The organism is Paraburkholderia sp. BL25I1N1, assembly GCF_003002025.1.
Taxonomy (GTDB): Bacteria; Pseudomonadota; Gammaproteobacteria; order Burkholderiales; family Burkholderiaceae; genus Paraburkholderia.
The window spans coordinates 1-55,526 of the sequence record NZ_PVZB01000034.1; the positions used below are offsets into that span (position 1 = coordinate 1).

Annotated in this window: 59 protein-coding genes and 11 pseudogenes (1 of these 70 running past the window's edge); 48 read left to right on the forward strand and 22 right to left on the reverse strand. The window is 61.4% G+C overall.

All coding sequences use genetic code 11. From position 1 onward, the window contains the following. Positions 1–11 precede the first annotated feature (11 nt). Positions 12–230, reverse strand: coding sequence for a hypothetical protein (locus B0G73_RS35010; protein WP_106285665.1), 219 nt, complete (start codon positions 228–230; stop codon positions 12–14). Between the two features lie 238 nt (positions 231–468). On the opposite strand from B0G73_RS35010, the pseudogene B0G73_RS41550 reads away from it, so the two are divergent. After that, positions 469–1,000, forward strand: a pseudogene (locus B0G73_RS41550) (transposase); the annotation flags it as partial. Between the two features lie 505 nt (positions 1,001–1,505). Next, entirely contained in the window at positions 1,506–3,341 is a 1,836-nt protein-coding gene (gene nifA / locus B0G73_RS35025; RefSeq protein ID WP_106285666.1) for a nif-specific transcriptional activator NifA, read from the forward strand. 1,200 nt (positions 3,342–4,541) lie between these two features. On the opposite strand, the gene B0G73_RS35030 is transcribed toward nifA, so the two are convergent. The 11 genes and pseudogenes from B0G73_RS35030 to B0G73_RS41975 form a co-directional block, all read right to left on the reverse strand. Then, positions 4,542–5,282, reverse strand: coding sequence for an IclR family transcriptional regulator (locus B0G73_RS35030; RefSeq protein ID WP_106285667.1), 741 nt, complete (start codon positions 5,280–5,282; stop codon positions 4,542–4,544). 11 nt (positions 5,283–5,293) lie between these two features. Next, complete coding sequence (locus B0G73_RS35035) at positions 5,294–5,998, reverse strand: ferredoxin (RefSeq protein WP_308705950.1); 705 nt, start codon at positions 5,996–5,998, stop codon at positions 5,294–5,296. An 11-nt stretch (positions 5,999–6,009) separates the two neighbouring features. After that, the gene (locus tag B0G73_RS35040; protein ID WP_106285668.1) at positions 6,010–6,309 is read right to left on the reverse strand and encodes a ferredoxin family protein; all 300 of its coding nucleotides are present in this window, start codon (positions 6,307–6,309) and stop codon (positions 6,010–6,012) included. Then, complete coding sequence (locus B0G73_RS35045) at positions 6,306–7,616, reverse strand: FAD-dependent oxidoreductase (protein WP_106285669.1); 1,311 nt, start codon at positions 7,614–7,616, stop codon at positions 6,306–6,308. Before B0G73_RS35045 ends, B0G73_RS35040 begins: the two co-directional genes overlap by 4 nt. Positions 7,617–7,627: 11 nt before the next feature. Beyond that, positions 7,628–8,731, reverse strand: coding sequence for an electron transfer flavoprotein subunit alpha/FixB family protein (locus B0G73_RS35050; RefSeq protein WP_106285670.1), 1,104 nt, complete (start codon positions 8,729–8,731; stop codon positions 7,628–7,630). After that, entirely contained in the window at positions 8,728–9,576 is an 849-nt protein-coding gene (locus tag B0G73_RS35055) for an electron transfer flavoprotein subunit beta/FixA family protein (RefSeq protein WP_106285721.1), read from the reverse strand. The genes B0G73_RS35050 and B0G73_RS35055 overlap by 4 nt, the downstream gene beginning before the upstream one ends. Before the next feature lie 34 nt (positions 9,577–9,610). Next, positions 9,611–9,949, reverse strand: coding sequence for a nitrogenase stabilizing/protective protein NifW (gene nifW, locus B0G73_RS35060; RefSeq protein WP_106285671.1), 339 nt, complete (start codon positions 9,947–9,949; stop codon positions 9,611–9,613). Between the two features lie 154 nt (positions 9,950–10,103). Next, positions 10,104–11,240, reverse strand: coding sequence for a homocitrate synthase (gene nifV, locus B0G73_RS35065; RefSeq protein ID WP_106285722.1), 1,137 nt, complete (start codon positions 11,238–11,240; stop codon positions 10,104–10,106). A gap of 384 nt (positions 11,241–11,624) precedes the next feature. Next, a pseudogene (locus B0G73_RS35070) lies at positions 11,625–11,777 on the reverse strand (2Fe-2S ferredoxin); the annotation flags it as partial. A 23-nt stretch (positions 11,778–11,800) separates the two neighbouring features. Next, positions 11,801–12,175: an iron-sulfur cluster insertion protein ErpA gene (gene erpA, locus B0G73_RS35075; RefSeq protein ID WP_106285672.1), complete on the reverse strand. Its 375-nt coding sequence runs from the start codon at positions 12,173–12,175 to the stop codon at positions 11,801–11,803. 293 nt (positions 12,176–12,468) lie between these two features. Further along, a pseudogene (locus B0G73_RS41975) lies at positions 12,469–12,723 on the reverse strand (aminotransferase class V-fold PLP-dependent enzyme); the annotation flags it as partial. A gap of 249 nt (positions 12,724–12,972) precedes the next feature. On the opposite strand from B0G73_RS41975, the gene B0G73_RS41980 reads away from it, so the two are divergent. From B0G73_RS41980 to B0G73_RS40980, 15 genes and pseudogenes are all read left to right on the forward strand, one after another. Beyond that, the gene (locus B0G73_RS41980) at positions 12,973–13,260 is read left to right on the forward strand and encodes a hypothetical protein (protein ID WP_374956949.1); all 288 of its coding nucleotides are present in this window, start codon (positions 12,973–12,975) and stop codon (positions 13,258–13,260) included. A gap of 174 nt (positions 13,261–13,434) precedes the next feature. Continuing rightward, a complete protein-coding gene (gene nifB, locus B0G73_RS35095) occupies positions 13,435–15,030 on the forward strand; it encodes a nitrogenase cofactor biosynthesis protein NifB (RefSeq protein WP_106285673.1) in 1,596 nt (531 codons plus the stop codon). A 35-nt stretch (positions 15,031–15,065) separates the two neighbouring features. After that, positions 15,066–15,260, forward strand: coding sequence for a 4Fe-4S binding protein (locus B0G73_RS35100; RefSeq protein WP_090811334.1), 195 nt, complete (start codon positions 15,066–15,068; stop codon positions 15,258–15,260). A 50-nt stretch (positions 15,261–15,310) separates the two neighbouring features. Further along, a complete protein-coding gene (locus B0G73_RS35105; RefSeq protein ID WP_106285674.1) occupies positions 15,311–15,718 on the forward strand; it encodes an iron-sulfur cluster assembly accessory protein in 408 nt (135 codons plus the stop codon). Positions 15,719–15,733: 15 nt separating this feature from the next. Further along, positions 15,734–16,315 carry a hypothetical protein gene (locus B0G73_RS35110; protein WP_106285723.1) on the forward strand — a complete coding sequence of 194 codons (582 nt, stop codon included), beginning with the start codon at positions 15,734–15,736 and terminating at the stop codon, positions 16,313–16,315. Further along, a complete protein-coding gene (locus B0G73_RS35115; RefSeq protein ID WP_106285675.1) occupies positions 16,312–16,896 on the forward strand; it encodes a 4Fe4S-binding leucine-rich repeat protein in 585 nt (194 codons plus the stop codon). Before B0G73_RS35110 ends, B0G73_RS35115 begins: the two co-directional genes overlap by 4 nt. Then, entirely contained in the window at positions 16,889–17,269 is a 381-nt protein-coding gene (locus B0G73_RS35120; protein WP_106285676.1) for a nitrogen fixation protein NifZ, read from the forward strand. Before B0G73_RS35115 ends, B0G73_RS35120 begins: the two co-directional genes overlap by 8 nt. Further along, the gene (locus B0G73_RS35125; protein ID WP_071336673.1) at positions 17,266–17,541 is read left to right on the forward strand and encodes a nitrogen fixation protein NifZ; all 276 of its coding nucleotides are present in this window, start codon (positions 17,266–17,268) and stop codon (positions 17,539–17,541) included. Before B0G73_RS35120 ends, B0G73_RS35125 begins: the two co-directional genes overlap by 4 nt. A 45-nt stretch (positions 17,542–17,586) precedes the next feature. Next, on the forward strand, positions 17,587–17,910 hold the full coding sequence (locus B0G73_RS35130) for a hypothetical protein (RefSeq protein WP_258194115.1): 324 nt from the start codon (positions 17,587–17,589) through the stop codon (positions 17,908–17,910). Positions 17,911–17,987: 77 nt separating this feature from the next. Further along, positions 17,988–18,362, forward strand: a complete 375-nt coding sequence (locus B0G73_RS35135) for an aminotransferase class V-fold PLP-dependent enzyme (RefSeq protein ID WP_243856883.1) — start codon at positions 17,988–17,990, stop codon at positions 18,360–18,362. Beyond that, positions 18,334–18,552: a putative nitrogen fixation protein NifT gene (nifT, locus tag B0G73_RS35140; protein WP_007177241.1), complete on the forward strand. Its 219-nt coding sequence runs from the start codon at positions 18,334–18,336 to the stop codon at positions 18,550–18,552. The genes B0G73_RS35135 and nifT overlap by 29 nt, the downstream gene beginning before the upstream one ends. Position 18,553: 1 nt before the next feature. Continuing rightward, positions 18,554–18,832 (forward strand): hypothetical protein, encoded by a 279-nt coding sequence (locus tag B0G73_RS35145; protein WP_106285677.1) that lies wholly within the window; start codon positions 18,554–18,556, stop codon positions 18,830–18,832. Next, positions 18,819–19,982, forward strand: coding sequence for a DegT/DnrJ/EryC1/StrS aminotransferase family protein (locus B0G73_RS35150; RefSeq protein ID WP_106285678.1), 1,164 nt, complete (start codon positions 18,819–18,821; stop codon positions 19,980–19,982). The genes B0G73_RS35145 and B0G73_RS35150 overlap by 14 nt, the downstream gene beginning before the upstream one ends. A gap of 10 nt (positions 19,983–19,992) precedes the next feature. After that, positions 19,993–20,781, forward strand: coding sequence for an SIR2 family protein (locus B0G73_RS35155; protein WP_106285679.1), 789 nt, complete (start codon positions 19,993–19,995; stop codon positions 20,779–20,781). Beyond that, positions 20,711–20,860, forward strand: a pseudogene (locus B0G73_RS40980) (hypothetical protein); the annotation flags it as partial. The gene B0G73_RS35155 and the pseudogene B0G73_RS40980, both read left to right, overlap by 71 nt. 101 nt (positions 20,861–20,961) lie before the next feature. On the opposite strand, the gene B0G73_RS35160 reads toward B0G73_RS40980, so the two are convergent. Both B0G73_RS35160 and B0G73_RS35165 read right to left on the reverse strand, forming a co-directional pair. Then, positions 20,962–21,198: a zinc ribbon domain-containing protein gene (locus tag B0G73_RS35160; protein ID WP_106285680.1), complete on the reverse strand. Its 237-nt coding sequence runs from the start codon at positions 21,196–21,198 to the stop codon at positions 20,962–20,964. Between the two features lie 82 nt (positions 21,199–21,280). Then, a pseudogene (locus tag B0G73_RS35165) lies at positions 21,281–21,849 on the reverse strand (OmpW family protein). Between the two features lie 362 nt (positions 21,850–22,211). Between B0G73_RS35165 and B0G73_RS41800 the strand changes: the two are divergent. From B0G73_RS41800 to istA, 9 genes and pseudogenes are all read left to right on the forward strand, one after another. Next, positions 22,212–22,684, forward strand: a pseudogene (locus B0G73_RS41800) (radical SAM protein); the annotation flags it as partial. A gap of 170 nt (positions 22,685–22,854) precedes the next feature. Then, positions 22,855–23,751, forward strand: a complete 897-nt coding sequence (gene cyoA, locus B0G73_RS35170) for a ubiquinol oxidase subunit II (RefSeq protein ID WP_166679197.1) — start codon at positions 22,855–22,857, stop codon at positions 23,749–23,751. A gap of 3 nt (positions 23,752–23,754) precedes the next feature. Further along, complete coding sequence (cyoB, locus tag B0G73_RS35175; RefSeq protein ID WP_106285681.1) at positions 23,755–25,761, forward strand: cytochrome o ubiquinol oxidase subunit I; 2,007 nt, start codon at positions 23,755–23,757, stop codon at positions 25,759–25,761. A gap of 3 nt (positions 25,762–25,764) precedes the next feature. After that, entirely contained in the window at positions 25,765–26,373 is a 609-nt protein-coding gene (gene cyoC, locus B0G73_RS35180) for a cytochrome o ubiquinol oxidase subunit III (protein WP_106285682.1), read from the forward strand. Further along, complete coding sequence (gene cyoD / locus B0G73_RS35185) at positions 26,374–26,706, forward strand: cytochrome o ubiquinol oxidase subunit IV (protein WP_106285683.1); 333 nt, start codon at positions 26,374–26,376, stop codon at positions 26,704–26,706. A gap of 104 nt (positions 26,707–26,810) precedes the next feature. Next, positions 26,811–27,868: pseudogene (locus B0G73_RS35190) on the forward strand (fatty acid desaturase); the annotation flags it as partial. Positions 27,869–28,165: 297 nt separating this feature from the next. Beyond that, a complete protein-coding gene (locus B0G73_RS35195) occupies positions 28,166–29,275 on the forward strand; it encodes an HBL/NHE enterotoxin family protein (protein ID WP_106285685.1) in 1,110 nt (369 codons plus the stop codon). An 86-nt stretch (positions 29,276–29,361) separates the two neighbouring features. Next, the gene (locus tag B0G73_RS35200) at positions 29,362–30,162 is read left to right on the forward strand and encodes a hypothetical protein (protein WP_106285686.1); all 801 of its coding nucleotides are present in this window, start codon (positions 29,362–29,364) and stop codon (positions 30,160–30,162) included. Between the two features lie 232 nt (positions 30,163–30,394). After that, positions 30,395–31,338: pseudogene (gene istA, locus B0G73_RS35205) on the forward strand (IS21 family transposase); the annotation flags it as partial. A gap of 24 nt (positions 31,339–31,362) precedes the next feature. Here the strand turns inward: istA and B0G73_RS35210 are convergent. The 3 genes from B0G73_RS35210 to B0G73_RS35220 all read right to left on the reverse strand — a co-directional run bounded on the left by B0G73_RS35210 (position 31,363) and on the right by B0G73_RS35220 (position 33,014). Next, positions 31,363–31,875 (reverse strand): ankyrin repeat domain-containing protein, encoded by a 513-nt coding sequence (locus B0G73_RS35210; RefSeq protein WP_106285687.1) that lies wholly within the window; start codon positions 31,873–31,875, stop codon positions 31,363–31,365. 76 nt (positions 31,876–31,951) lie between these two features. Then, positions 31,952–32,560, reverse strand: coding sequence for a hypothetical protein (locus B0G73_RS35215; RefSeq protein ID WP_106285688.1), 609 nt, complete (start codon positions 32,558–32,560; stop codon positions 31,952–31,954). A 34-nt stretch (positions 32,561–32,594) separates the two neighbouring features. After that, positions 32,595–33,014, reverse strand: a complete 420-nt coding sequence (locus B0G73_RS35220; RefSeq protein WP_106285689.1) for a group II truncated hemoglobin — start codon at positions 33,012–33,014, stop codon at positions 32,595–32,597. Positions 33,015–33,392: 378 nt separating this feature from the next. Between B0G73_RS35220 and nifH the strand changes: the two genes are divergently transcribed. The 15 genes from nifH to B0G73_RS41560 all read left to right on the forward strand — a co-directional run bounded on the left by nifH (position 33,393) and on the right by B0G73_RS41560 (position 46,806). Continuing rightward, on the forward strand, positions 33,393–34,274 hold the full coding sequence (gene nifH, locus B0G73_RS35225; protein ID WP_018423167.1) for a nitrogenase iron protein: 882 nt from the start codon (positions 33,393–33,395) through the stop codon (positions 34,272–34,274). 103 nt (positions 34,275–34,377) lie between these two features. Next, a complete protein-coding gene (gene nifD, locus B0G73_RS35230) occupies positions 34,378–35,841 on the forward strand; it encodes a nitrogenase molybdenum-iron protein alpha chain (protein WP_106285690.1) in 1,464 nt (487 codons plus the stop codon). Between the two features lie 74 nt (positions 35,842–35,915). Continuing rightward, the gene (gene nifK, locus B0G73_RS35235; protein ID WP_106285691.1) at positions 35,916–37,475 is read left to right on the forward strand and encodes a nitrogenase molybdenum-iron protein subunit beta; all 1,560 of its coding nucleotides are present in this window, start codon (positions 35,916–35,918) and stop codon (positions 37,473–37,475) included. Positions 37,476–37,940: 465 nt separating this feature from the next. Continuing rightward, positions 37,941–39,359 (forward strand): AAA family ATPase, encoded by a 1,419-nt coding sequence (locus tag B0G73_RS35245; RefSeq protein ID WP_106285692.1) that lies wholly within the window; start codon positions 37,941–37,943, stop codon positions 39,357–39,359. A gap of 318 nt (positions 39,360–39,677) precedes the next feature. Next, entirely contained in the window at positions 39,678–39,839 is a 162-nt protein-coding gene (locus B0G73_RS40785; RefSeq protein WP_018423161.1) for a hypothetical protein, read from the forward strand. Between the two features lie 500 nt (positions 39,840–40,339). Then, positions 40,340–41,797, forward strand: coding sequence for a nitrogenase iron-molybdenum cofactor biosynthesis protein NifE (gene nifE, locus B0G73_RS35250; RefSeq protein WP_106285725.1), 1,458 nt, complete (start codon positions 40,340–40,342; stop codon positions 41,795–41,797). A 50-nt stretch (positions 41,798–41,847) separates the two neighbouring features. Continuing rightward, the gene (gene nifN, locus B0G73_RS35255; protein ID WP_106285693.1) at positions 41,848–43,239 is read left to right on the forward strand and encodes a nitrogenase iron-molybdenum cofactor biosynthesis protein NifN; all 1,392 of its coding nucleotides are present in this window, start codon (positions 41,848–41,850) and stop codon (positions 43,237–43,239) included. A 22-nt stretch (positions 43,240–43,261) separates the two neighbouring features. Continuing rightward, complete coding sequence (gene nifX / locus B0G73_RS35260; protein ID WP_106285694.1) at positions 43,262–43,675, forward strand: nitrogen fixation protein NifX; 414 nt, start codon at positions 43,262–43,264, stop codon at positions 43,673–43,675. Next, positions 43,668–44,153 carry a NifX-associated nitrogen fixation protein gene (locus B0G73_RS35265; protein ID WP_106285695.1) on the forward strand — a complete coding sequence of 162 codons (486 nt, stop codon included), beginning with the start codon at positions 43,668–43,670 and terminating at the stop codon, positions 44,151–44,153. The genes nifX and B0G73_RS35265 overlap by 8 nt, the downstream gene beginning before the upstream one ends. Positions 44,154–44,176: 23 nt before the next feature. After that, positions 44,177–44,377 (forward strand): CCE_0567 family metalloprotein, encoded by a 201-nt coding sequence (locus B0G73_RS35270; RefSeq protein ID WP_106285696.1) that lies wholly within the window; start codon positions 44,177–44,179, stop codon positions 44,375–44,377. 25 nt (positions 44,378–44,402) lie between these two features. Next, positions 44,403–44,720: a ferredoxin III, nif-specific gene (gene fdxB / locus B0G73_RS35275; RefSeq protein ID WP_106285697.1), complete on the forward strand. Its 318-nt coding sequence runs from the start codon at positions 44,403–44,405 to the stop codon at positions 44,718–44,720. Between the two features lie 11 nt (positions 44,721–44,731). Next, positions 44,732–45,292 carry a nitrogen fixation protein NifQ gene (locus B0G73_RS35280; RefSeq protein ID WP_106285698.1) on the forward strand — a complete coding sequence of 187 codons (561 nt, stop codon included), beginning with the start codon at positions 44,732–44,734 and terminating at the stop codon, positions 45,290–45,292. Between the two features lie 298 nt (positions 45,293–45,590). Then, positions 45,591–45,923 (forward strand): hypothetical protein, encoded by a 333-nt coding sequence (locus tag B0G73_RS40790; RefSeq protein ID WP_243856886.1) that lies wholly within the window; start codon positions 45,591–45,593, stop codon positions 45,921–45,923. A gap of 53 nt (positions 45,924–45,976) precedes the next feature. After that, entirely contained in the window at positions 45,977–46,480 is a 504-nt protein-coding gene (locus tag B0G73_RS35290) for a DUF2325 domain-containing protein (RefSeq protein WP_243856887.1), read from the forward strand. Positions 46,481–46,623: 143 nt separating this feature from the next. Further along, positions 46,624–46,806 carry a hypothetical protein gene (locus tag B0G73_RS41560; protein WP_258194116.1) on the forward strand — a complete coding sequence of 61 codons (183 nt, stop codon included), beginning with the start codon at positions 46,624–46,626 and terminating at the stop codon, positions 46,804–46,806. A gap of 80 nt (positions 46,807–46,886) precedes the next feature. Here B0G73_RS41560 and B0G73_RS35300 read toward each other — a convergent pair whose 3' ends face one another. The 5 genes from B0G73_RS35300 to B0G73_RS41985 form a co-directional block, all read right to left on the reverse strand. Then, the gene (locus tag B0G73_RS35300; protein ID WP_106285700.1) at positions 46,887–47,675 is read right to left on the reverse strand and encodes an ABC transporter permease; all 789 of its coding nucleotides are present in this window, start codon (positions 47,673–47,675) and stop codon (positions 46,887–46,889) included. Positions 47,676–47,678: 3 nt separating this feature from the next. Next, entirely contained in the window at positions 47,679–48,593 is a 915-nt protein-coding gene (gene nodI, locus B0G73_RS35305; protein WP_106285701.1) for a nodulation factor ABC transporter ATP-binding protein NodI, read from the reverse strand. 273 nt (positions 48,594–48,866) lie between these two features. After that, a complete protein-coding gene (gene nodC, locus B0G73_RS35310; protein ID WP_106285702.1) occupies positions 48,867–50,225 on the reverse strand; it encodes a chitooligosaccharide synthase NodC in 1,359 nt (452 codons plus the stop codon). Further along, the gene (nodB, locus tag B0G73_RS35315) at positions 50,222–50,899 is read right to left on the reverse strand and encodes a chitooligosaccharide deacetylase NodB (protein WP_106285703.1); all 678 of its coding nucleotides are present in this window, start codon (positions 50,897–50,899) and stop codon (positions 50,222–50,224) included. Before nodB ends, nodC begins: the two co-directional genes overlap by 4 nt. After that, entirely contained in the window at positions 50,896–51,039 is a 144-nt protein-coding gene (locus B0G73_RS41985) for a hypothetical protein (protein ID WP_121325239.1), read from the reverse strand. The genes nodB and B0G73_RS41985 overlap by 4 nt, the downstream gene beginning before the upstream one ends. A 711-nt stretch (positions 51,040–51,750) precedes the next feature. Here B0G73_RS41985 and B0G73_RS35320 point away from each other — a divergent pair. The 7 genes and pseudogenes from B0G73_RS35320 to B0G73_RS41570 form a co-directional block, all read left to right on the forward strand. After that, positions 51,751–52,086 carry a hypothetical protein gene (locus B0G73_RS35320; protein ID WP_181196719.1) on the forward strand — a complete coding sequence of 112 codons (336 nt, stop codon included), beginning with the start codon at positions 51,751–51,753 and terminating at the stop codon, positions 52,084–52,086. Between the two features lie 143 nt (positions 52,087–52,229). Continuing rightward, on the forward strand, positions 52,230–52,478 hold the full coding sequence (locus B0G73_RS40985) for a recombinase family protein (protein ID WP_219907312.1): 249 nt from the start codon (positions 52,230–52,232) through the stop codon (positions 52,476–52,478). A 20-nt stretch (positions 52,479–52,498) separates the two neighbouring features. Beyond that, the gene (locus B0G73_RS35325) at positions 52,499–53,914 is read left to right on the forward strand and encodes a recombinase family protein (protein WP_219907314.1); all 1,416 of its coding nucleotides are present in this window, start codon (positions 52,499–52,501) and stop codon (positions 53,912–53,914) included. 82 nt (positions 53,915–53,996) lie between these two features. Further along, positions 53,997–54,557 (forward strand): group II intron maturase-specific domain-containing protein, encoded by a 561-nt coding sequence (locus B0G73_RS35330; RefSeq protein WP_181196720.1) that lies wholly within the window; start codon positions 53,997–53,999, stop codon positions 54,555–54,557. A gap of 79 nt (positions 54,558–54,636) precedes the next feature. Further along, positions 54,637–54,965 (forward strand): annotated as a pseudogene (locus B0G73_RS41990) (IS3 family transposase); the annotation flags it as partial. Between the two features lie 80 nt (positions 54,966–55,045). Next, positions 55,046–55,423, forward strand: a pseudogene (locus B0G73_RS41995) (cytochrome P450); the annotation flags it as partial. Positions 55,424–55,436: 13 nt separating this feature from the next. After that, positions 55,437–55,526: pseudogene (locus tag B0G73_RS41570) on the forward strand (IS110 family transposase) (its annotated part continues 42 nt past the right edge of the window); the annotation flags it as partial.

The following is a 55,526-nucleotide window of genomic DNA, read 5'->3' on the forward strand; positions in this document are numbered from 1 at the left end:
CGTAATGGCGGTCATCGGGCCGTCCACGCCGCTGTTGCGCCATGTGTGAGCCAGTCGCAGACGGACTGCCCGCTCACGCCGAGTTGCCCGGCGGTGAGCTTGCGCTTGATCCTGTGTCCGCGCAACGACAGGGCCGCCGCTCGCGTGCGCGTGTCCCGATGCATGTGATTGATCGACAACTGCTGCAACGTCATTTCCTCGGCTTCGCTCAGTTCTACGACACACTTCATCCGCTACCCCGGCACGACGAAGGCGCCAGCAGGTTTGCGAAATCCAGTCGGATCTACCAGGAAACACTATCCTCCATGCCGTACATTTCGTAAAATCGATTGTTTTGATGGAACGCATCCACGCTATGAATAAGTTGGGATCATGCGTTTCAAGGGCCTCGATCTAAATCTGCTCGTCGTGCTCGATGCTCTGATGACCGAGCGTAATCTCACCGCGGCGGCACGCAGCAAGGCCCAACTCAACGTCGTTCGCTACGCCGATGACTTTATTGTGACCGGTATGTCGAAAGAAGTGCTCGAATTCGAGATGCTTCCGGCGGTCAGGCAGTTTATGGCCGCTCAAGGTCTGGAGCGCTCGGAAGAGAAGTCCCGGATCACGAACATTGCAGACGGTTTCGATTTCCTTGGCCAGAACGTGCGCAAGTACGATGGCTACTGGCCCGGCGCCTGCCCGCTTTGCCCGCTCGAGGAACGATGTCACCCCGCGACTACCGACGCATTCGACGATGGGAACATGAGCATATAGTTGAGGCCATGCAGCGTCGGCTAGAGCGCAAGCCTGACGCAATGACCATCCGCAGAAGCACATGTCGAACATGTCTTCGGCACGCTGAAGCACTGGATTGGGGGTCACACACTTCCTGACCCGAACGCTCGGACGGGTCAGCACCGAAATGAGTCTACAGGTGTTGGCCTACAACCTGAAGCGCGTCGTGAAGATACTTGGGGTTGCCAAAACAATAGAGGTAGTGAGGATGGCTGGCACCTAGAGCCCGGAGGGGCTTTTTTTTTGCACTTGAAACGTTACGCTAACGCAGCCATGACTTACCAAACCAGATTAATCGGACCGATAGGCTCGGATGTGACGATCTGAAATCGGTTTCCATACGTCCTCGGCCAGTTCAGGACAGACATTTTGTCGCCCGACACGGAAGCGCTTCTTGTGCCAAATATCCCACTGCGCCGGGCGGGCACGCCCGAAGCGGTCGCAAAGATAGATCTTCGTCCTATGCTCGGATGCGGCGAGTTATCTCACGGGCACCGAGGCAGCAATCAATGATGGACGACACCTGTAATCGGCTGCACCTGGAGTAGACAAATCGCAGTTGATTTGAGCGACATCAATGGAACTCGCGTTCCTAACGGAATCCACGCAGCGAAATCGCAAAAGCAGAAAATAAGTACATCAAGGCACTACAGTTTCACCGTCCTTCCATGAAAGGGCATTATCTTTTGAGGTCAGCCCGTGAAATTGGGCGCTAGATCGAGGATGATATGCAACACAATGCCCGCAAATCCGAACAAGGTGACGGGGAGCACGGTCCCCACAACGAGGACGTCGTCATGCTGCATATCGCTTCCGTACGCGAAAGGCCTAGCTCAAAGTCCGAGACGGACCACGCGGTCCCTATTGTGCAGTGGTACGAGAGCGCGCTTACCGGCATCTTGGAGATATCGAAGGTACTTAGCGCCTCCTGCCGGCTCGAAGTCATGTTGGCCAACGTCGTCGATCTCCTGCAATCGTTTGTGCAGATGCGGCTCGGTATCGTCTCTCTCTTCGACGATGATGGCGTACCGGACATTACCGTTGGCGCCGGCTGGAGCGAAGGCAGCGATGAGCGCTACCGGATGCGCCTGCCGCAGAAGGCAATTGACCAGATCATGTCGACGGACAGGCCGCTCGTCGCCGAGAACGTAGTGGGGCATTCGGGCTTCAGTGCCGCCGACATGGGCGTGCTCGGTGCTTCCGACAACACGCGAGTGTCGTTCATCGGCGTTCCTATTCGCATCGACGCGAAGGTCGTGGGCACGCTGACCATCGACCGCATCCTGGACAATGGGTCTAACTTCCGGCTCGATTGCGACGTGCGGCTGCTTACTATGATCGCCAACCTGGTGGGGCAGACGGTGAAGCTGCATCGCTTATTCAAGAGCGACCGCGAGCGGCTGATGGCGGGGAGGGACGGGCTGCAAAATCAATTGTCCGAGCTCAAGTACCCTGCGCAGGAGCGTAAGAAGTTTCATGTCGAGGGGATCATTGGCGACAGTCCGGCGCTGCGCGGCCTGCTTGAGAAGATCGCGGTGGTAGCCAAATCGAACAGCACAGTTCTGTTGCGCGGCGAATCCGGTACCGGGAAGGAGCTGGTCGCCAAGGCCCTTCACGAGCTGTCGCCGCGAGCCAAGCGGGCCTTCATCAAGCTCAATTGCGCGGCGCTTCCTGAGACGGTGCTGGAATCCGAATTGTTCGGTCATGAGAAGGGTGCCTTTACCAGCGCCTTCAATTCGCGCAAGGGGCGCTTCGAGCTCGCCGACAAGGGGACGCTGTTTCTGGACGAGATCGGCGAGATTTCGGCCTCGTTCCAGGCAAAGCTGCTGCGCGTCCTGCAGGAGCAAGAATTCGAGCGCGTCGGCAGCAACCAGACCATCAAGGTCGATGTTCGCGTGGTTGCCGCCACGAATAAGAACCTAGAAGATGCGGTGGCAAGGAACGAGTTCCGCGCCGACCTTTATTATCGCCTCAGCGTGGTTCCCTTGCTGCTGCCGCCGTTGCGTGAAAGGCGCAGTGATATTCCGCTCCTCGCCGTTGAGTTTCTCAAGAATTTCAACAGCGAGAACAGCCGTACGCTGACCTTCGATGCGAACGCGATTGAAGTGTTGATGAACTGCGGTTTTCCCGGCAATGTCCGCGAGCTCGAGAATTGCGTGCAGCGGAGCGCGACCCTGGCGCCGGGACCAGCGATCGTGAGAAACGACTTTGCCTGCTGCCACGGCCAGTGCCTGTCCGCGATGCTGTGGAAGAGCAGATCGGACGAGATGGTGCTGCAGCCCGGGCCGATCGTACCAGTGCAAGTGAAGCCGGGTACGCCCCCGGCTGAGGCTGCTACGCCGGGCGCAGTTGCGGTCCCGCCTGTCGACAGCGAGCGGGCTCCGATAGTGCCTGGCCGTGCAGCTCTCGGAAGTGGTGCGAAGATGACCAACCGCGAGCGTCTCATCGCCGCCATGGAAAGATCCGGCTGGGTGCAGGCAAAAGCGGCGCGGCTGCTTGGACTGACGCCTCGCCAGATTGGCTACGCGCTGAGGAAATACGGTGTCGAGATCAAGCGTTTCTGAAAGCACTGTCGGACTTGCGGCGTGTCGGGGCCGCGACATCGCGACTGATGTGAATAGCTCAGACAAGTCAAGCCAGGGTTTGGCGCGGACCTTGGCATGATCACGATCGGAAGCGACCCAGTCGGCGCCAATTCGGTAATCGTCGAGAACAGCCCGGCCGACCTCAGGGGCGGTCGGTATCTCGAGTAAGGTGGTGCGAACGCGGCGCTGTCATCGCCGGTGCGTCGGCCATGTCGCGCTCGACCATCAGCCCACACCGGATGCGGTCAGCGACGCAAGCGGTGGTGTTCGATCCCGTTGAATTTCTGGAGGCGCGCCCGGGGTCATATCAGCGAGGCGACTCTGTCGCACGCCAACAAGATCGTGCGCCGTATGGGCGCTGTGGGCAGATGACCGGGAGTTCCGGGCAGAAGACACATCTGCCGCTGCGGTTGCGTAGTCAGCCCGGCTAATAGCAGGACAAAACGCTGACAACACGAGAAGAGTCGACCGATTGCTTAGGTAATCATGACGTGATGGCACGACAGGTTAGAGCGTGGTCGGCAAAGCCCGGGAATGTCCGAGCACCGTCGAGTGTGCGAAAGCGACGGGGAACCGATCAAGCGAAACCCGTCAGGCACAGCGGCACAGCCACATTGAAAGTCCGAATCTATGGTTGCAATCTACCTACCCATCATCGCCGATTGAAAACTTGGCAAACTGAGGGTGTCCATGGTGTGCTACGAATGCAAGCGCAGCGATTGCGTGAGCAATGCTTTATTGAAGATGAGGGCGGGCCCCTCGAAGTCGGCTTGCAGGAGCTGGCTTCAAATCACCTCAAGCTGCGCGGGTAAAGAGTCCGCGTGGTGAGCGTTGAGGAAAAGGCGGAGAGAAATTCTGTCAGATGAGTGCTGGTGAGACGAACGCAGAGCGTAGTGCCGGAAATCGGCCCGCTGCGTTCGACGTGGCGGGAGCTGGAAACGTGACCACGGTTGCCGGATTGCGGGCCATCGCGAAAGCGGTGGAATCACCACCGGCGCCTATCGGTGCGCGCGCCAGTTCTCGACCCTACCTGGGAGGGCCTGTGGGTTCGATTCCCACGGGCTACCCACCTACTGACATTCGTTGAGTCGAAGTTGGGATCGAGCGCGGCTGGCCGCAATGGCCAACATTAAGACATTCAGTAAAAGCGAGTAACAACCCAAGTTCGTTCCTCACGCATCAACACCCGTCTGCCTCGCCCGGCTTGATTCCGCCAAGGTATCGTGTGAGAGTTCGCGCAGAATTCCTCACTATCTCCGCCCAAGCGGAGTCCAGTCTCTCGCGGGGCATGGTCAGCGTAATGACACCGGCGAGTTGCCCGGACGGGCCGAACACCGGCGCGGCGATACCTGCCAATTGCGGATCGCGGTCTCCTGCTAGCGCGATGACCTGCTGGCGGCGGATCTGCTGACCGAGTGCCTTATCGCCCTCGTGGCAGTAGGCTCGCAACACCCGGCCTCCTGTGCCACGATCCAGCGGCAGTAGCTCGCCCGCGCGGATGTGATCTCGCACAGGCTGTGGCGAGTCGACGCGATACAGGCATAGCCGTTGCGCACCTTGACGTACGTGAAACGCGGCGCTTTCACCGGTCGCGGCCACCAGTTCCTGCAGCACGGGTATCACCAGCGACTCGCTGGAGGACGATTGCGCATAGATGGCATGCAGCCTTGCGACGCCGGACCCCAGCACGTAGCAGCCATCGGCGCGGCGCACCACGAGATGCGCATGTTCCAGCGACGCGAGCAGGCGCAGCACGGTGCTCTTGTACAGGCGCGTGCGTTCCGCGAGCGCGCTCAATGACAGCACGTGCGTGCCGTTGCCGAAGGCGGCCAGCAGGGTCAGCGCACGGTCGACTGCTGCCACGCCGCCGGCTGCCAGATTGTCGTCGGCCAACGATGCAATGGCGGGCTGTTTGGACATCGTGCTTCTCCTCAGACGGACCGTTGCAGCAACGCTTCCACTACGCCGAAGCCGAGGTGGCCAGCCGGATCGAGCTGTCGTAGTTGTGTGATCAACTGTGTGGCGGTTTCGCGTTCGCCGCGCCGCAGGCCGATGAAGGCGAGCGCCTTTAGCGTGAACAGCCAGAAGCGGGCGGGATCGGGCGCGTGGAAGTTCGCGTCTCCGGCTTGTACCATCTGCCAATCCTCATTCAACCCGGCGGCATGCGCAGCTGCTTTTAGTCCCAGATGGGCCGCGTGCTCTGCCTCATCGAGTTCGCGGCGTCCGGCATGGAATTTGTTGAGCAGATAGTAGGCGGCAAGGCTTCGCGGAGAGGTCAGCGTGACGCTCCACAGGACTGCGTCGATCTGCTCGGCCGGCGCGCCATGCAGGCCTTCGATGAGGCGCCGCACCGGTTCGCGGCCTTCGAGTTGACGCGTGAAGATTTTCTCCACGTCGGCCATCGTCACGCTGCTGTAGAGCACCACGTCGGGATAGATGAGCACGTTCGTGCGCTGATCGCACGGGCCGAGACAGCCCGAATACGTGATCGCGACGGTATCGGGCGCCTGGCGTTTCTGCTGTTCCGCCCAGAAGGCCTTCAGCAGCGCGGTCGAGCCCTTGCCCCCGGCGCCCCGCGGATGCGGCGGCGGCCGGTTCTCGGTGCAAGCAAACACATGTCGTTCTGGTCTGGCCATGACGATGTTCGTCAACCGAACTTGAACAGGATGCCGTGACCACCACGCGGGTAGTCCCACTCGATATTCTGGTGGTCGCTACAGAGGATGCGGCAACTGCCGCATTCGAGGCAGCCGTCGGTGATCAGCGTCACCGCGCCGTTGCCTTCGGCCTTGTAGCACGAGGCCGGGCAGACAAAGGTGCAACTCTTCTCGCTGCATTCGCTCCGGCAGACGTCGGCATCCTTGATGTGGACGTGCGGCCGTCCTGCATCGACGCGGTAACGGTTCTGGAACAGCTTTTCCTCTACGTTGACGGGTAGGGTGCTCATCGGAAGGCCCTCAGGAGTTTGTAGGCGTCACCCACGATGCCGGAAAGCGAACGGGCTTTGCGGAAGCTCGAAAAAATCTCGCGCTTCTTGCTTTTCTTGTCCTTACCGTCGACCGTGATCATCGTGCGCGCGGCGCGTGCCATGAGGTCGGGGTAGGTCGTGAAGAACTGCGGATTCTGGTGCAGCACGGCCGGCATGTCGCGGTACTTGTGCAGATCTTTCATCACGAAGCTCTGATCGAGCGCGGCCTTGTAGGCCTTGAGCGTGCCGGCGCGGTAGCCGTGGCCCGCGGCTTTCGCGTGGATCACCGTTTCGGCGGCGAGGCGTCCTGTGGTCATGGCAAGATTCGATCCTTCTCGGTGCGCGGCGTTCACGAAACCGCCTGAATCGCCAACGATCATCCAGCCGTGGCCGTAGACCTGCGGGATTGCGTGAAAACCGCCTTCGGGAATCAGATGCGCGCAATACTCCTTCATCTCGCCGCCCGCAATCAGCGGTGCGATCGACGGGTGCCGCTTCATCTTTTCGAGGAGCACATAGGGGCTCGTGCGGTTGGGGTTTTTCTTGAAGTCGCTCAGCATACAGCCCACGCCTATGGTGAGCGATTCCTTGTTGGTATAGAGGAAGCCAGTGCCCATCATGCCGTCGGTGATCCTGCCGACCATCTCGATCACGACGCCGTCGTCCTCGCCGACGTTGAAGCGCTGGCCGATCGTCTCCTCCGGCATGAAGAGAATCTCCTTGACGGCGAGCGCAACGTCGCCGGCCCCGATCTCTCCATGAAAGCCCGCCTTGCGCGCGAGCGTCGAATTCACGCCGTCGGCGAGCACTACCACGTCGGCATAGACATCGCCGTGCTCGCGGTCGCACTGCACGCCGACCACCCGGTCGCCGTCCATGATCAGTTCCTTCACCGTGGTCTCGCAGAGCAGCAGTGCGCCGGCTTCGCGCACTTTCGATGAAAACCACTTGTCGAACTGCGCGCGGATGATCGTGTAGCGGTTATAGGGCGGCTTGTTGTAATCCTCGCTGCGCACATGTGTACCGACAAACGACGTATCGTCGAGCATCCACATCCGCTGCTCGATGATGTGGCGCTCCAGCGGCGCATCGTCGCGGAAGTCCGGGATGATCTCTTCGAGCGCCTTCGCGTACAGGATCGCACCCTGAACGTTTTTGCTGCCCGGATATTCGCCGCGCTCGATCTGCAGCACTTCCAGACCTGCCTTGGCCATCGTGTAAGCGGCAGCGTTGCCGGACGGACCGGCGCCGACCACAATCACATCGAACTGTGAAGGTTTTCTCATCGTGATTCTCCTCAGGCAACCTGCTTGCGGCGCCGGGTCAAATGCTCAACAAAAGCCTGCTTCAGCGCGGGCAGTACTTGCAACGCATTGCCGACAATCCCGTAGTGTGCGAAATCGAAGATGGGTGCGTTCGGGTCGGTGTTGATCGCCACGATCACGTCTGCGCTTTCCATGCCCACGCGGTGCTGGATCGCCCCGGATATGCCCGCGGCGATGTAGAGTTTGGGCCGCACCGTCTTGCCGGTCTGTCCCACCTGGCGCTCCCCCTCGACCCAGCCGGCCTGCACGCATGGCCGGGTCGCACCCACTTCGCCGCCGAGCACGTTCGCCAGTTCGAACGCCAGCTGGAAGTTTTCCGGGCTCTTCAACCCCTTGCCGCCGCTCACGATCACATCGGCATAGGGCAGGTTGATCCGGTTGCTGCTCGCATCCGGGATAAAGTCGAGCAGCCTCGTGACGATGTCCGTCTCGACCATCCCCAGCGTTCCATGGACGATATTGCCGGTGCGTTCGGCGTCGCGCAGCGGCATCGGCATCACGCGCGGGCGCACCGTCGCCATCTGCGGACGGTACGCGAGCGTCATGATCGTGCACAACAGCGAGCCGCCGAAGGTGGGGCGCGTCGCCGCCAGCGCACGCGACGCGGGATCGATGTTGAGTTCGGTGCAATCGGCGGTCAGCCCGGTCAGCAGGGTCGTCGCTACGGAGCCGGCGAGGTCGCGGCCCATCGACGTCGCGCCCAGCAGCAGGATCTCGGGCTGATGCCGGTTGACGAGGTCGGTCAGCCCTTTCGTGAACGGCTCGTTGCGATAGCCTTGCAAGACCGGGTCGTGGACGATGTACGCATCGTCCGCGCCGTAAGTGAAGGCTTCTGCGGCGAACTGTTCGAGCGGTTCATTCGCGCCGCCGAGCACCGCGATGCCCACTCGGCTGCCGAGCGTGTCGGCCAATTTGCGCGCTTCACCGAGCAGTTCCCACGAGACGCTGTGCACGTGTCCACGATCGTGCTCGATAAAGACCCAGACGCCTTTGTAGGCCTTCAGGTGTTTCGGCAGTTCGAGGTTGCGTCCTGCGCGGCCGGCGGGTTTCTTCGCGGGGGCGGCGGGTGCGTTCATGAACCCTCCTTCATCAGCAGGTCAGCTTCCAGGGTAGGATGGCGCGTGAAGATCTTTTGCAGCAGGTTCACCGACACGTCGCAAAGACTCGATTCGTCGAGGTCGAGCATCTCCGCTTTCTCGCTGCGCGGCGTCGGTCCAAAGACTTTGCTGACCACTGTCGGCGAGCCCTTCAGGCCGATCTTGCTGAGATCTTCGATGCAGGCCTGTTCGCAGTTCCATTTGTGCACCGGATAGCCGGCCGCATGAATCATCGCGGGCAGCGTCGCAAAGCGCAGTTCGTTGGTGTTCTCCAGCATTGTGATCAGGCACGGCAGCGCCGTCCTGAGCACGTGCACGCCTCCCTCGGCGCGGCGCTCGACGGTGATCGTGCGCGCATCGAGAGCGGTCTCGACGATGCGCGACACGTAGGTCAGCAGTTGCAGCCCGAGGCGTTTGGCGATACCGGGGCCGACTTGCGCGGTGTCGCCGTCGATCGTCTGCTTGCCAGTGAACACGATGTCCACCGCCTGCTCCTTCGCGATCTGCTGGATACCCGCTGCCAGCGCGTACGACGTAGCGAGCGTATCCGCGCCAGCGAATGCACGGTCGGTGAGCAGCACGGCGTCGTCCGCGCCGAAGCTGATGCACTTGCGCAGCGCTTCCTCGGCCTGCGGCGGGCCCATGCAAAGCAACGTGACCTTGCCGCCGAAGCGGTCCTTCAGTCGCAGCGCCTCTTCGAGTGAAAACAGGTCATACGGGTTGACGATCGCCGGAACACCCTGGCGCATGATCGTGTTGGTGACCGGATGAACGCGGATCTGCGTCGAGTCCGGGACCTGCTTGATGCAGACGACAATGTGCATGGTCTTAACGATGTGCATGGTCTTGCTCCACCTGTCAGGCAAGGGTGCGCGCGGGCAGCGACGCGCGCAGACTGTCGAGTGAAACGTGCTGCCGCCCATTTGTGTTCCGGAACACCTTGAACACTTTTTCCTGCGCCGGCGTGGAGGTGACGAAGTCGCCGTAAGCCTTCAGCAGCAGCGCGTGATACGACGCGAACAGGGCGGGTTCGTCGCCTTCCGGCAGCGCGTCCTGTTGCTGGATGTACTGAAAGAAGCGCTTGAGGATGTGCAGTCGACTCACGTTGACGACCTTCTGGTCGAACGGGATGCCGAAGAACTGCAGGAAGTCCTCGGCTGAGGACAGCGCCTTGAGTTGCTGGACAAAGCTTTCCATCGCGTCTACTCCTTGCAAGCGGATGAGGATAGGTGTGGGCAGAACGTCGGCTCGGCGAAGTACTTGTCGCAGGCGCCGCTGGTGGCGCACGGTGTCGTCGTGCCCGACTGTCCGGGTTTCGCGACGCACTCCGTGAAGCCGACCACAGCGCCGCTCATGACAATTCTCCGACGGTGTAGCGCAACTCGATCAGGAAGCGATACAGGTCGGCGGCGCTGGGCGCTTGCTTGTGCTGGGTGGCATGGTGGCGGATACGGGTCAGCAGCAGCACGAGCAGCTTTTCACTGACGGGCAGGCCGAGCGCGTCATAAGCCTGGCGCACGCTTTGCGAACCCGAATGCTTGCCGAGCACGACCGAGCGTTCGCGACCGAGTTCGGCGGGATCGAAGCTCTCGTAGGTCGATGCATTCTTCGCGAGCCCGTCTGTGTGGATGCCGGACTCGTGCGTGAATACGCTGGCGCCGACAATGCTTTTGTTCAGCGCGACCTGGCGTCCTGAAGCCCGTTCGACAAGCCGAGAGATGCTCAATAGCGCGGTCGTGTCGATGCCGGTGTTGCGACCCATGATATGGCGCACGCCCATCACGATCTCCTCCAGCGCGGCATTTCCGGCGCGTTCGCCGAGACCATTGACGGTGGTGTTGGAGTGGGTTGCGCCGGCGCGCAGTGCGGCAAGGGTGTTCGCGGTCGCGAGCCCGAGGTCGTTGTGCGCGTGGATTTCGATTTCCAGATCGACCGCGTCGTGCAATCGCGCAATCGCTTCATAGGTCGAAAAAGGATCGAGGACGCCGAGCGTGTCCGCAAAGCGGATGCGTTGCGCACCGCACTGTTGCGCGTGCCGCGCCACGTCGTCGAGGAACGAGGGGTCCGCGCGCGAAGCATCCTCCGCGCCCAGCGAAACCTTGCGGCCGCTTTTGACGGCGGCGCTGATTACGCGATTCACCTGCGCGAGCACCCATGAGCGCGGCTGGCGCAACTTGTGTTGAAGGTGGATATCGGAGACGGGAATCGACAGGTGAATGATGTCGGGATTGCAGCACAAGGCCGACGCCAGGTCCGCGTCGGTGAGACGGCCCCAGACCATCAGATCGGCGTCGAGATTCAGCGCGACGATGGTCCGGATGCAATCGATTTCCTCGGCACCCATTGCGGGGATACCGATTTCCAGTTCGGGTACCCCGGCGCTTGACAGCGCCTCGGCAATCGCGCATTTTTCGGCAACCGTGAATGCGACGCCAGCGGTCTGTTCGCCGTCGCGCAGTGTGGTGTCGTTGATGATCGGATTCGACACGGGAAGTTGTCCTTTAGGCATTTGATCATACGGTTTGCAAGTACTGCGCCATGCACGGTTAGTGCGAATAGCCGCTTGCCGCAGGGCTTTCCGGTGTTCGCTGGCGCTGTGATGAAGCGGTTCCAACGAAGACCTGTCGCGAATGTCCTGTTTCGAACAGCCAGGTGTAGCGATGAACACGGCGCTGCAGAAAGCGATGCGCGATGCGATGGGCGTGGTCAGCCAGGACGTGCGGACGCGGTCGGCGCGATTATGCAAACGCTGTAGGGATTGGTTATCCATAGGAACGGCGATGCGGGAAGATAAACACATGCGGCGGCTATCAGCGCGGCTATGACCGCTATGGCGCTTGAAGAGGCCGCACGGCGCAAAGGACGCATGCCCTCAACGCTCACGCGCGAGCTCGCGCGTATGTGGCGGCAGTTCGATCGTCAGGTCGGCGTCGCGCAGCTTCACGCAGCACGCGAGACGCGATTGCACGTCAAGGCCCCACGCATTGTCGAACTGGTTGTTCTCCTCGTCGTCGGGAGGCGCCAGTCAGTGAGATCTTCATGATTGCCTCACACGGAAAACGAACTGCCGCAGCCACAGGTGCTCTGCGCATTGGGGTTGTGAATGACGAAGCGCGAACCTTCCAGGCTGTCCTCGTAGTCGACGCGCGCGCCGGGCAGGTATTGCTGGCTCATCGAATCGACCAGCAGCGTGACGCCGTCCGTGACGGTCTGCATGTCGTCGTCCGCCACCTGGTCGTCGAACGCGAAGCGGTACTGCAAGCCCGAACAGCCGCCGCCGGACACGTACAGCCGCAGCTTCAGGTTGGGATTGCCTTCTTCCTCGATCAGCGAGGCCACTTTCGCAGCGGCCTGAGGCGTGAATTCGAGTAGGCCGGGCATGACGCCGGGTGTGGCGGAAGCCGGTTGGGTGAGCGTCTCCATGGAGGTTCCTCTCAGGCTTGAATGGACTCACTTCGGGTTAGACGAGCAGGTCGGTTGCTCGGCGAGTAACAGGTCGTCGGCTGCTGCGCGTCGAATCGTCTGGCGCGAGCGAAAGTCAGACACTGCCGCCTTGATCGCGTCCTCGGCGCGAGAATCGAGCAGTGGATCTCGACCGGCGGCAATGGCAGTTCCTCGACGATCTGATGCGTGCACAACGTCCCGGAGCGCATGCCACGCGTCGTGGACGCCGCCGTGCATTTGGCACGCGATCCGCATGCGCGGCCCGAGCCCCACGAGGTCCAGACAATCTCGTGCGGGTCCCCGTTGACGAGCGCGCTGACCTGCTCGCGGGCGAGTTCCATCGCTTCTTCGCCGACCCAGCCGTAGGCATGCGAACGGCTGGCGGAATTGCCGTACATCTCGGTCAGGTAAGGCAGCATGCGTCTGATCACGCGCGGATTGACCGGCGTGGTGGCGGCATGATCCAGATGCACCGGGTTGGCGCCGCGCGGATGGAGGCTGGTACTGACGCGTTGGAAATCCGACATTGCAGGCTCCTGAAAGCGGGGGTAGTGCGACCTTCAGGGCAACTTCCATGCCAGTGGATTTTCACGCTCTAGTGGCCTCTTTCAGCTGGGCCGCTGTTGTTTCGCTGTTGTTTTTGTGTCGATGCGCCCGACGAGTGAGGATTGCCGCCGTTCTTTTTGTCGGATTTGTCGTTAACATCGAAAGCGCGCAGCGCACGAAGGGGAAGTCAACGGTGAACATTCAGGCAAGCGTTGGACTGCGTCTACGAGGTGAGCAAGACGCTGGTTTCGTCGCTCGATGTGGCGAAAGCCTTCCGCGAGTCCCCGAATTATCTTGTGCAGACGATGGAGTGGCGGCGCGCCTTTGTGGTGCTGGCCGAACCGGACGGGCAACTGCGCGGCCTGAGCGCTACGGGACTCTCGCGTGACGAGCAGCAGCGGACGACCACACGTTCGCGAAATCGCAAGCCGGGGAAGCCGGAGGGTGAACGCGAACGATTGATCTGGTTTGTGCGGGTCCCTCTCGCTGGTTCAGAACATGCTGTCCGGGTCGTGTGAGATTTGTCGCAACACCGACACGACGCAACGAAATTGTAGGGATACGTCGCGCGCCGGGATCAAACAGAACTGCGAAATATATCCTAACCCATTGATTCCTGGCGTTCTTGTCGAGTGGCATGGATCTGGCTCTATGGCTTGCGCGCGGCCGCCGTTGGTTGCGAGGAGATATCCATGCAAGCGAGTTCAAATGCGAGCGACTTGCCCGCAGCGGCCTATATCAGCATTGGGCAGATTAAACCGCTCGGTGTGAAGATCGAAGACCCGTCCACCGGTGGCGGCTGCGGCACGCACGGTGGCGAGGGTAAGGCCAGCTGCGGCGTGTCGGGTAGTCTCGACGACATGCCGCCGGACATCTGGGAGAAGGTCAAGAATCACCCATGCTACTCGGAAGAAGCCCATCATCACTATGCGCGCATGCATGTGGCGGTGGCGCCGGCTTGCAACGTCCAGTGCAACTACTGCAACCGCAAATACGACTGCTCGAACGAGTCGCGTCCCGGCGTGGTCTCTCAGAAGCTAACGCCGCAACAGGCAGTGAAGAAGGTCGTGGCGGTCGCAAGCGAGATTCCACAGATGACGGTGCTTGGCATTGCCGGTCCTGGTGATTCGCTGGCGAGCCCGAAGAAGACCTTCGAGACGCTCCGGATGCTGCAGGAACAGGCGCCGGACATCAAGCTGTGCCTGTCGACCAATGGCTTGGCGTTGCCCGACCTCGTGGACGAAATCTGCAAGTACAACATCGACCACGTGACAATCACCATCAACATGGTCGACCCGGCGGTGGGCGAGAAAATCTATCCGTGGATTTTCTGGAAGCACAAGCGCGTGACCGGTTACGAAGCAGCCCGAATCCTTCATGACCGGCAAATGAAGGGTCTCGAGATGCTCACCGCACGCGGCGTGCTGACCAAGATCAACTCGGTGCTGATTCCCGGCATCAACGAGGACCACCTGGTCGAGGTCAACCGCGACGTCAAGAAACGCGGCGCGTTCCTGCATAACATCATGCCGCTGATCTCGGAGCCCGAGCACGGCACTCACTTTGGCCTGAGCGGCCAGCGCGGACCGACTGCGCAGGAACTCAAGGCCGTGCAGGACGCCTGCATGGGCGGCGCCAACCTGATGCGTCATTGCCGCCAGTGCCGCGCGGATGCGGTTGGCCTGCTGGGCGAGGACCGCAGCGAGGATTTCACCCTTGACAAGATCGAGCAGATGGAAGTGGTCTACGACCTCGACCGCCGCCGTGAATACCAGCAGCGCGTCGAAGCCGAGCGTCAGGCGCAGCACGACGCGAAGCAGGAAGCGCTGGCTGTCTCTCGCGAGATCGACGTCGCCGACGACATGAAGGTGCTGGTCGCGGTCGCAACGAAGGGCGGCGGCCGGGTCAACGAGCACTTCGGCCACGTCACGGAGTTTCAGATCTTCGAGGTCTCGGCAGCCCAAGCGCTGTTCGTCGGCCATCGCCGGGTGGACCTGTATTGCCGGGGCGGTTACGGCGACGACGAGCAACTACCGTCGGTCGTGCGCGCGCTTCGCGACTGCCACGCGGTGCTGGTCGCGAAGATCGGCGCCTGCCCGAAAGACGAACTGGCGCAAGCGGGCATCGAGCCGGTCGATCAGTACGTCGGCGAATTTATCGAAAAAGCGGTGCTTGCTTGGTTCAACGACTACCGCAGTCGCATCGCCAGCGGCGCCATTGTGCACCTAAACCGCGGCGATGCTTCGATCCGCCAGGGCGCTTACACCTCGTCAGCCTCAGCGGCGTGACACACCCTTCCAGACAGGACAACAGGAGAGCCGCCATGCCTCTGAAGATTATTGCGTCCACCTGTACGGGATGCTCGGCCTGCGAACCGGAATGCCCCAATGTCGCGATCAGCGACAAAGGCGGCGTGTTCGCGATCGACCCCAAGAAATGCACCGAATGCGAAGGCCACTTCGACGACCCGCAGTGCGTCGCCGTGTGTCCCGTGGACGGCTGCATCGTTCAGGTTTGAGTCTGGCTCGTGGCCGGCCCGGCCATTCATCCATCAGGAGACTACGCATCATGCTGTCCAACGTAACTGTTACGAGCGCCGCCGAGAAGTTCATGCGTCGTATCGTGCGCTTTTCGGGCCTGCCGGCTGGGGCCGGCTTTCGTCTGGTGGCGAGCGCCGGCGGCTGTTCCGGCTATACCGCGAAATTCACCGCCGAGCCGGCGCTGCAACCAGGCGAACAGGAACTCGACATCAACGGCCTGCGCGTATTCCTGCCGGCTGAGAGCCGGCTGATGCTCGAAGGCATAACGATCGATTTCGCCGACACGCCAACCCAGTCCGGCCTGATCTTCTTCAATCCGAACCAGGCCGCTTGTGGTTGCAGCAGCAGTGCGGAATCGGCGCCGCCGGGCGTGGCGACCATCGATGTCAGCGCGATTGGCCGCGGGCGGCCGCCGCTGCCGCGTCAGATCTCTTGAAGAGGAGCGATGGCGATGGAGTCCGGCGACCGTGCCCTCGACGACGTAATGACCGCGTTTGCGCAGAGAGCGATTGGCGGCGGCTTGCCGTCGGGCGTCAATGCATTGATCGCCGAGGCGGGTCGGTTGCGCGAGCGCCCCGACGAGGCGCTCGCGCTGTTGCAACGCGCCCGCGCCGCCGCGCCGCGCCATCCGGTGCCGTTGATCGCGCTGTACCGCTTTTACTTCTACGGCCATCAATTGGCGCAGGCGCGTGCGATCGGCGAAGACGCGCTGGCGGTCGCCCGCACCGCGCTGGGCTCAGATCTCGGCGACGAACCGCTTGCGGCCGCGATCGTGACCACGCGTTATGACGCGGCCGCGCGTTTTTATCTGTTCACGCTGAAGGGCCTCGCGTACCTCAACATGCATCTCGGCGACTTTGAAGAAGCGCGCATGCGACTGCGCGAATTGCGCCGGCTCGATCCCGAAGACCGGGTGGGGGGCGCGCTGCTTTCGCAGGTCTTGGATCGTCATGAGACCGGCGTCGGGTCCGACGATGCAATGGATGCGCCGAGCGCTTATCCGACGCGCGGCTGGACGGGGACGCAACCATGAGCGTACAGAACGTGCGCGTACCAGGCGGCGACATTGCACCGCGCCACTGGCAGGGCGGCCCGCTCGACTGCGCCGGCTGCGGGTACGTGCGGTTGCGCGAGTTGCCGGCGGAGCACGGTTGCGGGCCAGCGAGTCACGCCGGTGTGTTTTGTCTGCCCGCATTGCTCGGCGACCCCGACGAGATGGGCCGGCTGCAGCTCGCATTGCGATTGCCGCAGGCGCAACTGGCGCGCCTGATCCACGATCCGCATCGCGAGGTGCGGATTCGCGTGGCGCAGCGCCTGTCGCCTGCTGCATTGATCGGCATGCGGGGCGATGCCGACGCCAGCGAGGTCGAGGTACGCCGCAGCGTTGCCGAGCGTCTGCCCGCCACGCTGCTATCGCGCCTCGCGTTCGATCCCGATTGGCGAGTGCGCTGGCAAGTCGCGCGGCGCGCCGCTGGCGAAATCGTGGCGTCGCTCATGGATGACGCGGACGAAGAGGTGCGCGCGCTCGCGCGGCGGCGCCGGCGGTCGGGCGAGGTCGCGAACCTGATGACCACCGGACAGACGCAACGATCAGCAGGAGTGAAGCATGGCTGACATCAACCGCGATGACGACCTGATCGAGGTCGCGTTTCCCCCGCGCTTCAACTACGGCGAGCGCGTGATCGCACGCGCGGTGATCCGCAACGACGGCACCTACAACGGCAAGGACATCGGCGAAGTGCTGGTGAACAAGGGCGAGATCGGCTACGTCACCAGCATCGACACCTTCCTTCAGCAGTTCTATATCTACGCGGTGTATTTCGTCGAGAGCGGCCACCGTGTCGGCATGCGCGCGAAAGAGCTATGCACGCTCGACAACCTGCCGGACGACGTGGTGCAAGGCTTGGGCGAGCGGGCCGAAGCGCTGCACAAGATCGGCACGCGGGTCCAGCCGGAAACGTCGCAACCGCAGGAGCCGTCAGCATGAGTATCGAACCGGTTCAGCCTGCTTATCAGTGGGGCATGCGCGTGATCGCGCTGGATGACCTGTGCAACGACGGCAGCTTTCCGGAGCGCGGCCAGGACGATTGTCTGGCCGAGGCGGGTACGGTCGGCGAAATCGTCAACGTCGGCCAGGTGATTGAGAGCGGCGAGCCGGTCTATCTGGTGGAGTTCGGCAACTGTGTCGTCGGATGCACGGAGAATGAAATTGCGCCCGCACCCGCCGGCCTGCTACCCGAAGAAGGAGCCATGTCATGACGGTTCAGGCGAGCGCGCCAGAAGCGGCGGCGCCGCGCGAGGGTTTTGCGCGCGGGCCGCCCGTTCGACCTGACCCAGCGCCAGATCGAGCAAGCGTTGCGCGAGCGTACCCGCTACCGCTATGTGGTGCCGCGCGTGCTGCGCGATGGGCCGGGGTTCCGTATCGAGAGCCCGTGCTGCTCCCGCAATGTCGACGCGAATGGCGGGCTGATCGACATAGCCTGGCTCACGCGCGATGAAGACGGTATGTGGCACCCGAGCGCGCGCGATCATGCGTCGCACCGATGGATGCCCCAGCATGAGAGCACCGATCTGGCCGAGCTGCTGGACACGCTGTGCATCGATCGCGAATGCGTGTTCTGGCCGTGAAGCAAACTAACGGAGCCGGGCGACGATCTATCCCGACCACAACGCGACCATGCAGCCAGCCTCTGCCGTGGCAGGCGATGCTGTCCATCCTGACGGATGTGTGGGGCAACGCGTCGTCGCAGCATGCCGTCGGGCAGCAGGCGAAGGGCACGCTCGCTGCGGCCCGTGCGACGCTCGCGCGAGCGCTCGGTTGCAAGCCCGCAGAGTTGATCTTCGCCAGCGGCGCCACCGAAGCCAATCACCTGGCCGTGTGCGGGCTGCACGCGGCGGCGCCGGAGGGCCGGCACCGTGGCGTATTCAGCGCGATCGAACATGCAGCGCACCTGAAGCTGGCGCGTTCGCTGGCTGCACGCTGCTGGAGGAAGCAGCGCATCCCGCTTGAACCTGGTTTGAACCTGTCATCAATCTCCGGAGTCCGCAACCATGAAAGTCATGATCCGCAAGGACAGTAAGGGCGCGCTGAGCGCCTATGTGCCAAAGAAGGACCTGGAGGAGCCCATTGTCGCGATGGCGCAGCCCGGGATGTGGGGCGGTCTCGTCACGCTCGCAAACGGCTGGCAACTCGAATTGCCCGCGATGGCCGACGATACGCCACTGCCCATCACGGTCGAAGCGCGACGCATTGCTGGCGTGGAGGAGTGAGATGAGCCTGAACGCCGAGCAATTGGACTTCGCGGCGGACCTGCTCCGCACGGCACAGACGCTACGCGACGCCGCCACGCAATGGCACGAACGTTATCCCGAGGTGCGCACAATGCATGTCAGCGCAACGGTGATGCGCGACGAGACAGCAGCGCTCCGGTTCGGTGCGCGCAGTGTCTATTTCGCGATGTCGGCCGGGCATTGCAGGTTCATCACGCAGCGGCCTGAAGAGGCCGATGCGTTGATCCTGACCGAGGACGAGGCGCATGGAAATCGATGAGATCGCGCTGAGCGAACCGGCTTGCGCGGCGCGCGAGATCGATCTCGTCAACGCGGTGCTGCAATCCTCGCGTTGGAGCGACGGGCCGATGCTTGATTCGTTCGAGCGCGCGTTTGCGGGCTGGGTTGGCCGGGAGCATGCGGTCGCGGTCGCGAGCGGCACGCTCGCCACCTGGATTGCGTTGCGCGCGACGGGGATCGGCCCGGGAGACGAGGTGGTCTGCGCGTCGCACACCTGGCATCAGGTGGCGCAGGCGATCACGCTGGCGGGAGCCATGCCGGTGTTCGCCGACATCGACTACTGGAGCGGTTGTCTGAGCGCCGAAAAAGCCGCGCAGAAGATCGGCCCTCGCACGCGCGCGATCCTCGCCGGCAATACCAACGGTCACCCGGCCGCGTGGGCGCTGCTGCGCGAACTGGCCGACGCGCAGCGCTTGCGGCTGATCGAAGACAGTACCGAGGCGTTGGGCTCGCGCTACCGGGGCCGCAACGTCGGCAGTTTCGGCGACGTATCAGTGTTCGACTTCTCCAGCCCGTCCGCGCTGTGCACAGGAGCGGGCGGCATGCTCGTCACCGACGATGACGAACTCGTCCATGAACTGCGCTATCTGCGCGAGCGGCGCGTCACGGACCGCGCGTCCGTCTCGGTCGGCTCGCGGGTGCCGCTGCAGGCGGGCATCAGTGATCTGACCGCCGCGCTCGGTCTCGCGCAACTGGCCGAACTCGACACGCGCCTCGCGCAGCGAAAGCAGGTCGAGACCTGGTATCACGAAGAGATGCAAAGCTTCGAAGGGATCAAGCCGGCCTACGTGGCCGAGGACGTCGAAGAAGTGCACTCGATGCTCTATGTTGTGCATTTGGGCAAGCGTTTTACGCAGAGAGCGCGCGCCCAGATGATCGACGACATGAAATCTTGCGGCATTGAGACGGTGGCCTACAGCCATCCGCTGCATCAGCAGTTCCACTACATGAACGCGGGCGATGCGATCGGCCGCAAGAGCGGCCTGTTGCCCGACACTGAGCGCATCGGCGATCGCGCGCTGGCGCTGCCGCTGCACACACTACTCGACACCGACCAGGTCAAGTACATCGTCAAGACGCTGAAAGACACCGCGACCAACGTGGGCGCCGGCGCTGCCATTTATCTGTGAGGCGCACTCCATGACCGTTTCAGTCCAGACGATCGCCGAACGCCTGTGTGCGGGCGGCGTCATTCCGTACCTGGGACCGGCGCTGCTCGCGCTGTGCCCCGATACGGCCACCCCTGCCACGCCGCTCGCGCTCGCCGAAATCATCACGGCCAAGGTCAGCGTGCAGCACAAGATCCGCACCCGGCTGACCCGGGCGGCGCAGTTCATCGAAAACTTCAAGCATCGCAAGTCGCTGGTGAGCGTCATGAATGAGGCCTTCGCCATGACGTCGACGCCGTCAGCACTGCATTGCGCGCTGGCGGCGATCGGCGCCGGGCTGGTTGTCGACAACTGGTACGACGACACCTCGCCTGCGCGCTGGCAGGCGCGGCCGCAGGACGGCTGGGCGCAGTTGCAGGGGCTGTCGCAGGCCGAGCATTTCGGCCATTGGTTCGCGGCCTATAGCGCAGACGGCGCGTTGCTGGATGCCGTGCCGGCCTCGGGCGCGCTGCTCTACAAGCCGATTGGCGGCCGTGCGCCGGCCTCTAACTACCTGGTCTCTGACAGCGACTTCGTCGAAGTCATGACCGAGATCGATATCCAGACGCCTATTCCGCCCGCCGTGCAGGCGTGGCGCAGCGGTCGAAGTTTTTTGTTTCTGGGCTTTGAGCGACGAGATGACCGCGGTCGAATCGCTGGTGGTCGACGTGGCCATCGTCGGCGCGGGGCTACGCGGCCTCGCGCTGGCGCGCGTACTGCATGCGCAGGACGTTTCCGTCGTGGTCATCGAAGCGCGCGAGCGCGAGGGCGGCCGTGCTGACGCAATGTTGCGAAGCCACGCGTCGAGATCCGGGCAGATGCCCTTCGCGCGTTCCAGCAGGCTGTCGGCGGTGGCCTGATCCAGCGTGCCGGCCATGAAGACGGTGAGACTGAGTGCCATCCCGTAGGCGCCCTCGAGGTTCATCTACATCTATATCGACAGCGCGATTCCCCATTGGGCTCAGCGCAGCAGCTTGCGGCGCTCGGCCGGCGAATAGTTGCTGAGGTGCCCTTCGCGCGCCGCCTGACGCCGCGCGCGGGAGATGATCGCGCGGCTCTTGCCGGGCGAGGCCGGCGCGCTGACCTGCTTGTCCAGCGCGGTGCCGCCGCATTGCGGGCAGGCGGGCGTGTTGCCGGCGCGCACCAGCGTTTCGAATGCGTGGCCGCAGGCCGCGCAGCGGTAGTCGTACAGAGGCATAGTGACCAGATCTCCGTTTCAGGTGGATGGGGCGCAGCGGATCGCCCGTTGGTGCGAGCTGTGGTCTGTCATTGCGCGCTCGCTAGAACTTCATCCCGACGCCTATTCCCAGTACCAGTGGGTCGATGTCCAGCCGGCCCAACGAACTATCGCCGACCGAGGCGTCCGTGTGCATTCAGATCTTCTTGATATCCGCGTTGAGAAAGACGGTCTTCGTGATCTGCACGTCGACGCCAGCCTGCACCGCCGGACCGAAGCTGCTGCGTGACACCTGGATGCCTTCGGAGCCCGCGCTCAGGCCGTCGTTGTAGAAGTACGTGTAGTTGACTCCCGCGCCGACATACGGTCGGATCATGCCAGCATGGTTGAAGTGATATTGCAGTCGCAGCGTCGGTGGCAGCACGTTCACGCCACCAGATCGCCGAGGCGAGACGTCACGTGGTGCCGCGAGGTGGCGAGAATCAGCTCGATGCCGATCGCGTCGCGGATCATATAGGTCAGGTCCAACTCCGGCACGAGTGCGTTATTGACACCCACGCCGAGCGACGACAAGGTGCCGCTGGTGTGTACTTCGCGCTCGATCGAGATGGCACGCAGACGCACGAGCACGTCACCGGCGTGGATCCTATCCGCCGTCACCTGGCCTGCCATCGTGCTTCCGTTCGCGCTGACGTCATCCGCGTATGCCAGCACTTCGAATAAACCGGTAGAGCACAGGCTTGCCACGATCATGACGGCCTTGATCATGTGCTTCATCGCTTTCCCCTTGTTGATGTATGCGGGGAATTGTCGACGCGCAAATCAGGGCTGCCCTTGCGCAGGGTCAACCGGTCCCGATCCCGAAGTCAGGATGCGACACCGGGTCACGCGTAGGAATGTCGATAGCGGGAGCCTTGAGGCCGGACTATTGGCCTTCAACCGCATTGACTGGTACCCAAGATGTTTCTCGCACCCGGAGACACCGATTTCGCAGCCATTGCCGGACTGGCTGCAGCCGCCGAACGGCACGCAGATCATTCTGCTACTTCTGCGCATGCAACAAGGTCATTACGCACGACCATGGCTGCAGCGCCAGATATCTGAGCTACCTCGTTCGTGAGATGGATCTGGCCGCGTCACATCTAGGATCTGACCGGCGAACCGTGCAGCTGCATCTGGGAGGTGGAACGCCGACCTTCTTCCCTGTTGCCGAACTCGAAGAGCTTTCCAGCAACTGCAGAACCGCTTCGCGTTCTCGATCGACGCAGAACTTGCCATCGAAATTGATCCACGAACCGTCAGCGCCAGAACGCTTTCACCACTCGCGCGCCTCGGCTTCAACCGAGCGAGCTTCGACGTACAGGACTTTGCTACCGACGTTCAGCAAGCTGTCAATCGCATCCAGCCGCTCGATGTGGTGGAACGCGCACTCAGCGGCGCACGCGATGCGGGATTTCTCTCAATCAACGTCGACCTGATCTACGGTTTGCCGCAGCAGACTGTCGCCTGATTTAGCCCGCGCACTGCGTCAGTGCACCGCACCCCGCCGTTTTGCTCATCCTTGATCGACATCAATCACAAAGCTGGCCGGTTGTCGGACCATGACGCTGCGAGTGTGATGCCGCATGCGTCAAGCCAGCTTCAGGTCAAAAGTGCCACAATCCGGACTTAACCACTATGACAGACAGAAAAGCCTTAAGGAAACGGCCGATAGCCATCGTCACGACATTGAGCGCCTGTCTATCGGGATGTGATCTGACTGTGCTTGATCCAAAAGGGAGCGTCGGCGCGGCCGAGAAGTCGCTGATCGCCACTGCCACGTGGGCGATGCTGATCGTCGTGATCCCGGTGATCCTGCTGACGCTGTTCTTCGCGTGGCGCTACCGTGCGTCGAACCGTCACGCGGTCTATGCACCCAAATGGGCGCACTCGACGGCGATCGAGATCGTCGTCTGGACGATCCCCGCCCTGATCATCCTGTACCTCGGTATCCTGACCTGGCGGACCACATATGAGCTCGACCCGTACCGGCCGCTGCAGTCGAGCGTGAAGCCGATCGACGTCGAGGTGGTCGCGCTCGACTGGAAGTGGCTCTTCATCTACCCGGACCTCGGCATTGCGTCGGTGAACCAGCTCGCCGTGCCAGTCGATACGCCGGTGAATTTCCGGATCACGTCCGATTCGGTGATGAACTCATTCTTCATCCCGCAACTCGGCACCCAGGTGTATGCAATGGTCGGCATGCAGACCCGTCTGCACCTGGTCGCGGATGCACCGGGAAATTTCGAAGGCATGTCCGCCAACTTCAGCGGCAAGGGATTCGCCGACATGAAGTTCCGCACGCTCGCGACGAGCGCCACCGACTTCGACGCATGGGTGCGGAAGGTCAAGGCTTCGCCGGACCGCCTGAGCATGGACGAATACGCCGAAGTCGCGAAGCCGAGCGAGAAGCAGTCGGTACGCTACTTCTCATCGATCGACCAGTACCTGTTCCGCAACATCGTTGCCCGATACAACAACGGCAACGTCACGGCCTTCCGCGACGCCTCCTGTCGCACGCAGACCACGGAGTAAGCCATGTTTGGAAAACTCACGCCCGGCGCGATTCCATTCGATCAGCCGGTCATCATGGGCGCGGCCGCGTTCATGGCGCTCATCGTGCTGGCGGTCATCGTCACGCTCACGAAGCTCGGCCGCTGGAAGTGGCTCTGGACCGAGTGGCTGACAAGCGTCGATCACAAGAAGATCGGCATCATGTACATCATCGTCGCGGTGCTGATGCTCGTGCGCGGTTTTGTCGACGCCATAATGATGCGGCTTCAGCTCGCGATCGCGTTTCATGGCCCCGGTTACCTGCCGCCGCACCACTACGACCAGATATTCACCGCGCACGGTGTCATCATGATCTTCTTCATGGCGATGGCGCTGATGGTCGGCCTCTTCAATCTTGTCGTGCCGCTGCAGATCGGCGCGCGCGACGTCGCCTTCCCGTTCCTGAATTCGCTGAGCTTCTGGATGACAACGATCAGCGCGATCCTGATCAATCTGTCGCTTGTGATCGGCGAGTTCGCGCAGGTCGGCTGGCTCGCGTATCCACCGCTCTCGGAGCTGCAGTTCAGTCCCGGCGTCGGAGTCGACTACTACATCTGGAGTCTGCAGCTCTCCGGCGTCGGTACGCTGATTACCGCGATCAACTTCTTCGTGACGATCGTCAAGCTGCGCGCGCCCGGCATGACGCTGATGAAGATGCCGGTGTTCACGTGGACCGCGCTGTGCTCGAACGTGCTGATCATGGCAACGTTCCCGATCCTAACCGTGACGCTCGCACTGCTCGGCCTCGACCGCTACGCAGGCATGCACTTTTTCACAAACGAGCTCGGCGGCAACGCGATGGTGTACCTGAACCTGATCTGGGCGTGGGGCCACCCGGAGGTGTACATCCTCGTGCTGCCCGCGTTCGGCATCTACTCGGAAGTGATCGCGACCTTCGCGAAGAAACCGTTGTTTGGCTACAGAACGATGGTCTACGCGTCGTGCGCGATCACGGTGCTCGCATTCCTCGTGTGGGCGCACCACTTCTTCACGATGGGTTCCGGCGCGGACGTCAACGCGTTCTTCGGCATTATGACGATGGTCATCGCGATCCCCACGGGCGTGAAAATCTTCAACTGGCTGTTCACGATGTACCGCGGTCGCATCGAGTTCACCGCACCCGTGCTGTGGACGATCGGCTTCATGGTCACGTTCACGATCGGCGGCATGACGGGCGTGATGATGGCGATCCCGGGTGTGGACTTCGTGTTGCACAACAGCCTGTTCCTGATCGCGCACTTTCACAACGCGATCATAGGCGGCGTCGTGTTCGGCTATCTCGCAGGCTTCCATTACTGGTTCCCGAAGGCGTTCGGCTTCAAGCTTAACGAGAAGCTCGGCAAGCGGGCGTTCTGGTGCTGGTTCGTCGGCTTCTACGTGTCGTTCGTGCCGCTCTACGTGCTCGGCTTCATGGGCATGACCCGGCGCCTGAATCACTACGACAACCCGACCTGGCATCCCTGGCTGTTCGTCGCCGCATGCGGCGTGGTGCTGATCGCACTCGGTGTCGTGCACCAGATCGCCCAAGTCGTCGTGAGCGTGATCCATCGCAACGAGCCGGGATACGGCGACCTGACGGGCGACCCATGGAACGGCCGCACGCTCGAATGGGCCACCTCGTCACCGCCCGCTGTCTACAACTTCGCGCGCATACCGGTCGTCGACCAGCTCGACGCGTTCGCGCACATGAAGGAAAGCGGCGCAGCAAATGCCGCACTGGCGCATTACGAGGACATCCACCTACCGTCGAATACCGCGGACGGCTTCCTGATCGGCGCATTCAGCCTCGTGCTCGGCTTCGCCGGCGTCTGGCACATCACGTGGCTCGCCGTGCTGGCCTTCCTCGCGATCGTCGCCGCGCTGATCGCGCGTAGCTTCCGCGACGACCATGGCTACGTGATTCCGGCCTCGCGCGTGCGCGAAATCGAAGCACGACGCGGCAGCGCACCCACCCCGGCCGCCCTTGAACTACCCGAATCCGCGGAGACCTGATCCATGTCGCAATCTGCATCACTCGTCCATCACGGCAGGTCGAGCGCTGAGCACGGCCCAACGCCCACCGTGTTCGGCTTCTGGCTGTACCTGATGACCGACTGCATGCTGTTCGCGTCGCTGTTCGCCGTGTTCGCCGCAATGGCGCACGAGTTCGCGGGTGGCGCGTCAGGACGGGACCTGTTCGACATCCCGGGTGTCGCACTTCAAACCGGCGTGCTGCTGCTGAGCAGCACCACCTACGGCTTCGCGATGCTCGGCGCGCAGCGCCAGGGGCGTGGTGCCGTGATCGGCTGGCTCCTCGTGACGTTCGTGCTTGGCGCGCTGTTCCTCGCGTTAGAGCTGCGCGAGTTCTCGCACCTGGTCGCCGACGGTGCCGGGCCCAGTCGTAGCGCCTTCCTGTCGTCGTTCTTCACGCTGGTTGGCACCCACGGCCTGCACGTAACAGCCGGCCTCGTCTGGATGGCCGTGCTCGCCGTGCATGTCGTCCGCTCGCCTGAACTGTCCGGTCGCGACCTCACGAGTCTGACATGCCTGAGCCTCTTCTGGCACTTCCTCGACATCGTGTGGATCTGCGTGTTTTCGTTTGTCTATCTCGGGAGCATGCTCTAAATGGTCCATTCACACTCGACGTCCACGACCGCCTCGCGTGGTGACGTCGCCGGTTATATCACCGGTTTCGTGCTTGCCGTGGCGCTGACGGCTGGCTCATTCTCGATCGTCACGCAACGGTTGCTGCCGTCCGGCTCCGCGATTATGGCGCTCGCGTTGCTGGCGTTCGTGCAGATCATCGTGCATCTGGTGACGTTCCTGCATCTCGACCTGTCGCGCGGCCAGCGCTGGAACGGGCTGGCGTTATGCTACACCGCGCTCGCCGCGCTGTTCCTGATCTTCGGCACGATCTGGGTAATGCACAATGTCAGCATGAACATGATGTCGCGCTGACTCGCCACCATCGCGAAACGGTCTGGTCACATCATCGCGGACACGGCATGTAGCCGTTGGCCGCGTGCGTGGTGTTGTGCTGCACCGCTCTACCGGTCTTCTTCATGAACAGTCCGAATCACCCCGTTCCCGCCAATGACCATTGCCCCATCGCAAGGTCATCCGCTCGTGGCTGACACCGTTCGCCGAACGCCGCACCGCCTACGCGCTTCTGCTGCTCGTATTCGACTACGTTTTGCTATTGTGTGCGCTCGCCGCGAGCGTGTTCGCGCACGGGTTCGTGCTGAAGACCGTATTCGGATGCATGGCGGGCTTCGTCATCGGACGGCTCTTCGTCATCGGTCACGACGCATGTCATGAGAGCCTGACCCGGCACCGCACGCTCAACCGCTGGCTGGGCCGGATCGCCTTCCTGCCGTCGCTCACGCCGTACAGCCTGTGGCAAGTGGGTCACAACGTGGTGCATCACGGCTACACGAACCTGAAAGGCGTCGATTTTGTGTGGGCACCGCTGACGATCCAGGAATATCGCGCCTTGAGTGGGCCACGGCGCGCACTGGAACGTATCTATCGCAGCGGCTGGACGCCCGGTCTCCACTACATGATCGAAATTTGGTGGACGAAGATGTTTTTCCCGTCGCGGGCCGCAATGCCGACGCGGCGCCCCGTGTTTTTCCGTGACTGCACGCTGGTATCGGTGTTCGCACTGCTGTGGATCGGCGCGCTCGCGTGGATCGCTCGCGCGACGCAGCGGGGGGTGTTCCCGTCAATCGCATGCGGGTTCGGGGTGCCGTTCCTGTTCTGGTTCGCGATGGTGGGTTTCGTCGTGTACGCGCACCACACGCATCCGCAAATCCGCTGGTACGACGATCGCGTGAAATGGGGGCGTTCGGATCCGTTCGTATCCACGACGGTGCACTTGACCTTTCGCTGGCGTTTTGGCGCGCTGTTTCATCACATCATGGAGCACACCGCGCATCACGTCGACATGAGTCTGCCTCTATACGGGCTCGTCGGTGCTCAGCGAACCCTCGAAGCGATGCTTCCGGAACGGATCGTCGTGCAGCGATTTTCGTGGCATTGGTACTTCGACACCGCACGAGGCTGCAAACTATACGATTTTTCGACTGATCAGTGGACCGACTTCGCTGGTCGCGCGACGCACGTCCCTCTTAGTAATTGAATCGGTCGTAAGAAAAATGTCACACCGTACGGCAAAATTCGCCCTATTAGCCTTCTGGCTTTGCAGGGAATCAGTGCAAGCCGTAACGCATAAAAAAAAGCCTGCAGGCCAGCACTACCATAAGCCGGGAAGACGATTAATACGAACACTGCGGTTCGCTCGGGGGCCTTCATCTAATCCCGCAACTCGGGGTTCCGTGCTTTCGCTCGGCGTTCGTTACGTGCGGCCACTTCAGGTCGCGTTCAATGCAATTTGAATTCAATCACGAGGGTAAAAATGCCGGATATCAGCGGAAATGCGACAGCAATTGGCGAGGCAAACACTCAGCAAATGTGTGCTGCCCTGACCGTTCAAACCTATGTAAATAGCGTTCTCGAACAGCCCCAGGTGGATTTTTCTGGCATCGACGGTCTGTCGCAATACGAGACACAAATCAACGACGGGCTCACCACCGCGAAAGACCATGCGATCTATTATCTGGACACGCTGCAGCCCAGCCTGATCGAAAACATGGCAAACATCGACAACTACTACCAGCTCAACAAAGCACTACCGGCGACCCTGCCGGCAGGCTCGACTGTTGCTGAGTGGACAGTCGCCCTCACGGCGGTGCAGCAGGAGTCGGTGAAATACCAAGGCGCCGCGAACCAGATTGTCACCAACCTCCAGACGCTTGGCGCGAATCTAACGACGGACTCAGCGGACTTCACAACCACCGTTACCAATATGAATAGTGCGGTTGGCGGAGCAGACGGGATTCTCGCCATCATCATAGGGGAACTCAGCAAAGCTCAGGCAGAAATCGACGGCGCAATCGCCGGAATCGTTCTGAGCGGGCTGACTGTCGTAGGCGGCGTATTTGTCATCTGCGTAGGGGCGAGCGCTGAGTTTGTCACCGCTGGCGCGTCTACCGGTGCAGGCGTCGGCGGCGTTGGCATTGTCTTGGCGGGAGTCCTCGGTGAAGCCGGCGCGGCAGCCGGGCTCGTCGCAGCGAATAAGGCGAAGGCGTCGCTGCTCACCGAACAAGCGGACCTGAAGGAAGAGGTAAAGCTCGCTACGGCGATTAGTGGCGGCTACACATCACTTTCCACGCAGGTCAATGGTGCCATTACTGCAGCATCGGCGATGGCAAACGCGTGGGAAAGCATCACATCTGATCTGGGCGACATCATCGCCGATTTGAACAAGGGGATTTCGAGTGCGGACGAGATCCGCACCCTGTTCATAAACGCGGCAAACGGCGAAATCGGGACGCTCCTGGCGGACATCCAGACGGTCAAGGGCCAAATGGCTGGCGTAACCGTGCAATCGGCCGCCGCGCATCAGACCGTAAGCGATCTCATCGCGAAGGTCGCCAATCTGCCCGCCTCAGCAGGAGTGGCGTAACGCGATCCGCTAGCCCGTGCGGCCTCCGTCGGGATTGATTCCAACGGAGGCGGCCCCGTCATACCACAACGAAGGAAAGAGACAACATGGGTCCTTTTTCACAGACTTTGGCCGCCCTGAACAGTAGTGTCTCCAAATTGCGGTCCATCCAAGGATTGCCCGGCGACGGGGTGCCAATTCAGAACTCCGTCTGCAATTCTCTTATCGGCATTCTGAAGGACGCCGCTCCTTTTCAGACGGCCCTGCTCGGCTATACCGGTTCGGCAATCACCGCGCTGAATGGTGCGCTCGCTGACCTTAAAAAAGGTGCAAGTCCGGGCTCGATAGCCAAAACTGTCTCGGGCGTCGCTGCCACCATCAGTACGTACCAACGAAGCGCGACATCACTACTGACCCAATCGAACGCTGCCGCGGCTCTCATGTCGTCGTCGTTTACGCAGCTAGCCCACGTCGAAGGCTCTATCCAGAGTCAGATGACGACTTTGCAGGCACAGGAAGGCGCGGCACGGGGCCAATTGGCTGCCGCACAAAAGCGTTACTACTATCTCCTTGCACTGGGGCCATTCGGTCTACCGGGCCTTACGGCTGCGCTTGGTCTTTATCTCAAATGGAAAAGCGATGCTGCGGCGATTCAGAATCGCATCAACTCGCTATCGAGTCAGATCGGCGTGCTGCAGGGTTTGGTCACGGCGTGCAAGACATTGGCCACCGCCGAGGCCTCCAGCCTTAGCGACCTGACAAATCTGAAGACCGCGATCGATGACACTGCCGCAGACTTCACCGTGATTATTAACGATCTCAATCAGGACCCGTCTCCCTCCGTCGTTGAGCTTCGTTTAACCACTTGTATCGCTATGCTCGGCGTTCTACAGGCCGACGCTTCCTGATAGTTCGAAGCTTTCGCGCTGCTCAATCGGTGGCGGAAGCCACCGATGAGTGGTAACCAGCGTGCCATACTGAACGCATCTCAAGACGTGCCACCGGGGCTTGGGGTGAACATACCGTGTTTACGCCGACCGAAAATTCGGCCACGTGTAGGGATCGCGCCGACTGAAAATTGAGCCGGGCAATCAACCTATCCTGCTAGTTTTTCTGGCAGGGTGTTTGGGGATGATCCCGATGACGATGATTGGCAAGGTGCGGCGGATGTTCCGCCGCCAGAACAAGTCGGTACGCGAGATAGCACGTCTCACAAGCCTGTCGCGCAACACGATTAGTAAATATCTGAACATGGATGTTCAGGAGGAGCCGAAGTATCAGCGGCGCTCCCAGCCGACCCGGTTGACGCCGTTTCATGAGGCGCTGGTGCAGGCGCTCAGTGTCGACGCGCGGCGGTCGAAGAAGGAGCGGCGCACCGCCTGGATGCTGTTTCAGGAGATCAAGGCGGGCGGCTACGACGGCTGTTACTCGCGGGTGACCGATTTCATCCGGGGCTGGCAGCAAGGCGAAGGCAAGGCGGTTTCGAAGTCGGCGTTTGTGCCGTTGCGATTCGAGCTGGGCGAGGCATTCCAGTTTGACTGGTCCGAGGAAGGACTGGTTGTCGGCGGCATTTACCGCAAGCTGCCGGTGTCGCACATGAAGCTATGTGCGTCGCGGGCGTTCTGGCTGGTTGCCTATCCGAGCCAGGGGCACGAGATCGAGATGCTGTTCGATGCCCATACGCGCTCGTTCGCGGCCTTCGGCGGGGTGGACCGCTGGGGCATCTACGACACTATGGAAACGGCCGTAGACAAGGTTCACAAAGGCAAGGGTCGCACAGCAAATCCGCGTTTCGCAGTGATGTGCTCGCACTACCTGTTCGATCCGGACTTCTGCAACGTCGCCAGTGGCTGGGAGAAAGGCGTCGTCGAGAAGAACGTGCAGGACAGCCGTCTGCGCATCTGGATTGAGGCGCGTGCGCAACGCTTCGGCAGTTTCGCTGATCTGAATGCATGGCTGGCGAACCGGTGCCGGTCGTTGTGGGATCAGGTGCAGCATCCGGACTATCGTACCTGAGCGTCGCCGACGTGTTCGAGCAGGAGCGCGTCCATCTGATGCCGATGCCGACACTGTTTGACGGTTACTGTAAGACTCGCTAACAAAGCCTGTCATCCGAAAGCAAGCAGCAGTTGCAGCCCGAGGTCGGCTGCCATGTCGAGTGCGCTGCGGCCATCCGGTGCGCACAGTTCTGCGTTCGCCCCATGCGCAAGCAGCATCTGCAGGACGTCGAGGCGAGCGCTCGCGGCTGCCTGCATCAGGCATGTGATGTCGTCGTCGTTCACATGGTCGATTGGCGCGCCGGCGTCGATCAGTTGCAGGATGGTCGCGGGGCCGCCGTGCAGGCACGCGAACCAGAGCGCATGGTTGCCGTCGTCATCGAGCGCGTCGACGCGTGTGCCGAGTGCGAGCAACGCTTCGACCACCGCGTCCTCGCCATGCTGCGCGGCGCGCATCAACGGCGTTTCGCCGTTCACGCAGCGCGAATGCGGAGCAGGGAAGCCGTGGTACGTCAGCCAGGTGGAAAGTGCGGCGGGCACGATCGTTTCGAGTTGTGCATCGGCGTTCTGGACAACGCGCGAGGCTAGGCGTTCGCGGACGACGAAAGCAGTGTCGGTATGCATGATTATGGTCGCCTTCGGGTGCAAGGGAACATCGGTTGGCGCAGCCGCACGGGCGGCAGCCGTTGGGATCCGCGCTTCAGACGGGCCGGTTCTCGTTGGGGTTGCGCACCGGCCCCATCAATTCAAGTCCTTCGCTGTAGGTGATCGTGTCGAAGGTCACCTCGAATTTGATGGCCGCGTCCGCTACCGCATCCACTTTGCCGCCTGAGTCCTTCTTCTTCAATTCATTCTTTTCGAGGTACAGCAGTTCGAGCATCTCGTTGTAGACGGTGGACTCGAGAATCGGCAGCACATAGAACATCGCGCCCTTGTATGGCACCTGATATCGCTTGCTCAGGTCGATGTTGTCGCAAAAAAGAAAGTACTTGCCACTCGCCGAGAGCGTGTCGCTGAGCACCTCGGCCACGTCCTTCAGATGCTCGAAGCTCAGCAGATACCCGGCGAAGAAAGGCAAGTGCTTATGGCCGATCGTCGCGCATGCCATCACCTGATCGCAGGTCAGCTCCGGCGGCCGCGCTTCGTCGGCGAGCTTCGGGGCAAAGCGCAGCGCGAGTTCGCCGCGGAAGCCGACCCGGCCGAACTTGTTCGTCAGCCCCTTGAGTACCGGGTTGAGCAGACGGCCTTCATGTTCGAGACGGGCGAACGCGGTGTCGTCGATCTCCTTGTGGGCGAGCGTTTCGGTCATCACAGATCCTTGGGTTGAACAGTTGAAGAGGGATTCACGTCTGCGTGTTGCGCATCCGGTCGGCGATTTTGAAAAAAGCCTGCATCAGTTCGTCGCGCAGCGCCGGATCGACACCTGTCTCGTCGAACGCGGCGCGCATGCAAGCTAGCCACGCATCCCGTTCGGCGGTGCCGATCGCGAATGCGGCATGACGCGTGCGCAGCCGTGGTTGGCCATGCTGTGCCGAGTATCGCTTGTCGGCACCGAGCCATTCGCACAGATACAGCACCAGCACGGCCTTCGTCGAAGACAGGTCCGGGTGATGCATCGCGCGAATGCGCTGCGCGTCGGCCCGCGTATCCATGTGCCGATAGAACGCGTCGACCAGGCGGTTGACGTCGGTCTCGCCGCCTAGACGGTCGAAGTGCGTCTCGCGCGGCACGGGTCGCGAAGGTTGGGTGGCTGGTGTGTCCATGGTGCCATCAACGCAATAACCGAACCAGGCGGCAACCCGGCGATTGTCCGGCTGCACGCAGGCCAATGCGACAGAAATCGCACGACAAACGCGCCGAATGGTTTCATTGGCGACGAAGTTCGCGTGGTTTGTCGCGAAATCGACAAGACACAGGAGGAGTCCGCAAAAGTCCCGAACCAACCGCCGCAGCGCGGCGGGGCGGACGCGACGCAGTACCGCTGGTGACGTGGCACAGAAGCTGCATTTGGAGTCCAGCGCGGACACAGGTCCGGCCGATGCGTGACTCGATATAAGAAGACCCATACAGGCACGACAGGCTGACATGGTCGCGGTTACGCAACCCTGGTTTCAACCCTTCTTCCTGAATGGAGAAATGCAATGTCTAAACTTCGGCAAATCGCGTTCTATGGCAAAGGCGGCATCGGCAAGTCGACCACCTCGCAGAACACCCTGGCAGCCCTGACTGAACTCGGGCAGAAGATCCTGATCGTCGGCTGCGATCCCAAGGCGGACTCTACCCGCCTGATCCTGCATGCAAAGGCGCAGGACACCATCCTGTCGCTAGCGGCCGAAGCCGGCTCGGTGGAGGACCTCGAACTCGAGGACGTGATGAAGATCGGTTACCGCAACATCCGTTGCGTGGAGTCCGGCGGCCCGGAACCGGGCGTCGGCTGCGCGGGCCGTGGCGTCATCACGTCGATCAACTTCCTCGAAGAAAACGGCGCCTATGACGGCGTGGACTACGTGTCGTACGACGTGCTCGGCGACGTGGTGTGCGGCGGTTTCGCAATGCCGATTCGTGAGAACAAGGCGCAGGAAATCTACATTGTGATGTCCGGCGAAATGATGGCCATGTATGCGGCCAACAACATTTCAAAGGGCATTCTGAAGTACGCGAACAGCGGCGGTGTGCGGATCGGCGGGCTCGTGTGTAACGAGCGTCAGACCGACAAGGAACTCGAACTCGCCGAAGCGCTGGCGAAGATGCTCGGCTCGAAGCTGATCCACTTCGTGCCGCGCGATAACATCGTGCAGCACGCCGAGCTGCGCCGCATGACGGTGATCGAGTTCGCGCCCGAATCCAAACAGGCGGAAGAGTATCGGCAGCTCGCCACCAAGGTGCACAACAACGCGGGCAACGGCACGATCCCGACGCCGATCACGATGGATCAACTGGAAGACCTGTTAATGGAGCACGGAATCATGACGTCCATCGATGAATCGCAAGTAGGCAAGCCTGCAGCGGAACTGACCGCCTAAGCGAGCGCCGCTGCGCGCGGCACGGTGTTCTTCTTCACGCGATGAACCGGGCCGTGCCGGCTACCCGCTGCCAGGCTTGATACCCACCCTATGGAGCATTCCCATGAGCGTCACAGTTGAAGAGCGCAAGGCCGCGAACAAGGCCTTGATCGATGAAGTGCTGACGGCCTATCCGGAGAAAATGGCCAAACGGCGCGCCAAGCATCTGGGCACCTTCGAGGACGGCAAGCCCGACTGTGGCGTGAAATCAAACATCAAGTCATTGCCGGGCGTGATGACGATTCGCGGTTGCGCGTACGCCGGCTCGAAGGGCGTGGTCTGGGGGCCCATCAAGGACATGATCCACATCAGTCATGGTCCGGTCGGTTGCGGCCAGTACTCGTGGGGCGCGCGTCGCAACTACTACATCGGCACTACCGGTATCGACACCTTCGTGACGATGCAGTTCACGTCGGACTTCCAGGAAAAGGACATCGTCTTCGGCGGCGACAAGAAGCTCGACAAGGTCATAGACGAGATTCAGGAACTGTTTCCGCTGAACAAGGGCATCTCGATCCAGAGTGAATGCCCGATCGGCCTGATCGGCGACGACATCGAGGCCGTCTCGAAGAAGAAGAGTGCCCAGTATGAAGGGCACACCATTTTGCCGGTGCGCTGCGAAGGCTTTCGCGGCGTCAGCCAGTCGTTGGGCCACCATCTGGCTAACGATGCGATTCGAGACTGGATATTCGACAAGGCCGATCCGGACAAGCGGCCCGAATTTGTTTCGACGCCTTATGATGTTGCGATCATCGGCGATTACAACATCGGCGGCGATGCCTGGTCGAGCCGGATTCTGCTCGAAGAGATCGGCCTGCGCGTGATCGCGCAATGGTCGGGCGACGGCTCGATCGCCGAGCTCGAGAATACGCCCAAGGCCAAGCTCAATTTGCTGCATTGCTACCGCTCGATGAACTATATCAGCCGGCACATGGAAGAGAAGTACTTCATTCCGTGGACGGAATACAACTTCTTCGGCCCGTCGATGATCGAGAAGAGCCTGCGCGAGATCGCCAGCCACTTCGACGACACCATCAAAGCCAACGCGGAGACGGTGATCGCCAAGTATCGTCCACTGGTCGATGCGGTGAACGCGAAGTTCAGAGCGCGCCTGCAGGATAAGACCGTGATGCTGTTCGTTGGCGGCCTGCGTCCGCGCCACGTGATCGGCGCCTACGAAGACCTCGGCATGAACGTGGTCGGCACCGGCTACGAATTCGGCCACAACGACGACTATCAGCGCACCACGCACTACGTGAAGGACGGCACACTGATTTACGACGACGTGACCGGCTACGAGTTTGAGAGGTTCGTCGAACAGGTCCAGCCCGATCTGGTCGGTTCCGGCATCAAGGAAAAGTACGTGTTCCAGAAGATGGGCGTGCCGTTTCGCCAGATGCACAGCTGGGACTATTCCGGTCCATATCACGGCTACGACGGCTACGCCATTTTCGCGCGCGACATGGACATGGCCATTTCCAGCCCGGTGTGGGGGCTCGCCAAGGCGCCCTGGAAGAAAAACCCCTAAGCGCCGGCCACCGTACCGGTCACCGGACTGATCACCGGCCAGCAGGCCATTGAATTGAATGTCAGGAGCATCCCGTGCCCCAATCCGCAGACCACATTCTCGATCAGGAACTCCTGTTCCGTGAGCCCGAATACCAGAAAATCTTCCGCGCGAAAAAGGAAAACTTCGAGTTCAACCATTCAGACGGGCAGGTCAAGCAGATCGTCGAGTGGACCAAGAGCGAAGACTACCGGCAAAAGAACTTTGCACGCGACTCGCTCACCATCAACCCGGCCAAGGCCTGCCAGCCGCTCGGCGCTGTGTACGTGGCCATCGGCTTTCACAGGACGCTCAGTTTTGTGCATGGCTCGCAGGGCTGTGTAGCGTTTTACCGCTCGCACTTCTCGCGTCACTTCAAGGAGCCGACCTCGTGTGTCAGCTCGTCGATGACCGAGGACGCGGCGGTGTTCGGCGGCATGAACAACATGATCGACGGCCTTGCAAATGCGTACAACCTGTACAAGCCCGACATGATCGCGGTCTCCACGACCTGCATGGCGGAAGTGATCGGCGACGACCTCGACGCGCTCATCAAGAACAGCAAGCAGAAGGGCAGCGTGCCGGAAGACTACGACGTGCCGTTCGCGCACACGCCGGCCTTCGTCGGCAGCCACGTGACCGGCTACGACAACGCGCTCCTCGGCATCCTCAGGCACTTCTGGGACGGGAAGGCCGGCACAGCGACGCCGCTTGAGCGTGTGCCCGACGACAGCGTCAACTTCATCGGCGGCTTCGACGGCTATGTGGTCGGCAACATGAAGGAAATTCGCCGCATCTTCGATCTGTTCGGCGTGACGGTGAACATCATCTGCGACCCATCCGAAACGTGGAATACGCCGACCGACGGCGAGTTCCGGATGTACGAAGGCGGCACGACCAAGGAGGTAGTCGAGCGCGCGTTGAACGCGAAGGCGACCTTCGTGTTCCAGGAATACTGCTGCGAAAAGACCAGCAAGTTCATTGGCGAGCATGGCCAGGAAGTGGTGGTGCTGAACTCGCCGGTTGGCGTCGCGGGCACCGATCAGTTCCTGATGGAAATCTCGCGCGTGACCGGCAAGCCGATTCCGGCGCAACTGGAGAAGGAGCGAGGCCAGCTCGTCGATGCGATGGCCGACAGCCAGGCTCACCTGCACGGCAAGCGCTTTGCACTCTACGGCGACCCGGACCAGATGCTGGGCTACACGCAGTTCCTGCTGGAACTCGGCGCCGAGCCGGCTCACGTGCTGGCGACCAACGGCAACGAAACCTGGGCTGCGAAGGTGCAGGCGCTGTTCGACGCGTCGCCCTACGGCGCCGGCTGCAAGATGTATCCGAAACGCGATCTGTGGCACATGCGTTCACTGCTGTTTACCGAGCCGGTGGATTTCCTGATCGGCAACACCTACGGCAAATATCTCGAGCGGGATACCAAAACGCCGCTGATACGCATGGTGTTCCCGATCTTCGATCGCCACCATTACCATCGCTTCCCGACCTGGGGCTATGAAGGTGCGTTGCGGGTGCTGGTCACGCTGCTGGACGAGTTCTTCGAAGCGCTCGACGCCAACACGATCGACGTGGCGAAGACCGACTACAGCTACGACATCATTCGCTGACGAGGAGAGCGCGGCCATGGCAGACACAGCAGATGCATCGGGCGCGGCAGATGCAGTTCTGGTCAAGATGACGCAGGGCGGCCGTAACGTCGAGGTCATCAACGGCTAGGTTTGCCTGGCCGGTGTGGGCGAGGCCGACCACCTCGTCCCGCTGCTCGAACACCCGAACCGGCAGGTGATCGCCCAGGTGCTGCCGGGAGGCTGCGCATGTGGGCGCCGGTTGCCGTTGACGCACGAGGAGATTGCGATTGCACAGGGTGCGATGTCGGCGGCTCGACGCGAGCCCGGCGGGCATCGCGCCGCGGTTACCTCGTGCGGTGTGGGCGAAGATTGCGGCGGAGGGTGTCGAGTAGCGGGGCACCGCTGAAAACGAAATTGCTGCGCTGTGTGTAGCTAGCTGTAGCGACTCGTTGTTGCGCGTTCGCACCGGTACTTGGCGCCGCCATCTAATCAAAGAGTCCGTTCATGAACCAGTTCACCGATATTGATCACAAGAACCTTGACCCGGTAAGGCAGCAATTTGCATGGGAAGCGCTAGCTGCGCATTTTGATGATCGGTCCCCGGAAGATCTCACCTCCTCGCAGCGGCAGTTTCCCCATCACACGCGCCCCGAGCTTCAACAGACGCTGTCCCGCCTGCTGACGCCGTTCGCTCCGCGCCTTCTCGGCCTCAATCAGGTTCATGAGCGGTTTCCGTTGACAATTTCCTCGCTGTTTGTGCAGAGTACCGGCCCGATGTCTACCACGGTGTCCCTTGCTCCTGTGAAATACCGGAATGTCGATGTCGGAGAAGAAACACCGGTCGCGGTACTTGACAACGGCTTGTGGCTGATCACCGATGGCGAGCTGAGAGCCGCTGTGCTGTTCGAGCAGCACATGGAAGGAATGAACACGTCTATCGCGAGCGTGGAGATTGTCAGTCTGCCCAACGCGCGCGGGCTGGCCTTCGGCAGCGAGGTGTATGCGGGGCTGGAGCAGGCAATTCGCGAGTCCCGTCTGTACCGAGGCAAGGTTCTTTCCCTCGAGGTAACCGAGGATTATTCAGGCCAGCCCCGCAGCATCGTCGTGCACCGTCTGCCTGCCGTGGAGCGTCAGGACGTCATCCTGTCACCGCAAACGATGGAGCTGCTGGATCGCAATATTTTTGAATTCGCACGCACCAGAGAGGGATTAAAGATATTACGCCAGTCGTTGCAAAAGGGTGTCCTGCTGTACGGGCCGCCCGGAACGGGCAAAACCCATACGATCAAGTACCTCGCCAGCAATCTGCCAGCGCATACCACCCTTCTGATCAGCGCCAATCAAGTGGGGCAACTCGACAACTATATGCTGCTGGCCCGGTTGCTACAGCCAAGCATGGTGGTCATCGAGGACGTCGATCTCATCGGGAGACATCGCACCGAGATGCGCAGCCCCAAGGAAGAGAGTCTGCTCAACCGCTTGCTCAACGAAATGGACGGACTTCACCAGGACGCCGAGATCCTGTTCGCGCTTACCACCAACCGGCCGGAGGAAATCGAGGAGGCGCTCGCGGCCCGTCCAGGCCGGGTTGATCAGGCCATTGAAATACCGGCACCTGATGCGGATTGCCGGGCGCGCCTGCTCCGGCTCTACGGTTCGAGGATGAGCATCCCGACAGGCGTCGCAGCGCTTGCAGTGGAGCGGACTGAAGGCGTCGGCGCTGCATTCATCAAGGAACTGGTGCGCCGGTTGGCCCAGCAAAGTATTGCGCGTAAGGCCCAGGGCGAAGTGAGCATGGAGGATGCTGAAAACGCGTTGCAGGACATGCTGGTGCGCAGCGGATACCTGAGTCAGGCGCTCCTTGGCGGCGCACCCGCACGGGAAAAACCGCAAGTACGAATCGTGGGTGACCAGTGCTTCTGAGCGTTGCAGGGAGCGAGGGGTCCGGTCCGGAAGAATGATCGGAAGGGGCCGGCGGCCCATATGCCGCCTCTGACTCACCATTTCATCTGCTGGCTACCTGAGTGCCCGTCGAGCATTCTCACTGATTGTGGATCCTGGCCGATGTTATCGAGCCGTTCTCAATTAACGTGACCCCGTTCTCACTTAATGTGGACCTGGACGCGCCGATATTCTCAGCCAATGTAATCCCGAAAAGGCGCTGTTATCGGGCCTTGGAGATTTATGTTATCGAGCCGCTACAGCTCGCCTGCGTGACGAACCTCAGCGAGGGAGCGGGGCATGATTTATGTAGTCGAGCAGTCTGACTCAGTGCCGCTGCGTGCGTGGTTCGCCTACGACGACTTTGAGCGCGAGGTGGCGGCGTCCGACCCGTTGAGCCTCGCGGAGATCAATGACGAGGTAACGCCGCGCGAACTGCTCGCGCTGGTCGACGACGACTGAGCCGCCCAGCGGGGCAGGCGGCGCGAATGGCGCATACACACTGGAAGATCGTTCGGGATATGGGCGCAGGCGCGCTCGGTGCATTGCTCGAACGCGTACCGGCCGAGATCAGGCCTGAGCGCTTCGAGCGCTTGCTGGAAGTCTGTCTCTGCGACTTTGCGGCGTATCCCGGTCATGGTAGACGGACTACGCGAAAGCTCCACGGATGCGCCGCGCGCTGACTGCTTACCTGGCGGTTCGCGAACCCTTGAGGCCGGATGCGTTGCTGGAGGCGCGCGCGAATGCGATCGCACGGGTCCTGCTCAATAGGGAACGGCAAGGCAGGCAGTGAACGTGTGTTGTCATTTTCTGTGTCGCGAACCGTCTGTCGCAAACCGTTCAAACTCGCCATGACGATGCGCGCGAGCGACTGCTTCAGCGCCAATTGGCACGTTTTCAAGGCGTTTCCCGGTGGTATGGAACTTGCCACTAGAGAAACGTCCATCCATCAGGAGCACGTCATGTCTGCTTCGCTCAATGCCCAAATCGCCGAAGTTTTCGACGAGCCGGGTTGCGACAAGAACCAAGGTAAGAGCGAGAAGGAACGCAAAAGGGGCTGCACGAAGCAGCTTTCGCCGGGTTCGGCCGCAGGCGGGTGCGCGTTCGACGGCGCGAAGATCGCTTTGCAGCCGGTGGTGGACGTCGCACACCTCGTGCACGGGCCGATTGCCTGCGAAGGTAACTCCTGGGACAACCGGCACGCCGCTTCGTCCGGTTCGCAACTCTATCGCACCGGCTTCACCACCGATATCAACGAACTCGACGTGGTGTACGGCGGCGAGAAGCGCCTGTTCAGGAGCGTGCGCGAAATCATCGAGAAATACGATCCGCCCGCAGTGTTCGTCTACCAGACCTGCGTCACTGCGCTGATCGGCGACGACATCGAGGCAGTCTGCAAGCGCGCCACCGAACAATTTGGCAAGCCGGTGATTCCGGTCATTTCCCCCGGTTTCGCCGGGCCGAAGAATCTGGGCAACAAGCTTGGCGGCGAGGCGATCCTCAACCATGTGATCGGCACGCGCGAGCCCGAGTACACGACGCCGTACGACATCAACGTGATTGGCGAATACAACCTGTCGGGCGAACTCTGGCAGACCAAGCCGCTGCTCGACGCGCTAGGCATCCGTATCCTCTCGTGCATCTCCGGCGACGGGCGCTACAACGAGATAGCAAGTTCGCATCGCGCCAAGGTCAACATGATGGTCTGCTCGAAGTCGATGATCAACATCGCGACAAAGATGCAGCGGCGCTACGGCATCCCTTACTTCGAGGGCTCGTTCTATGGGATCGGCGATATGAGCGACACGCTGCGCCATATCGCCAGCCTGCTCGTGCAGCAGGGCGCGCCGGACGATCTGCTCGAGCGGACCGAGCGCCTGATCGCCGCCGAGGAAGCGCGCGCGTGGGAGCGCATCGCGCACTACAAGGCGCGCCTTACCGGCAAGCGGGTGTTGCTCATCACCGGTGGCGTGAAGTCTTGGTCGGTGGTTTCCGCGCTGCAGGAAGCAGGGCTTGAAATCGTCGGGACCAGCGTCAAGAAGAGCACTAAGGAAGACAAGGACAAGATCAGGGAGATCATGCGCGACGACGCCCACATGATCGACGGCATGACTCCGCGGGAGATGTACGCGATGCTCAGGGACGCGCGGGCCGACATCATGCTGTCGGGTGGCCGCTCACAGTTCGTCGCACTGAAGGCCCGCATACCGTGGCTCGACATCAATCAGGAACGCCACCACCCTTATGGCGGCTACGAGGGGATCGTCGAGCTGGTGCATGAGATCGACCGCGCGATCTACAACCCGGTGTGGCAACAGGTGCGGATCCCTGCTCCGTGGGGCGACGACGGGGGAGCGCTCGGTGTGATCCAGGCGCAAGCCGCACGCCCGCTGTCGAGCGCCGCGGGGTGGGGGCGATGAGCCTCGAACCCGGTGTACCGAACTGACGCCCCCGAACTCGAGAACATGCCATGGCCGATGTCGTCGAATCTATGAAAGCCTGTGCGGTCAATCCGCTCAAGATGAGCCAGCCGCTGGGCGCGAGCCTCGCGTTCCTTGGGCTCGATGCCTGCATGCCCGTGATGCACGGCTCGCAGGGCTGCACGTCGTTCGGCCTCGTGCTGCTGGTGCGCCATTTCAGGGAGGCGATCCCGCTGCAGACGACAGCCATGGACGAAGTCACCGCGGTGCTCGGCGGCTACGAGAACATCGAGGCCGCGCTGCTCAACATCCGCAAGCGCGCTGCGCCGAAGGTCATCGCGATCTGTTCAACAGGTCTCACCGAGACCGAGGGCGACGACGTGGACGGCTATCTCGTTACCGTGCGCAAGCGCAAGCCCGAACTCAACGACACTGAGATCGTCTATGTGTCGACCCCCGACTATGTCGGCGCATTCGAAGACGGCTACCGGCATGCGATTACCGGCATCGTCAACGCGCTGGTCAAGGCGTTGCCAACGGTGGCCAATCAGGTGACGTTGCTGCCCGGCAGCCATCTGTCGCCTGGCGATATCGACGAACTGCGCGAGGTCATCGAAGCGTTCGGCTTCGATGTCATCGTGCTGCCCGACATTTCCGGCTCGCTCGACGGCCATATCGCGCCGGACTGGCGCGGCACCACACTGGGCGGTACCACGCTCGCGGAGATCCGGGCCGCGGGTGCATCGGCATTTACGATCGGCGTGGGCGAGCAGACGCGCGACGGCGCCGAGGCATTGCATGCTATCGCCGGCACATCGTTCGAAGTGTTCGGGCGGCTCACCGGACTGGAACCCAACGATCGTCTGCTGCAATTGCTCGCGCAGCGCTCCGGACGACCCGTTCCCGCGAAATACCGGCGTCAGCGCAGCCAATTGCTCGATGCAATGCTAGACGGCCATTTCTACACCGGAGGCATCAAGGTCGCGATCGGCGCAGAGCCCGATCTGCTGTTCGCGGTCGGCAGCATGCTGCACGAGATGGGCGCGCAGTTGCGCTGCTGCATCAGCACGACGCGATCGCCCGCGCACGCGTTGCTGCCCGCTGATCAGGTCGTGATCGGCGATCTCGAAGACATGGAGCGCGCTGCGGCGGACTGCGACCTGCTGATCACCCATTCGCACGGCAGGCAGATGGCCGAGCACCTGCAAAAGCCGCTCTTCCGGATCGGTTTTCCGGTCTTCGACCGGGTTGGAAACGCACATCGACGCTACGTCGGCTACCGCGGCACGATGAACCTGATCTTTGAGATCGCCAACCTGATGATCGAGCAGATTCCGCATCACGATCCGGGCGACTGGCCGCTGCCGCAGGCCGCTATCGATCTGGCCGCGCGCGATCCGGCGCGCGAAGCGAACATTCCTGTCGTCGCGGCCGGTGCTTGACCCACCTAAAGGAGCACACAGCATGAAGATCGCGTTCGCCACCCAGGACAGGCAGTTCGTCGATGCGCATTTTGGCTGGGCGAGGAGCATCGTCACCTACAACGTCACACCGGACGGCTACCAGTTTGTCGAGGCGTTCGACTTTGGTGACAAGCTCGAAGAGGACGGCGACGAGGACAAGCTCGCGCCGAAGCTCGAAGCCGTCAAGGATTGCGCGATCCTGTACGTCGCCGCAATCGGCGGCTCGGCCGCGGCTCGAGTGGTTGCGCTGAAGATTCACCCGATCAAGGTGCCGCGGCCCGAGTCCATCGGGGAGATTCTCGGCAAGTTGCAACAGGTGCTGAAGGGCACGCCGCCGCCGTGGCTGCGCAAGGCGCTGGCGAAGGATGGCGAACGTGTATACGACTTTGAAGACGATGAGGTATCCCATGGCTGAATCATCCGCAATTCCGTCCAAGGCCAGCGACGAAATGCTGCTGGTCGCACCGTTCGTGCAGCAGCTCGTTAGGCAGTTGCGCGCGCAGGACACCCACGGCGTGTGGGACGGAAAGACCGACCTGCAACTGCTCAAGCCGTACATCCACACGCCGGAGGAACGCCGCGCGATTCCGATCATGGGCGACCCCGACCCCGAAACGCTGTGGCGGCTCGATCTTTTCTATAGCGCGATTGCGGTGGCGATCGAGCGTGAGACCGGCCACATGGTTTCGCCGATGATGAAGATGAGCCACGAGGGCTTCGGCCGCATGGTTTTGCTCGCGGGGCGGCTCGTTGTCGTCAACAAGCAGTTGCGCGACGTACACCGGTTCGGCTTCGCTTCGCTGGAGAAGCTCGCCGAGGCGGGCGCAAAGCTTCTCGACGAAGCGGTCGAGGTGATCCGGACGTACCCCGCCGTCGCACAGTACGGCGCCTGAAGGAATCGTGAGGGACCGAGACGATGAGCACCGATGCCGATGAACTCAAGGCGCACCTGAAGAAACTCAACGCGCAAGCGACCCAGGCGAAGTTGGACCTGCACGACCTCTCAGAGGAACTCCCGACCAACTGGGAGAACATTCTCGCTGTCGCCCAGCGCTGCCATGACGCCCACGCCGCGCTGATGACAGCCCGCACGGCTGCCGCTGCGGCAGCGGCCTGAACCAGCGAAGCCACGGAGCCACGTCATGAGCGATACCTTCAGCGTTACGCTGCCGAGCGGCGCCACCTGGACGCCGACCTTCGTCAACAGGCTCGACGAAGAAAAATGCATCGGTTGCGGACGCTGTTTCCGTGTCTGTCCGCGTGGCGTGCTGCAACTGGTCGGGCTTGACGAGGACGGCGCGCACATCGCGCTGGACGGCGACGGCGACGGCGACGGTGAAGACGACGAGTACGAGAAGAAGGTGATGACTATCGTGCATCGGGAACTGTGCGTCGGCTGCACCGCGTGCGCGAAGATCTGCCCGAAAAAGTGCTACACGCACGCGGCGGCCGTTCTCTGAGCGATGCCACGATGAACGCCTATGCAACCCTGATGGCGTGCGCGGTGGATGCGGGTGATCCCACCGTGCTGGCGCTGGCCGGCGTGCTGTCGAGCGGGTTCGAGCACCACGGCGTTGATGTGCTGCCGATGCCCGGACTGGACGCCGACCAGACGCGCCGGATGCTCGCGCGCTGGTTCCCGGGTGCCGGGCCGGCGCTCGGTCTTACGTACGTCTTGTCGCCCGCCACGATGCCGCGTGACGACGAACTCGAAGATCTGGTGGCGTTGCTCAATCACCATGCCGATCCGCGCGCCGGCCCGGCAGACGAGGCGAACTGCGTGGCCCATGCCTTGGCCTGCGCGAGCCTCGGGCAAAACCACCTTTGGCAAGACCTGCTTCTGCCGTCGCGGCGCGAGCTGTCCGCGTTGATTAGCCGTTGGTTTCCGCGGCTGGCCGCGAAGAATACGCATGACATGAAGTGGAAGAAGTTCTTCTACAAGCAACTGTGCGAGCGCGAGGGCCTGTTCATCTGCAAGGCGCCGAGTTGTGGCGTCTGTTCGGATCATGCGCTTTGCTTTGGAGCGGAGTAGGCAAAAATGCCCGGCTCGCGCCCCCCGTTGAGCAGGTGCGTCGCCGGTCCGCTTTGCCAGGCTTCTTCGGTAGATTCACAGTGAGAGGGCGCAGGACTTGCTTAAGCATGCTCATCGTTATCTATTCAGGCATTCAACCGAGAAATCGAACCACAAACCTTACACATCTATGGATTCGTTCCGACCTGCTGCGTCCCCGGGGCCCCGCCCTCGCTGTACGCCCTGCACCCGGGTCTGCTGCCTGACGCTGCAATGGCCCGTTGCGCAGTCGCAGCAGCAAGGGCAGCGCGCCCGAGCCTTGCCGCCCGCCTGCGTGCCCGCGCTGCCGCAATCGCTGCACCGGTTACTCGCGATCTGCGACGAAGCGGGGTTGCGCGATCTGGCGCTGTACCACTTGCAGCGGCTCAGGCTTATGCCGCTGTTTGCACGCCTCGATCACCGCTTCGATTGTGTCGCGTCGCGGGTGGCCGACTTCGTGGGCTGGGCGGAGCCGCTGTCCGAGCATCGGCTGGCGCCGCACGCTCGTCATGCCGGCCGGACGCGCTACACGTACGACACGGTGCGTAGCTGGTTTCTCACCCCGGCAGCGGGCGAACGGCTTGCGGGCCATGCCACGAGGCGCTCGCCATGAGACCCATGCCGCCTGCCGTTGCCGTAACGGTGCAATCCGAAGCGCAGCCCGTCATGAATCAGAACCGCGGCGCATGCCTTCCCGAAAGCAGTGCGAGCCTGTCGCTGGAGCGCGCGCGGGCACATGTCGCGACCCTGCAGCGCGAGTTGTTCGCGGTTGAGCAGGCGCTGCTCGACGGCCGCGCATTGACGCGCGCATTGAGCGGGCGTCGATGGGTTTATGTAGGCGGGCGGCCAAGCATCAACGCCGTGCTGCGTGCGCTGGTGGAAGCGGCCGGAGGCGAGTTCGTTCATCACACCGGGACCATCGACGACGATGGCCGTGCCGAAGGCTTCGCGGCTTTGCTGTCAGGCGCCTACCGGGTGCTGTGCCCATTGGATCTGATCGACCCGGACTCGCTGGTCGCGCTGCGGCGGTTGTGCGCGCGTCACCGCGCGCCGTGGTCCGCTTTGCGTTCGTCGAGCGTGACGAGCTTCATTGCGGGCGTGTTGCGGGCTCGGCCTGCCCAGCCGCACGGCGTGGTCGCAGCGTCGCGCTTCTGCCTGAGGCATGGCTGACGTCGTCATGACTTTACATAGCGCGAGATGTGGGCGCAAAACTGCCTTTGACGTGGTCTTTCCACGAGAGGGCCGGCCATGTCGGACTCCGCACAACGCTACGGCCTTTTCCTCAACGTCGAGAACCCCGACGGCGACGCGCGATGCGCCTGACGCAAACCGTTCGTAATGCGCCTGCCGCCCAGACGTTCGGCTACCACGAGGTGTGGCTCGCCGAGCATAACTACAGGTCGTACGCGAACAGCAGCGCGCTGGCGCTGCTGTTCGGCCACATCGCGACTCGCTTCCGTTGCATATCGGGCTGCGGGGATATTGTCGGCGCATAAGGCGCGTGCGCGGATGCACGAAGCGTTCGCGTTGATATGACATGGTGATTTCCCACTCATTCGTACTGGCCATCGCAGCATTAAGACATGAGGCGTCGACGTAACAGCGCGACTGACAGGAAGAACGGCAACACCGTGCAAATGCAGAGAGCGCCAATATGCAGGGCAGCATAGCTCACCGGGCGTCCGAGCATCGGGGGACGGATAAGGTCGACGGAATGTGCCAGCGGTAAGAAGCGCGCTACGTCGCAAAAAACGGCAGGTAGCTTACTGATCGGGAAGATCACGCCGCTCAGGAGCACCATGGGCGTGAGGACGAGCGTTTGATAGAACACGAAGTAATCGTGACTGGGTGCAAGCGCCGCGAGGATCATCGCCAGACTCGCGAAGGCGAGGCCGGTCAGGGCGATGGCAGGCGATGCGTAGAGAATGGATGACCACGCGGCATAACCCAGCACGGTGGCTACCACCATGACGGCAATGCCGGCAAAAAAGGCCCTGGTGGCGGCCCATGCCAGTTCACCGAGAACGATATCGCCGAGCGTGAGCTGTGTACAGAGGATCGCTTCCCACATGCGCTGAACATGCATGCGAGAGAAAGCTGCGTAAATCGTTTCGAAGGTCGCGGAGGTCATTGAGCTCGTCGCGACCATACCCGCCGCGAGAAACGCGATATAAGATGCGCCATCGACGCGACCTACCATTATCCCGAAACCAAAGCCGAGGCCGAACAGATAAATCATAGGATCGGCAAGGTTACCGAGAATCGAGGCAAACGCGACTTTTTTCCATGCCAGATAGTTGTGACGCCACACTGCAACCCAGTTCCACACGTTCGCGGGCAGGGTTGCTGCATAAAAGTCTCTCATCGTTCACTCCTTTATCCCGCGCTTGGTTAACTGCAAAAAGGCATCCTCGAGGTTTGCTGGACGCTGTAAAAGGCGCAGCGCCGTGCGCCCGCGCAACTGTATGCACACCCGTTCCGGATCGGACACATAGCAGAAAAGGGCCTCCCCACTAACCTCGATACGCTGCGCGTGCGGCGCGATCAACGTGCGCAGCTCATGCGGATTGCCGCCGTGGATCTCGACCACGTGGCTCCCGATCTGTTCTGCGATCAGCGCGCGAGGCCCGCCTTCGGCGATCTTTCGCCCCTCCTCCAGCACACACAGTCGGTCGCACAGCCGCTCGGCCTCTTCCATGAGATGGGTGGTCAAGAGGATCGTCTTGCCGCGCGCCAACAGTGAACGCAGGCTTTCCCAGATCAGGTGGCGCGCATGAGGGTCGAGACCTGTTGTAGGCTCGTCCATGACCAACAACTGTGGATCGTTGATCAGCGCGCGTGCCAGCATTAGCCGCCGCTTCATGCCGCCGGATAGTTCGGTGACGCGCGCATCGACCTTGCTTTCGAGGCGGGCGAATTCGAGCAGCGACGGCACGATCGCTTCAATTTCACGTGTGCTCATGCCGAAGTAGCGGCCAAACACCAGAAGGTTCTCGCGCACGGTGAACCCGGGCTCGAGGTTGTCGAATTGTGGCACCACGCCAATGCGCATACGTGCCGAGCGAGCGCGCGCCGGCACTGGCTCCCCGAGCACGATGATCTTGCCTGCGTCGGGCGGCACCATGCCGAGCACCATACGCACCGTCGTGCTCTTGCCCGCGCCATTTGGCCCTAGCAGACCGAAACACTCTCCAGGCGCGACGCTGAACGACAATCCGTCGACTACGATCTTGTCGCCATATGACTTCCTTACGCTGGCGAAGCTGATTGCTGCTTTGGACATGGGGATAAGAAGGAAAATTACGCGCTCGTCTTAGAGAAAAAGAAGCCGTTCTGCTGCCGCGGCCCGATTGAAAACGCCCTGGCCGATAGAAGATCGTCGCTTGCCATGCGGAAGAGTTACTGACAATGGAGTACTAGGATTCCGGTGAATGCACTCGCGTTGGGAAGACGGCAATTGAGCCATTGCGTGAGACGATCGCACTCAAGCGGACGACTGCCGACGGTGAGCGATTCTGGGGTGGCGCAATATTCGAGATCCTATATGTCCGGTTAACTAATTGCCATCGGATGCTTCGTCAAAAGTTGCTAATGTTGAAGACTCACACGCGTGATCCGGTCGACGGTGCGGAGTCGCAGCGCTTGACGCTGAAGTCACGTTCGGCTTTGTAACCGGATCCGGAGTCTCGAGCTGTTTTTCTCGAACGTTCGATACGTTGCCTGCAGAGCCACGGGACAGCCAATCGCTATTGCTCAATGTGCACAGCGCATAGGCTTTCAGCGGGAGCAAGAGAAAGAGGTTAATAGGTGTGTGAAGAGAAAAGCCAAGAAATCGAATCTGGCGAGCGCGAACCGATGCCACGCTACAGCGGATCATGGTCAATGATGCGATTATCAGGGCAGTCCACCACGGCACTGTCGCTGTCAATGCGAGCTGCGCGAGCCCCGCTAGGACCGAAAAGGCGAGAAATAGCGAGCCCAGATTCAGTCCGATCACGTCCAGCGTAAGGTAGCGATCGAGACAGGGCAGCAGGCGCAGCGAAAGCAACGTGTCCCGATAAGTACTGCGCGCCCAGCGCAGTTGTTGGCGCAGATACGCCCCCAGTCTGTCCGGAACGACTGTCGCCGCAATGGCGTCCGGAACGTACTCGGTCCGATAACCTGCGGTCAGCATGAGAATTGTGAGATGGCGGTCCTCGCCGAAGTCGCTCCGCTTCCCGCGAAAAAATTGTGTCTCGTACTGGTCTAATAGCAAAAGAAGCACGGACCGTCGGTATATGGTACATGGACCGCAGCAACACATAACGGCGCCGAAGCGAGCCTGGGCCGCGCGTTCTTCGTTGCAAGCCAACCAGTACTCCATATCGATCAGGCGGGTCAGCCAGGTGTCGCTCCGGTTGCTGGCCGTCAACTGCCCCATGGCGGCGCCTATCGTCCTATCTCGCATTGTCAATACAAGCTTCTTGACGACATCGGGTGCCAGCGTCGTGTCCGAGTCGACGTTGAGTACCAGTTCCCCGGATGAAGAGCGTATCGCGGCGATCTGTGCCTTGCGCTTTCCCATATTTTGGGGAAGCGCAATGAAGTTGAATCTCGGGTCGCGCGTGTACGCATCGTATACCGGCCTCACGGCGTCGAGATTGCCAGAGCCGTCGTCGACCACATAGACCCGCAGTTTTCCGGCGTAGTCCTGGTTTGCAATGGACTCCAGGCACGCCGAGAGCGTGCTCGGTCGCTCGTTAAAGCACGGCACGATGACGTCCACGTCCGGCAGAAAGTTGGAGTCGGCGGCATTGGGCGACTTCGCCGGACCACTCGTCGGTAGGCCATGGAGGGCCTGTGCGCTTTTGTAAACAGTCGAGAGTAGTGTATACAACAAAACTGCGGCAGTGTTGATTGTGGCAATGGCATTCATAGATGTCGGTTTGGCCAGTGTGGTTGGGGTAGCGAGCTGATTACAAATCCGCAGTCATGCAGTTCTGGAATCAGGCGGGAAAGCGCCATGAGGGTCTGGTCGCGCAGCCCAGCATGACAGCACCGTCCTGACTCGCCGGGAGGACATCCGTCGTGCAAGAGCACAATTGCGCCAGGCCGGACAGAGGCCAGCACTGCGCTGACAATCGCATCGACGCCGGGGCGAGACCAGTCACGCGGGTCGACCGACCAGTCAAGAGCCGCCAGCCCCGCCTTTGCCGTTTCAACGACCACTTCGTCCGTCCATATTCCGTAAGGGGCACGCATATGCCGAACTGTGGCCTGGGGACACGCCATCCGGATGATCCTGTTCGCGTCCAATATTTCGCGTCGTACTTCATCAGGTTCGCATCCAGACAAATCCGGATGAGTCATCGTGTGATTGGCAATCTCGTGTCCGTCCGCGATCATTCGCTGGATCAGCTTCGGGTGGTCCTCTACGTACGCACCGATGACGCAGAACGTTGCTGGCACCCGGTGTTCTGCCAGCACATCGAGGACGTCCGGTGTGCAAAGTGGATTAGGGCCGTCGTCAAACGTCAAGTAGACGTCGCGACGTCCGGCGCGATCGTGGCACTCGTCGCGCGCCTCGGATACGCAATCGAGGACCTTCACAGATCTGGCCCGTTTCGTTCAATTATCGAGCCAGTAGGCGGCTCCACGGTCGATCGTCCCATCCGGAAGGCCGCGACGGGCACGGTTTCGGTAAGCTTAGGTGGCGTGTCGAGAGATACATCCGAAAGTGTGGGCATCATGGAGACATACCTAAATCTGTCGTACTACTTAGGTTTATAAATATGAAGTATTCGATCAATCAACTTCGATTTCCATTTCCGCGACGACGGGTTTCACTGTGCAACACACCAATTGATTTGTAAAATCGATTGTGTTTATACCTTTCATCTATAACGTGGATACGTTGAGAAATGCGTTTTACAGTAAGTGGATGAAATGGATGTTAGATCTTGCCCAACCCAAATGATCGTTGGGCGTGTGTGCAGTTCGCGATGACCGTCCCGACGGTGTCGGACAGAATCGCGCAGATGGTAGCCAAACGATATCTGAAACCCGTCGAGAAGCCGGTGTTTCAGTAGGATGGCTAAGGATATCGTCCTGGCCGGTCGGCGCATTAAGCACTTTCGGCTGCACGGCAGCGATGCTGGCGTTACGCTTGGGTGCTCGATCTCGACATCGAGGGGTTCTTGACCATGTTGATCACGAACTCATGATGGAAGCGGTGCGGCAGCATGCTCGTTGCACATGGGTGGAGCTGTACGTGGAACGCTGGTTTAAGGCGCCAGTGATGAGGGGGCAGGAAATGGTGTCGCGGACGCAGGGCACGCCGCAAGGTGGTGTCGTCACGCCATGGACGCAAAAGATAACTTTGAGTTTGAGCGGCAGATTCCGCTGTGCCGGTCCGATTCAGTCCTTGATTTGCGTCACAAGAAGTAATATAAAAATGTCATATGTCGCGCTCAACTCTCTCCGAAAGGGCTCAGCGTTTGAATGCCGCCTTTCATCTGCTTGCCGATGGTCGCAGCCTCAACGAGGCCGCCGAAGCCATGGCCGAGCAGCATATGATTTCGCGGCGCCAGGCCTACCGTTACCTGCAGGAGGCGCAGCACCTGTCGTCTCCAGTGGCCGTGGCCGTGGCCGAGCCCACCATTCCCATCACGCTCAAGGTTCCTGCGGCCGTTGCTGTCACATTGCGGGCATATGCGCAGGCCAATGATTTAACGATGGGCGAAACGCTCACGCGTGCTGTCTGTGCTTTGCTAACGACGGCAGGCGGGCGTGGCTGATCGACGTCCACGCAGTCGGCACGTTGACCTGGAATATACGTTTGACCGCCTGCTGGCAAGGAAGCTCGAGCAGGCCTATGACATCCTGGTGCCGGATCGTGTGCGCCGCACTGGCGAGCAAACTGGACTGAGTGGAGAAACTGATGAAGGTTGCCGCGATCTACGCCCGGGTGTCGTCCGATCAACAGAAGGAGGAGAAGACCATCGCCAGTCAGACGGCGGCGCTGGTGGAGTTTGCCCGAAGCGAAGGCTACAGCGTTCCGGATGAGTGGGTCTTCCAGGACGAAGGCTACAGCGGTGCAAGCCTGGTGAGGCCCGGACTGGAGCGGGTACGCGACCTGGCGGCGGCGGGCGAGATTCAGGCGGTACTGGCGCTCGCCCCGATCGCCTGAGCCGCAAATATGCCTACCAGGTGTTGCTCATTGAGGAATTGGCCCGTCACGGGGTGGCAGTGATATTCATCAAGGCGCCGCACTCGGGTACGCCGGAAGATCAGTTGCTGTTGCAGTTCCAGGGCATGATCGCCGAGTACGAACGGGCCCAGATCCTCGAACGCTCGCGGCGAGGCAAGCGACACCGTGCGAAGCAAGGTGAGGTCAGCGTGTTGAGTGGCGCGCCCTACGGTTACCGCTACGAACGCAAGAGCGACGAGCAGGCCGCGGACTATACGGTGATCGCCGCCGAAGCGCAGGTGGTCCGCCAGATCTACGAGCTATATACCGTGGCGGGGCTGAGCATCGGTGCTGTCACACGCCGGTTGAACGAACTGGGGGTACCTACCAGAAAGGGCGCAGCACGCTGGGAGCGCTCCACTGTTTGGGCCATCCTTCGCAATCCTGCCTATCGTGGAATGGCCTGCTTCGGCAAGACCCAACAGGCCGCGCGAGAACGCACCAACAATCGGACGTTGCGCCAGCGCGGCGGCCTGCCGGCTCGCAACAGTGCCAATCACGAACTGCCGCGTGATCAATGGATCGAAATTCCGGTTCCTGCCTTGATCGACCCGGATACGTTCGCCTTGGCGCAGGAGCGCCTGGAAAGCAACAGGAAGCACGCTTCGCGTCGAACGCTCGAACCCAGCATTCTCCAGGGCCTTGTGCACTGCCGCCAGTGCGGCTACGCCTTGTACCGGACCTCGACACGCAGTAGCGCGCGCAAGATCTCCTACTACCGCTGCCTGGGCGCTGACGCCTGGCGCTATGACGGCCACGCCAGGTGTGAGCAGCGCCCCATCCGGCTGGATCTGCTGGAGCACATCGTGTGGTCCGAAATTGTGCGCCTGCTGGAGGATCCCGCGCTCATCCAGACCGAATTGAATCGGCGCCTTGAGACGGCGCGCAATTCAAGTCCGGCCAAGCGGCAGCAGGACCGCGTCACGCAGGATCTGGCGCAAGCGCAGAAACGTATGGACCGGTTGCTCACCGCGTACCAGGAGGACCTGCTTTCGCTGAACGAGTTGCGGCGGCGCATGCCTGCGCTGCGGCAACGCGAGCAGAGTCTTCAGGAGGAACTACGCGGGCTCAGTGCCCAGTTGGTCGACCAGGCGGCTTACCTACGCCTGGCGGAAACGCTAACGGCGTTCCTGGGGCGTTTGCGTAGCAGTGCCGCCACCCTTGATGTTCAGGACCGTCAGCGCATCACAAGACTGCTCGTCAAGGAGGTGGTGGTTGCCGATGACAGCATCACCATTCGCCATTCGATTCCCACCGCCACGCGACCCGCCGGCGGAAATGGAGGCGCCTCTCGCCTGCCTGGATCTCCGCACGCCGCTCACGCCGACCAAAGTTACCTTTTGCGTCCATGGCGTGGTCAGCCCGGTACTGTTTAATCTCTATATGCATTATGCCTTTGATACCTCGATGGCGAGGCACTTTCCGGATACGTCCTTCGTGCGGTAGGCCGACGATGGATTGGTCCACTGTAAAAGCGAAGCCGAAGCCAGACGGTTGCATGCGGCAATCGGTGCGCGTCTAAAGGCCTGTGGCCCGGAATTGCGTCCTGAGAAGTCGAGGATCGTGTACTGCCGGAATGGGTATCGCAAGAAGGACTATCCCAACACGAGCCTTGACTTTCTCGGATACACCTTCCGCGGTCGGCTGGCCAAAAGCAAGCGCGGCATTTACTTCGACAGCTTCAGTCCTGCGCTCAGTAGCAAGGCCGCGAAACGCATCCGCGAGCAAATGCGGGTGTGGAGTATCGGCCGCTGGACGGATGCTGCGTTCGAAGATATTGCACAGTGGGTCAATTCCACCTTGCGAGGATGGTGGAATTACTACGCGGCGTTCTATATGAGCGTGTTCAAGCGTGTGATAGGCCACCTCAACGACATTCTGGCGAAATGGGCGGTGCGGAAGTACCGCCGTTTCAAGCGAAGTCGCGCTAGGGCCCGGATATGGCTCAGGCGATTGGTGGAACGTGCCCCGGGCGTCCTGTACCACTGGAAGCTGGGGGTATTGCCATCGGCTGGATGACAAGAGCCGCATGAACCGAGAGGTTCACGTACGTGATCTGTGAGGGCTCGGCGGGGAAGTTCCGCCGGGCTACTCGACACTTCGCCAAGGAGTCGATGTGAAGTACGCGTTCATCGAGCGCTATCGACGCCACTGGCCGGTCTCGGTGCTATGCGAAGTGCTGGGAGTCAGTCCAAGCGGATATCAGCAGCGCCGGCAACGCACTGCACAGAGGCCAAGCCGCCCCGGGGCCGCGTGAGTAACGACGCACTGCTCGCAAACCTCAAGGCGATTCACACGCAGACCAAGGGAGAGTACGGCTGGCCTCGCATGTGGAAGGAACTGCTCACGCAAGGCGTGCGCGTGGGCAAAGAGCTGGTTCGCAAGCTGACGGCGCAGCATGGCATTCGAGCCCGCCACAAGCGCAAGTAAATTGCGACGACGAACTCGAACCATCAATGGCGTGGTTCCGGCGCCGTGCTGACGCCGGCGTAATTATGCATAGAGACCGGGGCAGCTATTACGTGATCATCGCCGCAGCAGGACATGATACGGTTTCGTCGTCCATATCGGTCGCGATGTGGGCGTTGAACCGCTTCCCTGAGCTATTGCCGCGACTACAGGCGGATCGTTCGCTGATTCCGCAGTTTATCGATGAAACCCTTCGCTACGCATCGCCGGTGCGTCATTTCATGCGCACAGCGACTGCCGACACCAACGTCCGGGGTCGGACAATCCGCAAGGGCGATTGGCTGATGCTCCGCTATGGCTCGGCAAATCGTGACGAGCAAGTCTCCCCTGAGCCGTTCGCATTCAATTTCGACCGCAAACCGAACCGGCATCTCGCTTTCAGCGTCGGCGCCCACGTGTGCCTGGGTCAGCATCTCCGGTACCGGCAAGCGGATGCGGCGCATCGGTATCGTCGCGCTCGCACGCCGTCTGGCGATCGCCCTGTGGCGTTATCTCGAGTACGGCGAGATCCCCGTTGGC

Coding starts and splice junctions, on each gene's coding strand:
- B0G73_RS35220 (WP_106285689.1), bottom strand. CDS start 33,014: ATGGACACACCAGCCACCCAACCTTCGCGACCCGTGCCGCGCGAGACG.
- B0G73_RS35100 (WP_090811334.1), top strand. CDS start 15,066: ATGCCTCTGAAGATTATTGCGTCCACCTGTACGGGATGCTCGGCCTGC.
- B0G73_RS35135 (WP_243856883.1), top strand. CDS start 17,988: ATGCTGTCCATCCTGACGGATGTGTGGGGCAACGCGTCGTCGCAGCAT.
- B0G73_RS40985 (WP_219907312.1), top strand. CDS start 52,230: ATGAAGGTTGCCGCGATCTACGCCCGGGTGTCGTCCGATCAACAGAAG.
- B0G73_RS35110 (WP_106285723.1), top strand. CDS start 15,734: ATGGAGTCCGGCGACCGTGCCCTCGACGACGTAATGACCGCGTTTGCG.
- B0G73_RS35280 (WP_106285698.1), top strand. CDS start 44,732: ATGAACGCCTATGCAACCCTGATGGCGTGCGCGGTGGATGCGGGTGAT.
- B0G73_RS40785 (WP_018423161.1), top strand. CDS start 39,678: ATGATTTATGTAGTCGAGCAGTCTGACTCAGTGCCGCTGCGTGCGTGG.
- nodC (WP_106285702.1), bottom strand. CDS start 50,225: ATGAATGCCATTGCCACAATCAACACTGCCGCAGTTTTGTTGTATACA.
- cyoC (WP_106285682.1), top strand. CDS start 25,765: ATGTCGCAATCTGCATCACTCGTCCATCACGGCAGGTCGAGCGCTGAG.
- cyoB (WP_106285681.1), top strand. CDS start 23,755: ATGTTTGGAAAACTCACGCCCGGCGCGATTCCATTCGATCAGCCGGTC.
- B0G73_RS35270 (WP_106285696.1), top strand. CDS start 44,177: ATGAGCACCGATGCCGATGAACTCAAGGCGCACCTGAAGAAACTCAAC.
- nifN (WP_106285693.1), top strand. CDS start 41,848: ATGGCCGATGTCGTCGAATCTATGAAAGCCTGTGCGGTCAATCCGCTC.
- nifB (WP_106285673.1), top strand. CDS start 13,435: ATGCAAGCGAGTTCAAATGCGAGCGACTTGCCCGCAGCGGCCTATATC.
- nifT (WP_007177241.1), top strand. CDS start 18,334: ATGAAAGTCATGATCCGCAAGGACAGTAAGGGCGCGCTGAGCGCCTAT.
- B0G73_RS35320 (WP_181196719.1), top strand. CDS start 51,751: ATGTCGCGCTCAACTCTCTCCGAAAGGGCTCAGCGTTTGAATGCCGCC.
- B0G73_RS35155 (WP_106285679.1), top strand. CDS start 19,993: ATGACCGTTTCAGTCCAGACGATCGCCGAACGCCTGTGTGCGGGCGGC.
- nifA (WP_106285666.1), top strand. CDS start 1,506: ATGCAACACAATGCCCGCAAATCCGAACAAGGTGACGGGGAGCACGGT.
- B0G73_RS35195 (WP_106285685.1), top strand. CDS start 28,166: ATGCCGGATATCAGCGGAAATGCGACAGCAATTGGCGAGGCAAACACT.
- nifE (WP_106285725.1), top strand. CDS start 40,340: ATGTCTGCTTCGCTCAATGCCCAAATCGCCGAAGTTTTCGACGAGCCG.
- B0G73_RS35050 (WP_106285670.1), bottom strand. CDS start 8,731: ATGAACGCACCCGCCGCCCCCGCGAAGAAACCCGCCGGCCGCGCAGGA.
- B0G73_RS35150 (WP_106285678.1), top strand. CDS start 18,819: ATGGAAATCGATGAGATCGCGCTGAGCGAACCGGCTTGCGCGGCGCGC.
- erpA (WP_106285672.1), bottom strand. CDS start 12,175: ATGGAGACGCTCACCCAACCGGCTTCCGCCACACCCGGCGTCATGCCC.
- nifW (WP_106285671.1), bottom strand. CDS start 9,949: ATGGAAAGCTTTGTCCAGCAACTCAAGGCGCTGTCCTCAGCCGAGGAC.
- B0G73_RS35300 (WP_106285700.1), bottom strand. CDS start 47,675: ATGAGAGACTTTTATGCAGCAACCCTGCCCGCGAACGTGTGGAACTGG.
- nifH (WP_018423167.1), top strand. CDS start 33,393: ATGTCTAAACTTCGGCAAATCGCGTTCTATGGCAAAGGCGGCATCGGC.
- fdxB (WP_106285697.1), top strand. CDS start 44,403: ATGAGCGATACCTTCAGCGTTACGCTGCCGAGCGGCGCCACCTGGACG.
- B0G73_RS35160 (WP_106285680.1), bottom strand. CDS start 21,198: ATGCCTCTGTACGACTACCGCTGCGCGGCCTGCGGCCACGCATTCGAA.
- B0G73_RS41560 (WP_258194116.1), top strand. CDS start 46,624: ATGCGCCTGACGCAAACCGTTCGTAATGCGCCTGCCGCCCAGACGTTC.
- B0G73_RS35145 (WP_106285677.1), top strand. CDS start 18,554: ATGAGCCTGAACGCCGAGCAATTGGACTTCGCGGCGGACCTGCTCCGC.
- B0G73_RS35040 (WP_106285668.1), bottom strand. CDS start 6,309: ATGAGCACCCTACCCGTCAACGTAGAGGAAAAGCTGTTCCAGAACCGT.
- B0G73_RS35245 (WP_106285692.1), top strand. CDS start 37,941: ATGAACCAGTTCACCGATATTGATCACAAGAACCTTGACCCGGTAAGG.
- B0G73_RS35035 (WP_308705950.1), bottom strand. CDS start 5,998: ATGGCCAGACCAGAACGACATGTGTTTGCTTGCACCGAGAACCGGCCG.
- cyoA (WP_166679197.1), top strand. CDS start 22,855: ATGACAGACAGAAAAGCCTTAAGGAAACGGCCGATAGCCATCGTCACG.
- B0G73_RS35105 (WP_106285674.1), top strand. CDS start 15,311: ATGCTGTCCAACGTAACTGTTACGAGCGCCGCCGAGAAGTTCATGCGT.
- B0G73_RS35055 (WP_106285721.1), bottom strand. CDS start 9,576: ATGCACATTGTCGTCTGCATCAAGCAGGTCCCGGACTCGACGCAGATC.
- B0G73_RS35120 (WP_106285676.1), top strand. CDS start 16,889: ATGGCTGACATCAACCGCGATGACGACCTGATCGAGGTCGCGTTTCCC.
- B0G73_RS41985 (WP_121325239.1), bottom strand. CDS start 51,039: ATGATGCCCACACTTTCGGATGTATCTCTCGACACGCCACCTAAGCTT.
- B0G73_RS35125 (WP_071336673.1), top strand. CDS start 17,266: ATGAGTATCGAACCGGTTCAGCCTGCTTATCAGTGGGGCATGCGCGTG.
- nodI (WP_106285701.1), bottom strand. CDS start 48,593: ATGTCCAAAGCAGCAATCAGCTTCGCCAGCGTAAGGAAGTCATATGGC.
- B0G73_RS35030 (WP_106285667.1), bottom strand. CDS start 5,282: ATGTCCAAACAGCCCGCCATTGCATCGTTGGCCGACGACAATCTGGCA.
- B0G73_RS35265 (WP_106285695.1), top strand. CDS start 43,668: ATGGCTGAATCATCCGCAATTCCGTCCAAGGCCAGCGACGAAATGCTG.
- B0G73_RS35200 (WP_106285686.1), top strand. CDS start 29,362: ATGGGTCCTTTTTCACAGACTTTGGCCGCCCTGAACAGTAGTGTCTCC.
- B0G73_RS35215 (WP_106285688.1), bottom strand. CDS start 32,560: ATGACCGAAACGCTCGCCCACAAGGAGATCGACGACACCGCGTTCGCC.
- nifX (WP_106285694.1), top strand. CDS start 43,262: ATGAAGATCGCGTTCGCCACCCAGGACAGGCAGTTCGTCGATGCGCAT.
- B0G73_RS35210 (WP_106285687.1), bottom strand. CDS start 31,875: ATGCATACCGACACTGCTTTCGTCGTCCGCGAACGCCTAGCCTCGCGC.
- B0G73_RS35115 (WP_106285675.1), top strand. CDS start 16,312: ATGAGCGTACAGAACGTGCGCGTACCAGGCGGCGACATTGCACCGCGC.
- cyoD (WP_106285683.1), top strand. CDS start 26,374: ATGGTCCATTCACACTCGACGTCCACGACCGCCTCGCGTGGTGACGTC.
- B0G73_RS35290 (WP_243856887.1), top strand. CDS start 45,977: ATGAATCAGAACCGCGGCGCATGCCTTCCCGAAAGCAGTGCGAGCCTG.
- B0G73_RS35010 (WP_106285665.1), bottom strand. CDS start 230: ATGAAGTGTGTCGTAGAACTGAGCGAAGCCGAGGAAATGACGTTGCAG.
- B0G73_RS35045 (WP_106285669.1), bottom strand. CDS start 7,616: ATGAGAAAACCTTCACAGTTCGATGTGATTGTGGTCGGCGCCGGTCCG.
- nifD (WP_106285690.1), top strand. CDS start 34,378: ATGAGCGTCACAGTTGAAGAGCGCAAGGCCGCGAACAAGGCCTTGATC.